Source organism: Mesorhizobium sp. M0601 (genome assembly GCF_040320845.1).
GTDB lineage: Bacteria > Pseudomonadota > Alphaproteobacteria > Rhizobiales > Rhizobiaceae > Mesorhizobium.
In genome coordinates this window covers 115,343-166,455 of sequence record NZ_JAMYQK010000010.1, presented here as the reverse complement: position 1 = coordinate 166,455, position 51,113 = coordinate 115,343, and the positions used below count along the sequence as shown (strand labels likewise).

General features: G+C 63.4%; 54 protein-coding genes (1 of these 54 cut by a window edge). 22 read left to right on the top strand and 32 right to left on the bottom strand.

The genetic code is table 11. The features are described from left to right. Window positions 1–180 precede the first annotated feature (180 nt). From NKI41_RS12730 to NKI41_RS12695, 8 genes are all read right to left on the bottom strand, one after another. Entirely contained in the window at window positions 181–708 is a 528-nt protein-coding gene (locus NKI41_RS12730) for a c-type cytochrome (protein ID WP_502893757.1), read from the bottom strand. Window positions 709–1,432: 724 nt separating this feature from the next. After that, on the bottom strand, window positions 1,433–2,113 hold the full coding sequence (locus NKI41_RS12725) for a hypothetical protein (RefSeq protein WP_352501301.1): 681 nt from the start codon (window positions 2,111–2,113) through the stop codon (window positions 1,433–1,435). A gap of 208 nt (window positions 2,114–2,321) precedes the next feature. Beyond that, the gene (locus NKI41_RS12720; RefSeq protein ID WP_352683279.1) at window positions 2,322–3,995 is read right to left on the bottom strand and encodes a LuxR C-terminal-related transcriptional regulator; all 1,674 of its coding nucleotides are present in this window, start codon (window positions 3,993–3,995) and stop codon (window positions 2,322–2,324) included. Between the two features lie 193 nt (window positions 3,996–4,188). Beyond that, window positions 4,189–4,590, bottom strand: a complete 402-nt coding sequence (locus NKI41_RS12715; RefSeq protein ID WP_352683277.1) for a GFA family protein — start codon at window positions 4,588–4,590, stop codon at window positions 4,189–4,191. A gap of 24 nt (window positions 4,591–4,614) precedes the next feature. Continuing rightward, window positions 4,615–5,673, bottom strand: coding sequence for a Gfo/Idh/MocA family protein (locus tag NKI41_RS12710; RefSeq protein WP_352683275.1), 1,059 nt, complete (start codon window positions 5,671–5,673; stop codon window positions 4,615–4,617). 55 nt (window positions 5,674–5,728) lie between these two features. Beyond that, a complete protein-coding gene (locus NKI41_RS12705) occupies window positions 5,729–6,514 on the bottom strand; it encodes a ThuA domain-containing protein (RefSeq protein WP_352683273.1) in 786 nt (261 codons plus the stop codon). Window positions 6,515–6,700: 186 nt separating this feature from the next. Continuing rightward, window positions 6,701–8,236, bottom strand: coding sequence for a DUF2778 domain-containing protein (locus NKI41_RS12700; RefSeq protein ID WP_352683271.1), 1,536 nt, complete (start codon window positions 8,234–8,236; stop codon window positions 6,701–6,703). A 644-nt stretch (window positions 8,237–8,880) separates the two neighbouring features. After that, entirely contained in the window at window positions 8,881–9,693 is an 813-nt protein-coding gene (locus NKI41_RS12695; RefSeq protein ID WP_352683268.1) for a class I SAM-dependent methyltransferase, read from the bottom strand. 191 nt (window positions 9,694–9,884) lie between these two features. Between NKI41_RS12695 and NKI41_RS12690 the strand changes: the two genes are divergently transcribed. Further along, window positions 9,885–10,307, top strand: coding sequence for a hypothetical protein (locus tag NKI41_RS12690; RefSeq protein WP_352473275.1), 423 nt, complete (start codon window positions 9,885–9,887; stop codon window positions 10,305–10,307). Window positions 10,308–10,591: 284 nt separating this feature from the next. Here NKI41_RS12690 and NKI41_RS12685 read toward each other — a convergent pair whose 3' ends face one another. Together NKI41_RS12685 and NKI41_RS12680 are read right to left on the bottom strand one after the other, a co-directional pair. Beyond that, window positions 10,592–11,188 carry a cation efflux transmembrane domain-containing protein gene (locus tag NKI41_RS12685; protein WP_352452320.1) on the bottom strand — a complete coding sequence of 199 codons (597 nt, stop codon included), beginning with the start codon at window positions 11,186–11,188 and terminating at the stop codon, window positions 10,592–10,594. 31 nt (window positions 11,189–11,219) lie between these two features. After that, window positions 11,220–13,421: a heavy metal translocating P-type ATPase gene (locus NKI41_RS12680; protein WP_352683266.1), complete on the bottom strand. Its 2,202-nt coding sequence runs from the start codon at window positions 13,419–13,421 to the stop codon at window positions 11,220–11,222. Between the two features lie 76 nt (window positions 13,422–13,497). Between NKI41_RS12680 and NKI41_RS12675 the strand changes: the two genes are divergently transcribed. The 15 genes from NKI41_RS12675 to NKI41_RS12605 all read left to right on the top strand — a co-directional run bounded on the left by NKI41_RS12675 (window position 13,498) and on the right by NKI41_RS12605 (window position 24,768). Further along, window positions 13,498–13,911, top strand: coding sequence for a MerR family transcriptional regulator (locus NKI41_RS12675; protein WP_352683264.1), 414 nt, complete (start codon window positions 13,498–13,500; stop codon window positions 13,909–13,911). A gap of 99 nt (window positions 13,912–14,010) precedes the next feature. Then, complete coding sequence (locus NKI41_RS12670; protein ID WP_352501311.1) at window positions 14,011–14,394, top strand: hypothetical protein; 384 nt, start codon at window positions 14,011–14,013, stop codon at window positions 14,392–14,394. A 125-nt stretch (window positions 14,395–14,519) separates the two neighbouring features. Next, a complete protein-coding gene (locus NKI41_RS12665; RefSeq protein ID WP_352683262.1) occupies window positions 14,520–15,956 on the top strand; it encodes a multicopper oxidase family protein in 1,437 nt (478 codons plus the stop codon). 36 nt (window positions 15,957–15,992) lie between these two features. Then, complete coding sequence (locus NKI41_RS12660; protein WP_352683260.1) at window positions 15,993–16,433, top strand: DUF411 domain-containing protein; 441 nt, start codon at window positions 15,993–15,995, stop codon at window positions 16,431–16,433. A gap of 38 nt (window positions 16,434–16,471) precedes the next feature. Then, complete coding sequence (locus NKI41_RS12655) at window positions 16,472–16,912, top strand: DUF411 domain-containing protein (protein WP_352473266.1); 441 nt, start codon at window positions 16,472–16,474, stop codon at window positions 16,910–16,912. Between the two features lie 11 nt (window positions 16,913–16,923). Then, the gene (locus tag NKI41_RS12650) at window positions 16,924–17,097 is read left to right on the top strand and encodes a hypothetical protein (protein ID WP_352473265.1); all 174 of its coding nucleotides are present in this window, start codon (window positions 16,924–16,926) and stop codon (window positions 17,095–17,097) included. Next, on the top strand, window positions 17,084–17,692 hold the full coding sequence (locus tag NKI41_RS12645; protein ID WP_352473263.1) for a DsbE family thiol:disulfide interchange protein: 609 nt from the start codon (window positions 17,084–17,086) through the stop codon (window positions 17,690–17,692). The genes NKI41_RS12650 and NKI41_RS12645 overlap by 14 nt, the downstream gene beginning before the upstream one ends. Before the next feature lie 2 nt (window positions 17,693–17,694). After that, on the top strand, window positions 17,695–18,216 hold the full coding sequence (locus NKI41_RS12640; protein ID WP_352683289.1) for a TlpA disulfide reductase family protein: 522 nt from the start codon (window positions 17,695–17,697) through the stop codon (window positions 18,214–18,216). 13 nt (window positions 18,217–18,229) lie between these two features. Next, window positions 18,230–18,541, top strand: a complete 312-nt coding sequence (locus NKI41_RS12635) for a hypothetical protein (RefSeq protein ID WP_352683257.1) — start codon at window positions 18,230–18,232, stop codon at window positions 18,539–18,541. Further along, window positions 18,541–19,299, top strand: a complete 759-nt coding sequence (locus tag NKI41_RS12630; RefSeq protein ID WP_352683254.1) for an SCO family protein — start codon at window positions 18,541–18,543, stop codon at window positions 19,297–19,299. The genes NKI41_RS12635 and NKI41_RS12630 overlap by 1 nt, the downstream gene beginning before the upstream one ends. Window positions 19,300–19,361: 62 nt before the next feature. Continuing rightward, window positions 19,362–20,159, top strand: coding sequence for a DsbA family protein (locus tag NKI41_RS12625; protein ID WP_352542788.1), 798 nt, complete (start codon window positions 19,362–19,364; stop codon window positions 20,157–20,159). Window positions 20,160–20,185: 26 nt separating this feature from the next. Then, entirely contained in the window at window positions 20,186–20,908 is a 723-nt protein-coding gene (locus tag NKI41_RS12620; protein ID WP_352683252.1) for a cytochrome c biogenesis CcdA family protein, read from the top strand. A 21-nt stretch (window positions 20,909–20,929) separates the two neighbouring features. Then, window positions 20,930–21,496: a hypothetical protein gene (locus tag NKI41_RS12615; protein WP_352473256.1), complete on the top strand. Its 567-nt coding sequence runs from the start codon at window positions 20,930–20,932 to the stop codon at window positions 21,494–21,496. A gap of 126 nt (window positions 21,497–21,622) precedes the next feature. Then, complete coding sequence (locus NKI41_RS12610; protein WP_352473255.1) at window positions 21,623–21,817, top strand: hypothetical protein; 195 nt, start codon at window positions 21,623–21,625, stop codon at window positions 21,815–21,817. A gap of 416 nt (window positions 21,818–22,233) precedes the next feature. Then, the gene (locus NKI41_RS12605) at window positions 22,234–24,768 is read left to right on the top strand and encodes an NAD-dependent epimerase/dehydratase family protein (protein ID WP_352683250.1); all 2,535 of its coding nucleotides are present in this window, start codon (window positions 22,234–22,236) and stop codon (window positions 24,766–24,768) included. Here NKI41_RS12605 and NKI41_RS12600 read toward each other — a convergent pair. The 3 genes from NKI41_RS12600 to NKI41_RS12590 are packed head-to-tail and all read right to left on the bottom strand — an operon-like array spanning window position 24,765 to window position 27,759. Continuing rightward, window positions 24,765–25,985 (bottom strand): NAD(P)/FAD-dependent oxidoreductase, encoded by a 1,221-nt coding sequence (locus tag NKI41_RS12600; RefSeq protein WP_352683248.1) that lies wholly within the window; start codon window positions 25,983–25,985, stop codon window positions 24,765–24,767. The two genes, NKI41_RS12605 and NKI41_RS12600, sit on opposite strands and share 4 nt — an antisense overlap. Next, window positions 25,982–26,695, bottom strand: a complete 714-nt coding sequence (locus tag NKI41_RS12595) for a methyltransferase domain-containing protein (protein WP_352683245.1) — start codon at window positions 26,693–26,695, stop codon at window positions 25,982–25,984. Before NKI41_RS12595 ends, NKI41_RS12600 begins: the two co-directional genes overlap by 4 nt. Beyond that, on the bottom strand, window positions 26,692–27,759 hold the full coding sequence (locus NKI41_RS12590; RefSeq protein ID WP_352683243.1) for a type III polyketide synthase: 1,068 nt from the start codon (window positions 27,757–27,759) through the stop codon (window positions 26,692–26,694). Before NKI41_RS12590 ends, NKI41_RS12595 begins: the two co-directional genes overlap by 4 nt. 269 nt (window positions 27,760–28,028) lie before the next feature. Here NKI41_RS12590 and cueR point away from each other — a divergent pair, with 269 nt between their 5' ends. Beyond that, window positions 28,029–28,427 carry a Cu(I)-responsive transcriptional regulator gene (gene cueR / locus NKI41_RS12585; protein WP_352501321.1) on the top strand — a complete coding sequence of 133 codons (399 nt, stop codon included), beginning with the start codon at window positions 28,029–28,031 and terminating at the stop codon, window positions 28,425–28,427. Window positions 28,428–28,469: 42 nt separating this feature from the next. On the opposite strand, the gene NKI41_RS12580 is transcribed toward cueR, so the two are convergent. Beyond that, complete coding sequence (locus NKI41_RS12580) at window positions 28,470–28,961, bottom strand: DUF2127 domain-containing protein (protein WP_352683241.1); 492 nt, start codon at window positions 28,959–28,961, stop codon at window positions 28,470–28,472. Window positions 28,962–28,993: 32 nt separating this feature from the next. Here NKI41_RS12580 and NKI41_RS12575 point away from each other — a divergent pair, with 32 nt between their 5' ends. Both NKI41_RS12575 and NKI41_RS12570 read left to right on the top strand, forming a co-directional pair. Then, window positions 28,994–29,536, top strand: coding sequence for a phosphatase PAP2 family protein (locus tag NKI41_RS12575; protein WP_352501323.1), 543 nt, complete (start codon window positions 28,994–28,996; stop codon window positions 29,534–29,536). Between the two features lie 17 nt (window positions 29,537–29,553). Continuing rightward, window positions 29,554–30,111 carry a cytochrome c gene (locus NKI41_RS12570; protein WP_352501324.1) on the top strand — a complete coding sequence of 186 codons (558 nt, stop codon included), beginning with the start codon at window positions 29,554–29,556 and terminating at the stop codon, window positions 30,109–30,111. 5 nt (window positions 30,112–30,116) lie between these two features. On the opposite strand, the gene atzF is transcribed toward NKI41_RS12570, so the two are convergent. From atzF to NKI41_RS12530, 8 genes are read right to left on the bottom strand one after another with little or no spacing between them, the layout of a single operon-like run. Beyond that, window positions 30,117–31,925, bottom strand: a complete 1,809-nt coding sequence (gene atzF / locus NKI41_RS12565) for an allophanate hydrolase (RefSeq protein WP_352683239.1) — start codon at window positions 31,923–31,925, stop codon at window positions 30,117–30,119. Further along, window positions 31,922–32,272, bottom strand: a complete 351-nt coding sequence (locus tag NKI41_RS12560) for a cupin domain-containing protein (protein ID WP_352683237.1) — start codon at window positions 32,270–32,272, stop codon at window positions 31,922–31,924. Before NKI41_RS12560 ends, atzF begins: the two co-directional genes overlap by 4 nt. Beyond that, a complete protein-coding gene (locus tag NKI41_RS12555; protein ID WP_352683235.1) occupies window positions 32,265–32,933 on the bottom strand; it encodes a cysteine hydrolase family protein in 669 nt (222 codons plus the stop codon). The genes NKI41_RS12560 and NKI41_RS12555 overlap by 8 nt, the downstream gene beginning before the upstream one ends. After that, window positions 32,933–34,465, bottom strand: coding sequence for an ABC transporter ATP-binding protein (locus NKI41_RS12550; RefSeq protein WP_352683233.1), 1,533 nt, complete (start codon window positions 34,463–34,465; stop codon window positions 32,933–32,935). Before NKI41_RS12550 ends, NKI41_RS12555 begins: the two co-directional genes overlap by 1 nt. Window positions 34,466–34,475: 10 nt before the next feature. Further along, window positions 34,476–35,177 carry a biuret amidohydrolase gene (gene biuH, locus NKI41_RS12545; protein WP_352683231.1) on the bottom strand — a complete coding sequence of 234 codons (702 nt, stop codon included), beginning with the start codon at window positions 35,175–35,177 and terminating at the stop codon, window positions 34,476–34,478. 15 nt (window positions 35,178–35,192) lie between these two features. Next, entirely contained in the window at window positions 35,193–36,119 is a 927-nt protein-coding gene (locus NKI41_RS12540) for an ABC transporter permease (protein WP_352501329.1), read from the bottom strand. After that, window positions 36,119–37,243, bottom strand: a complete 1,125-nt coding sequence (locus NKI41_RS12535) for an ABC transporter permease (RefSeq protein ID WP_352473235.1) — start codon at window positions 37,241–37,243, stop codon at window positions 36,119–36,121. The genes NKI41_RS12540 and NKI41_RS12535 overlap by 1 nt, the downstream gene beginning before the upstream one ends. 20 nt (window positions 37,244–37,263) lie before the next feature. Beyond that, window positions 37,264–38,391: a BMP family ABC transporter substrate-binding protein gene (locus NKI41_RS12530; protein WP_352473233.1), complete on the bottom strand. Its 1,128-nt coding sequence runs from the start codon at window positions 38,389–38,391 to the stop codon at window positions 37,264–37,266. A gap of 322 nt (window positions 38,392–38,713) precedes the next feature. Here NKI41_RS12530 and NKI41_RS12525 point away from each other — a divergent pair, with 322 nt between their 5' ends. Then, window positions 38,714–39,373: a GntR family transcriptional regulator gene (locus NKI41_RS12525; RefSeq protein WP_023677208.1), complete on the top strand. Its 660-nt coding sequence runs from the start codon at window positions 38,714–38,716 to the stop codon at window positions 39,371–39,373. Between the two features lie 3 nt (window positions 39,374–39,376). Here the strand turns inward: NKI41_RS12525 and doeB are convergent, their stop codons facing one another. The 10 genes from doeB to ehuR all read right to left on the bottom strand — a co-directional run bounded on the left by doeB (window position 39,377) and on the right by ehuR (window position 49,081). Beyond that, window positions 39,377–40,378 (bottom strand): N(2)-acetyl-L-2,4-diaminobutanoate deacetylase DoeB, encoded by a 1,002-nt coding sequence (gene doeB / locus NKI41_RS12520; protein WP_352473232.1) that lies wholly within the window; start codon window positions 40,376–40,378, stop codon window positions 39,377–39,379. Between the two features lie 5 nt (window positions 40,379–40,383). Then, window positions 40,384–41,562, bottom strand: a complete 1,179-nt coding sequence (doeA, locus tag NKI41_RS12515) for an ectoine hydrolase DoeA (RefSeq protein ID WP_352473231.1) — start codon at window positions 41,560–41,562, stop codon at window positions 40,384–40,386. A 38-nt stretch (window positions 41,563–41,600) separates the two neighbouring features. Beyond that, on the bottom strand, window positions 41,601–42,593 hold the full coding sequence (locus NKI41_RS12510; RefSeq protein ID WP_352473229.1) for a cyclodeaminase: 993 nt from the start codon (window positions 42,591–42,593) through the stop codon (window positions 41,601–41,603). Further along, window positions 42,590–43,582, bottom strand: coding sequence for a hydroxyectoine utilization dehydratase EutB (gene eutB, locus NKI41_RS12505; protein WP_352683227.1), 993 nt, complete (start codon window positions 43,580–43,582; stop codon window positions 42,590–42,592). The genes NKI41_RS12510 and eutB overlap by 4 nt, the downstream gene beginning before the upstream one ends. A 10-nt stretch (window positions 43,583–43,592) precedes the next feature. After that, window positions 43,593–44,366 carry an ectoine utilization protein EutA gene (gene eutA / locus NKI41_RS12500; protein ID WP_352683225.1) on the bottom strand — a complete coding sequence of 258 codons (774 nt, stop codon included), beginning with the start codon at window positions 44,364–44,366 and terminating at the stop codon, window positions 43,593–43,595. Further along, entirely contained in the window at window positions 44,363–45,022 is a 660-nt protein-coding gene (gene ehuD, locus NKI41_RS12495; RefSeq protein WP_352467665.1) for an ectoine/hydroxyectoine ABC transporter permease subunit EhuD, read from the bottom strand. The genes eutA and ehuD overlap by 4 nt, the downstream gene beginning before the upstream one ends. 16 nt (window positions 45,023–45,038) lie before the next feature. Beyond that, window positions 45,039–45,698 carry an ectoine/hydroxyectoine ABC transporter permease subunit EhuC gene (ehuC, locus tag NKI41_RS12490; protein ID WP_352473226.1) on the bottom strand — a complete coding sequence of 220 codons (660 nt, stop codon included), beginning with the start codon at window positions 45,696–45,698 and terminating at the stop codon, window positions 45,039–45,041. A gap of 172 nt (window positions 45,699–45,870) precedes the next feature. Beyond that, on the bottom strand, window positions 45,871–46,722 hold the full coding sequence (gene ehuB, locus NKI41_RS12485) for an ectoine/hydroxyectoine ABC transporter substrate-binding protein EhuB (protein ID WP_023677200.1): 852 nt from the start codon (window positions 46,720–46,722) through the stop codon (window positions 45,871–45,873). Between the two features lie 65 nt (window positions 46,723–46,787). Beyond that, a complete protein-coding gene (gene ehuA / locus NKI41_RS12480; protein ID WP_352683223.1) occupies window positions 46,788–47,573 on the bottom strand; it encodes an ectoine/hydroxyectoine ABC transporter ATP-binding protein EhuA in 786 nt (261 codons plus the stop codon). A 122-nt stretch (window positions 47,574–47,695) separates the two neighbouring features. After that, entirely contained in the window at window positions 47,696–49,081 is a 1,386-nt protein-coding gene (ehuR, locus tag NKI41_RS12475) for a MocR-like ectoine utilization transcription factor EhuR (protein ID WP_352683221.1), read from the bottom strand. Window positions 49,082–49,163: 82 nt separating this feature from the next. Here ehuR and NKI41_RS12470 point away from each other — a divergent pair, with 82 nt between their 5' ends. Both NKI41_RS12470 and NKI41_RS12465 read left to right on the top strand, forming a co-directional pair. Beyond that, the gene (locus NKI41_RS12470; protein ID WP_352473224.1) at window positions 49,164–49,655 is read left to right on the top strand and encodes an Lrp/AsnC family transcriptional regulator; all 492 of its coding nucleotides are present in this window, start codon (window positions 49,164–49,166) and stop codon (window positions 49,653–49,655) included. Window positions 49,656–49,782: 127 nt separating this feature from the next. Next, window positions 49,783–51,113 carry the 5' portion of an NAD-dependent succinate-semialdehyde dehydrogenase gene (locus tag NKI41_RS12465; protein WP_352683219.1) on the top strand. It continues 163 nt past the right edge of the window, so only the first 1,331 of its 1,494 coding nucleotides appear in the window; the start codon lies at window positions 49,783–49,785; its stop codon lies off the right edge, out of view.

The window sequence follows — 51,113 nt, the reverse complement described above, 5'->3', positions numbered from 1 at the left end:
CGAGGAGGTCGCGTCGACCTTAATCAAGACGCTTCGGTGCGAGTGGATCCACGGCTTCATCGCCGACTTCTTCAACACTATCGACGACCCATTTCTGCCGTTCGGATATCGGCCTCATCATCTCCAAGGCGGACATTCACCCATTATTCGACTAAAAATCTCGTTCCGATCAAAGCCGCCCTACTTCGTTGCAGCGGCTGCGGCTTCCCCCGGCGGCATAATCCGCATCATGAACGTCGACACCGCTTCCCCGGGTTTGAACGGGCCGGGAACCTGGTGGCTGACCGGCTTCACACTTTGGAGGAATGCCGCGATCGCCATGGCGTCATCCGCGGTGAGATGCGCGAAATCGCGCCAAGGCATGATCGGCGCCAGGATGCGGCCGTCCGGCCGTTCGCCGGTCTGGATCGCGGTGACGATCTGCTCCGGGGTCCAGCTTCCGATACCGGTCTCCCTGTCAGGCGTGATATTGCGGGCGACAAAGACACCAAGACCAGGAATCTCGAAGCCCACATCTGAACCGCCAAGGAAGCGCGACATGTCGGGCTTCCCGAAGAAGTAACCGGATGTGTGACAGTCGCTGCAGCCGGCAATCGTAACCAGATATTCGCCGCGCGCGATCTGTGTGTCATCGGCCATGGCCGCGTAAGATGGCAGGGCAACAATCGACGCTGTCAAGAATGCAAGATGAACTGGTGTCCGAAACATTGCTTCCTCCCTGTGATCTGTTCGTGTTTGTCCGTCGACCTCCCGCGCCGTCAACCGGTCGCAATTCCCCGATTTTAACCACGTCGAGGACGCTGAATTCTAGCATGGCCAGCACGTAGTAACCATCAGCGATCAATTGGATGGTCGGCACTTGTCGCGCCCCGTTGAGCGCAGCTGTGACGGAGCTTGCTCAGCCGACGCACACGCCTTCTTTTGGCGCGATCGAGCCACGCACGTTGATGGATCGACTTCGTCGCCTGAAATGCCTTGACGGTCGGACCGGGTCGAACTCGGTCGTTCAGAGTGATTGGGTTTGATCCTGAAACGTCAGCCGGAGGCGACCGGCGTCTTCAGCCGCCACACCGCATCATGCGCCACCTCGGCCGGCCGCGCGCGCCTGTCAACCTGAGCAGTCCCACCTGTCAGCCGCATCAGTGCACCCACCGCGAACCACGCGGAACCGTCAAATTCCCCATAGCGCCGGAACCACGCCCTCCATCCCGCGGGTTCTTTCCCTGGAGGCTTTCGGACGCCAGCCCTCGCGCCAAGCCAACACCTGTTGGCCGGCATCGGTAACCCTAAACAATAGCCGACATTTGCCGCACGCCTTCAGCTTTGACATCGGCGCTATCTTCAATTGCTGCCGGGGTGGCGGTGTAACCTTCAACGTGAGTCATCATGGCCTCCCTGATGTTGATAGGACGCCACTGGCCTCTTGGGGTGCTCACGCGCTGAAGCTCGCGCTGCGAGCTTTCGACACGCTGTTCTCGGCTCGCGCGAGCCCCAACCCGAACCACAACGTCCACAGGGCCATTACAAAAGACGACGCAACCCAGACGAGGCTGCCCAGCCCGATGCCGAACCACATGCCCAGCGGCCATCCGACGAAGGCACCAAGCCCGGCCACGACTCCGACCAGTGACGCCCAGGTCGGCGTTACCTGTTGCCGGCTCAGCGTCTCATTGCCGGCGATCACGGCAACCGCCAGGCAGAGGAACATGAAGCCGTTGGCCTTGCCCTCGGCGAAGGCCCACCAGACCGCGAATCGCGCCATGTCGTTGGCGGCGACGGCATCGGCGACGGTGGTGGCCTCGGCCACGGCGGTTGTCATCGTCCAGAGCGCGCCGACGGCCACCACCGCCCAGGCGGATAGGGTCCACCAGCGTTCGGTCAGTCGAGAGCCGGCGGTCAGCACGATCAGGCTCGCGACGACGAACAGCGAAAGTGCTGCCGCGGCGGCCCAATGCACGACCACCCACAGGGTGACGCCACTGGCGATGGCCTGCATTTGCTGGGCGAGGTCGGGATTAATCGGCCCGTGACCGATCAGGACGAAACCCAAGAGTACAGAAGCGATCGCAAGCCAGGCGCCCGCGACCCGCATTCCGGTATCGGCATGCGACATCGCTACTTCCCTTCATTGTGGCCGGATGTTCGCAGCGCGATCACTGCGTCCGTCTCGCGATCTGTGGGCGAGCTGCGCCGTGGCGCCGCGCATCCATGGCCGATCGATTTCGAGTGCAAGCTAGCGCGGAAGGGAGGGCGGCGCTTCGGGCGAACCACCCAATGGGCGCCGATGACGGCATGGGTGATTCGACCCATGCCAGACCTGCTCAAACCAGGCGGTGCTCGTAGGCCCAGGCGGTGGCGGCAGCGCGCGTGGGGACGTCAAGCTTGTTGAAAATATTGCTGACGTGCCTGTCCACTGTCTTCCCGCTCAAATCCAGTTCGTTGGCGATTTGCTTGTTGGTTTTGCCGGCAGCGACCAGGCGGAGAACTTGCAGTTCACGGGCAGAGAGGCCGCGGGCTCCGTCTGATCGCATGCCAAGCAGGATATCGACACGAGAAAGGTCCGGCATCGCACCGAGCTGCCGAAACACTGTCCGGGCTGCCTGCAACTCCAGTTCCGCACCATCGTTGTCACCGAGGGCGCGGCAAGCCTGGCCTATCATGACGCCTACGCGCGCTGCTTCGTATGGCGCTTCGACTTGCTGCCACCCCTCGAGTGCCTGGCGCAGCCAAGTCAATGCAGCCTGCGCTTCGCCTTCTGCCAGTTCCACCGCTCCCCGCGCGTGAGCGGCAAGGGCGCGCAGCGGTTCGGTTCCGTAGCTTTCTCCAATGTCCGCCAGTTCGTGGCAGGCACGCCGTGCTTCCTCGATGTCATCAGCCGCCAGCATGATCTCGACGTGAGCAGGCAGCAGCCGAATGCGCTTCAGTTGGTCGGTCGTCGCGCCCATGACGCGCCGGATTGCGGCCGCAGCCGCATCGATGTGCCTTTCGGCCAACCGCAACAGGGCAAGGCCCGGCTGCGGTTCGAAGCCATGTTGGCTTGCACTCCGATATGCCTGCTCGGCCACGTCAAAGTCTCCGCGAAGGCGGTATACTTCCGCCAGCTGGTACCATGCTCCAGCCGTATCTCTCCGATTGTTCGACTGCGTCAAACGCTCCACGGCCTGCTGCGCTTCGTCGATCGCGTCCTGCCATGCGCCGCTGAGCCGCTTGATCTCGGCGCGATGCATCAGGCAGGTGCCGCTGAAACTGATCAGCTGGGGCTGTTCGGCGCACCATCGCCCCAGGGCGGAGGTCCATTCGCGTGCGCGGCCCAGAGCATGGACTTGCTGACACGCTTCGATCACGCTGCAGTAGATCAAGCCGGTAAGCAGCGGCGACAATTCGCCGGCCGTGACCGAAACCATCGCCTCGTCCAGGAGCGCGAAACCTTCCGCGGTTCGCCGCTGGCGCAACAGAACACGGCCCTGCAAGTGCCGTGCACAGGCCACCAGATCCACGTCCGCAAAGCGCTCGCCAATCTCGACTGCGCCGCTCGCCGCAGCGTAGGCCGCTTCAAGGTTGCCCGAAGCAAGCTGCTGTTCGACATGGGGCAGCATCAGGTAACCCTGTTCGGCACAATCATGTGGCTCGCGTTCGAGCAGCCGATGCGCCCGTCCAAACCAGCCGGCCGCCTGAGCCATCTCCCCACGAAAGACAAGGCGCAGGCCAAGCCAGAAGGCGCAGCGGGCGGCCCGATGGCACTCGCCCGCGTCCAGATATGCATGATGGGTTCGCTCCAGGGCCCGCAGGTACTCCTCGTCGCGCCCGGTCAAATAGGCCGACATCGCCAGCCGTTCGAGATCGTCCACTGCGAGCGGAGCCGCTTCGCCGGCACGCCAGAAGAACCGATAGGCGTCGTCCCACGCCCTTTCCTCGTAAGCCTCACGACCGAGCACGAGCTGGTCCGCCTCCTGCAAGGAGCCGCTGTTGAATTGCTGTCGATCTGACCTGCCCATCCGCATTGGTTCCTAGCCATCAATGGCTGCTTTGGAGCCAAGGTGCAGTATAGCATGCTCGAACGCGAATGACCGGAATGCACTTAAAGCGCTCTGAACGGGGAACGTCCCGGACGACTGAAACGGGTCGAACTCGGTCGTTCAGAGTGATCGGGTTTTGACCTAAAACGTCAGCCGGAGGCGACCAGCGGCTTCAGCCGAACGTCGCCAAAGGTTCGGTTCGGATCTCGACCCACTGGCAGCGCCGGCTCTCATGATAGAAGGACAAGAAGGGCGATGGGAACGCAGGGTCCGCGAAGGCACCCACCGGGATGGCGGTCAGACCGGGCTGGGTGTCGATCCGGTAGTGGACGGTGGTGCCGCAATCCGGGCAGAAGCTGTAGATGACGCGGCCACCCTCCTCGCCGGTGCGCGAGAATTCCGCTGCCCGCCCCTTGATCGATACGTCATTCTCGGCAAACCGCGCATTGAAGCTGAATGCACTGCCGGTGCGCCGCTTGCAGGCCAGGCAATGGCAGACGGAGACGCGCACCGGCTCGCCCGAACAAATGGCCGATAGCTGACCGCAGGAACATTCGGCGCGACGCGTGACCATGGCTGCTAGACTCCTGAAATGACCTCACTGCGCATCCGCGTGGGTGCTCAATTCGGCCCGCTTCTCATCCGAGACGACGGCGAGATCGAGGACCTTCTGCAATTCGGCAGCATGCCGGAACGACGGTTCGGCCTGGACGCCGCTGCGCACCGCATCGACGAAGCGCTGGTAGTTGGTCTGCACCGTTCCGGCGTCCAGAACTTGCCATTTGGCGTTCTCGACATCCTCGCCGATGCAGGCTTTCAGCTCCGAGCCGGTCAGATTGTGCACGACTTCGATGCCACCCTTGTCGCCGTAGATGCGCAGTCGGAGCTCGTTGAGATGGCCAGTCGCCCAGCGGCTGGCATGGACGACGCCGAAAGCGCCATTGCTGAAATCGAGCGCCATGGTGAAACTGTCATTGGCGTCGAGCTCGTACTCCCCGATCCGGTTGCCAGGCGCCTTGTCGAAGGACCGCAGGCGGCAGAACACATGGTCGATGTCGAGCGCCGCGCCATAGCTGGCGAAATCGAGGATGTGGATGCCGACGTCGCCCAGCACGCCATTGGAGCCGTGGCCGCGCGACAGCCGCCACAGCCATTTCGGATCGGTGCGCCAGTCGCCCCAGAACTTGGATATCAGCCAGCTCTGCAGATAGGACGCCTCGACATGCCTGACCGTGCCGATCTCGCCTGCCAGCACCATGGCGCGCGCTCTCTGCAGCGGCGCGACGTTGCGATAGGTCAGGTTGACCATGTTGATGATGCCGGCGCGCTCGGCCGCATCGGCCATTTCACTGGCCCTCTGGTAATTTTCGGCGAGCGGCTTTTCGCACAGCACCGGCTTGCCCGCCGCGATCAGCGTCATGGTGGTCGGATGGTGGATGCGATCGGGCGTCACGTTCGCCACCGCGTCGAACTTGCCCCATGCCAGCGCCTCGTCCAGCGACGCGAAGCGGTTGGGGATACCGTAGATGTCCGAAAACTTGTCGACGCGCGTACGGTCGAGATCGACGGCGCCGATCAGTTCGACGCCCTCGATCTTGCCGAACTGCCTGGCATGCTCCTCCGCCATCCAGCCGGTGCCGAGTATCAACAGACGCATGATTCGTATCCTTAGGACAGGGCTTTATCTTCTTGTTCGATCATGGATTTGTCGTCTAGCGGAAGCCGGTTTCGCCAGCGGAATGAAGCTTTCCGCCGCGCTCGACGATCGGCTCGAGCGCCTTTTCCACCGGCACGTTCGGCGCATCGAGGATGGCTGGATTGGAGCCTTGGGGATTGTGCGCCCATCTCACCGCATTGTGCAGCACCTTGTGGACGTTGGCGTCGTGATAGGTCGGATAGGTCTCGTGGCCGGGCCTGAAATAGAAGATGTTACCGGCGCCGCGGCGATAGGTCAGCCCCGACCGGAACACTTCGCCGCCCTGGAACCAGGAGATGAACACGGTCTCGAGCGGCTCCGGCACGGCGAACTGCTCGCCATACATCTCCTCGTTCTCGAGCTCGAAATACTCGCCGATCCCGGCAGCGATCGGGTGGTCGGGGCTGGTCACCCAGAGCCGTTCGCGCTCGCCCGCCTCGCGCCATTTCAGCGTGCAGGGAGTGCCCATCAGCTTCTTGAATACCTTCGAGAAATGGCCGGAATGGAGAACGATCAGCCCCATGCCTTCCCAGACGCGGCGCGCCACGCGCTCGACCACTTCGTCGGCGACGGCGCCATGGTCCTTGTGTCCCCACCACAGCAAGACGTCGGTCTCGGCCAGACGGTCGGCCGGCAGCCCATGCTCCGGCTGCTCCAGCGTTGCCCAGGACACTGATATTTCCGGGTCGAGCTTCAGTGCATTGGCGATCGTCGCATGCATGCCCTCAGGATAGATGCCCGCGACCACTTCGTTGGTCCGCTCATGAATATTCTCGCCCCAGACGACAGCGCGTATTGTCATGATGTCCTCGTGATTGTTTGAAGCCGGAGCCGCCCCACCGGCCACTCATACTGTCCCTGGACGGGATTGAAAACCTTCGAGATTGGCCAAACCTCCCTAGCTTCGTCATCCCAGGGCGGAGCAGGCGCGAAGCGACGTCGCGAAGACCCTGGGATGACGAAGCCATGAAGGGCTGCCGCGAGCGACCTAAGCCCCTCGCCCCTCTTGGGCGACGCGTGTCAGCGGCTTCGACAGCCGCGGCACGACTACAAGCCGCTTGATCTTGCCCTTCTTGTAGGCGGCGAGGAAGCGGGCATAGTCCTTGAAGACGACGCAGCCATTGGATTCGGCGCGCCCGCCGCGCAGCATGTAGGTGTGGGCGAGCAGGCCGTCGCGGCCATATTTGTTGCTGCCGCTGGCCGGCGTCAGACGGATCGCCTCGACACCGTGAAAGCGCGATTCGCGCATCGTCAGATTGTAGGTGTCCGGCGGCGTCGGGCCGACATTCTTCTTGTGGACGTAGCGTGGCTGGTCGACCATCGCGCCCAGTCCCGAATGTGCCTCCAGCCGCGAGCCGTCGGGCATATAGACGGTCTTGGCCGAGATGTCGTAGACGGCGACGCCAGTGCCCATGTTGGGCGTGGTGAACAGGTTCCTGAAGGCTCCGCCGAGACCGCCGGAAGGCATGTCGGGCTTGGCATAGGCCAGCATGTCACCGCCCTGCGCCTTCGACCGTTTGCCCGGCTTGCCCGACACGGCCGGCACTGCCGCTTGTGACGAATTGCGAGGCGACAGGCTGCCGGGTAGCGTCTCGGCCGGCGGAGCGTCGGCCGTCTGCACCTTGCTCGCCCTGGCGGTCCTAGAGGCCTGCGCCTTGGGCGGCTCCGTTTTCGATGCTTGATCCTTTTGCGCCTGGGCCTTTGGCGCCTGGTCTTTTGGCGCCTGATCTCTTGACGCTTGAGCCCGCGGCGCCTCGGCCGGCTTATCGATGTCCGCCCGCGGACGCAGCGTCGGCAGCGGAATGCTGTCGGACATGTCGTCTTGCGGCGGCAGCGAGGCTAGCTGGACCTCAGGTTCTTGCGGCTCTTGCGAAGCCGCGGGCTCGCTTGCCGCGATGGCTGCCGGGAGCACATCGATCATCTGCTCCGGCAATGTATTCGCCAGCGCCAGCGCAAGGCGCGACGAGCGTTCGATCTCCGCCACCTCCGGCCCGAAGCGCACCGGTGCTGGGCCGTTCGGGTCGGGTATGCGTACCGGCTCGGCGAACCGGGCGTCGGCCGGCAGGCTGGCGAGCATGACGGGAGAGCCGGCTGAGGCACGGGCAAAGGCGGCGGCAAGCTTTTGCGGCGACAGCGCGGCCTTGGCGACCACGTCGTCGAAGCTCGATTGCCGCGACGCACCAGCGACAAGCGGCACGGTGTTGCGCTTGAGGCGGGCCGATTTTCCCTGGTGGACGAAGTTCGACGCCGACCGCAGGCAGTTGGCATCGCATCCGTGCTGCAGCAGCTTGGCCGACAGCGCCGCGTTTGCTGCGGCCCATGTCGGGGCCTGCGCCTTTGCAAGGCTGCGGCGAGGATCGGCGAGCGCGATGGCGCGCGGCGCGAGCAGGCTTTGCGGGAGGCCGTTGGAAGCGGCGCTGAGCGAGGTTCCCACTGAATAAAGGCCGGCCAAGGTCGCCACCGACCATAAAGCAATGGCTGCGCCGACGGCCGGAACCGCGACCCAGCGCAGGCCGGGCCTCATCGAAGTCAATCCAGTTGCAGGACTGTCACCCCGGGTTTTCGCACTTACAAACGCCATTCAACCACTCTCAATCGGCCGATGCCGGCTAGCGGATTTCGCAGCCGTGACATTCACAGTTCGCCTGGTGCCCCCAGCACGCTTTGCGTCTGTTGCCGATTGATTCAAAAGATGGACAAAGTTGGTTAACCAATCCCTCTACCGACCGCCGATTGGGCGACGGTCACACCGAAAAACGCCCTCCAAAACCTGCATAGTTGGCAAAACTGCCCTCCAATGATGACTTTGCTGCCCGTTTTTGTCGGCCGAGTCAAGAAAGCGAAATGACTAGACCTTGCTGGGCGGAGTCGGCCATGGCTGCGAAAGTGAAGCCGGGCCGACCAGAATCGCGCGGCCGGCCGCCGCCGCCATCAAGCCCCGGCGATCGTCAACCTGCCACTTGTCGACCTGCCACTTGGGCGAATGAACGGTCATCGTCTGGGAATTCGGAATAGCGGCAAGACGTGTGCTGCATGGCGCTGAACGTCGCAGGTGCTGGAACGGGATATCCAACACCTCGAGCAATTTCAGGAAAGTGTGAAACGGTTTTCCGTCCGGAATTGCGTCAAAACAAAAAGACAGAGCGTTTCCGTGAAACGATGAACCGTTCAGACCACAGCCATGACTATGTGAGCCTGGATTTTGGCAGCAACCTCGCCGCTGCCATGCCTGTCAGCAATCGCGGCTGCGGCGTAGTCGGTTGCAGCGTCCAGTTTTCCCGCCTCTCTGGTCTCGATTTCATTGCGAAGGAGAGTGCCCTGGCAATAAGCAACGGCCGGAACGCGGGGCGAGGAGGCACGGCTTTGTTCGGCTCTCGTCTCGATCACCACACCGGAAAAACCTGCGTCCTCCAGCTCGCTACGGATCAGTGCCGTATCGTGGTAGCCATGCGGCGTGCGTGCCAGAAAGCGCGGCGGATCGTTCGGAAAAATCCTCGCCAGGGCATTCGTCACATCGTCCGCAAATACATTCTCTTCGATGCGATCCCATACGCTGAATAGAAAATGTCCTCCGGGCTTCAGGACTCGCCGGGCTTCGCGATAGGCGGATGAGCGGTTGGGAAAGAACATCGCACCGAACTGACAACAAACGAGATCGAAGGCCGCATTTTCGAACGGTAGCGCCAGAGCATCAGCCTGACGCCATTTGATGCGATCATCGGGAGCTTGCCGCGAAGCGGCGTAGTCGAGCATCGGCTGGTTGAGGTCGGTTACGACATAGCTTGCATCGGCGGACAGTTTTGGCGCCAATGCGCGGGTGACAACCCCGGTGCCCGCGGCGGTTTCCAGAACGGCGCTTGGCGACAAGGACGCTGCTCGTCGCGCAAGATCTGCGGCGAACGGCTCGAAAATCAACGGCACCATATAGCGGTCGTAGTTTTCCGGAATTGAGCCAGCGAATACCTTGTCCGTTTCCAACATTGCTATCCCCCGTCGCCCGTTTGATGGCTCGCCAGCATAGCATGGAATTGTTTGCTGTTCGGTCGCATTCGACCGGGAGGCGGTTCGCTTCCGTAAGCTCCGAAACGCCGTGCTGCAATTATCTGCATGTGTGCTAATGTATTGTGGTCATGCGCATTGGTGCGTGGCCAAACATTAAATGGGAGGACGCGATGAAAACCATGAATCGCAGGTCCGCGATTGCTCTCGGCGTGACGGCGGCAGCGGTAACGCCTTTGTTCACGCTGGCGGCGGCGGCAAAGGTGAAGAAATACGGCCCGAAGGAAGGCAAGGAGATTGCACCCGGCGTCAGATTGGTCGAGGTCGGCACCGGCAATTCCGATATCCCCGCCTACAAGAGCATCTCAATTGTCGATATAGTCTTTCAGCCCGGAGCAGCCGCCCCTCAAATGGTGATGGACAACGACATGGTCTGCACCATTGCTGCCGGTGAATTCACGATCAAGAAGGCGGACAAGGAATTCAAGCTCAAGGAAGGTGACGTGTACACCTGCTCCAAGGGCAAGACCGACGAGGCAGCCAACACCAGCAAGGTGGTCGGCATCCACCGCATCGCTGTCTTGATACCTGCCTAGCGTATACCGACGAAATCGGCCCGCGTCCGCTTCGGAGACGCGGGCCTTTTGATGACGTGCGTGGCCTAGAGCGGTTCATCGTTTCACCGCTTCGACCCGGTCGACTTCGTCAAAGTGTGGTGAGGCTCATGCTGTTCATGGTTTTCCTCCCGATTTTTACTTATGAGCGGTTCTCCCTCCGACCGCTTTGAAAGGGTGATATTATATTAGAGATCGCGCAAGTTTCTGGCTGACTGCTGCATTGGCGGATTGGCAATGCGGCAGCGCGCTGAGCGTTTTGGAGTTCACGAAACGGCCCGGTGCTCTTCCCGAGCTGCCTCCCAGACCTCGCGCGCCGCATCTGCATTCAGTGCCGCGATTCCCAGGCCGACGATCAAATCCGGCCACGCCGAGCGCCACAGGAAGGCCGTCACCAATCCGGCCAGTATGATCGCAATATTGGCGACCGCATCGTTGCGGGCCGAGAGGAATGCCGCCCTGGTAAGACTGCCGCTGTGATGGCGGTAGCGCGCCAGCATGTAGGCGCACGACAGATTGACCGCCAGAGCGCCTAATCCCGCCAGCGTCAGCGCCGTTGGCTGCGGCGGCACCGGCATGTTGAACTTTTCCCACGCGGTCCACAGCGTCGCCAGGCCCGGCACCAGCAGGATAAGCGCCAGCGCCATGCCGACCCGCGAGCGGGCACGCAGCGACCATCCCATGGCGAGCAGTATGAGGAGATTGACCGAGGCATCTTCCAGAAAATCGACGCTGTCGGCGAACAGCGACACCGAGCCGATCGCCAGCGCGACAGCGAATTCAATGCCGAAATAACCCAGGTTCAGCAGTGCGACGACAAGCACCACCCGGCGAAGGCCGTCCGACGCAATGGCTTGCTGCATGGTCTGTCCTAACACGATGCCGTTGTCGCTCTTACCAGCTGCTCTTCCAACGCAACAGCCGCATGGCATTGGCCGTCACCAACACCGTCGCCCCGGTGTCCGCGAGAATGGCGGGCCAGAGGCCGGTGATGCCGGCGATCGTCGTCACCAGGAACACGGCCTTCAGGCCCAACGCAATGGTGACGTTCTGCTTGATGTTGGCCATGGTTGCTTGGGACAGCCTGATCATGGCCGCAACGTCGCCGACGCGTCCATGCAGCACCGCTGCGTCAGCCGTTTCAAGAGCCACATCGGTGCCGCCGCCCATGGCAATGCCGACATCGGCCGCGGCAAGTGCCGGCGCATCGTTGATGCCGTCGCCGACCTTGGCTACCCTAAGCCCCTGCCCCTTCAACTCGCCGAGGATGCGCTGCTTGTCCTCAGGGAGCAGTTCGGCGCGCACCTCGATGCCGAGCTGTTTGCCGATGGCAGCCGCCGTGCGCTTATTGTCGCCGGTTAGCATGACTGTCCTGATGCCTGCATTGGTCAGCGCCTTTAGACCGGCGAAAGCATCCGGCCGGGGTTCGTCGCGCATGGCAATGAAGCCGGCCAGCGTGTTGTCTACAAGCAGCACCGCCACTGACTTGCCTTCATCGTTCAATGCCACGATGCGTGCCGCCTGGTCTGCTGGCAGCAGGTTTATCTCGCCCGCCGCGACTGGCGAGCCCAGAAACAGGTTCTTGCCGCCGACATGACCGATAACCCCTTTACCGCCGATCGCTTTGGCTTCGGCGGCAGGCGGCACGGGAATGTTGCCGGCTTTGGCCCTTTGGAGGATGGCCAAAGCGAGGGGATGGCTCGAGCCGATCTCAAGCGCTGCCGCGAGCGAAAGGATGTCGCGTTCACTGGCACCCACCGCAACGACATCGGTGACCTGTGGCTTGCCGAGCGTCAGCGTGCCGGTCTTGTCGAGCGCCACGGCGTTGATGGTCGCGAGCCCTTCCAGCACGGCCCCACCTTTCATCAGCAGGCCGCGCCGGGCTCCGGCCGAAAGCGACGCCGCGATCGCCGCCGGAACTGAAATGACCAGCGCGCACGGGCAGCCGATGAGCAGCAGCGCCAGCCCCTTGTATATCCATTCGTTCCAATCGCCGCCCAAGAGCAGCGGCGGTGTGGCGGCCACAAGCGCCGCGACGGCGACAACGCCGGGCATGTACCAGCGCGAAAAGCGATCGATGAAGCGGTCGGTCGGCGCCTTGTTTTCCTGCGCCTCCTCGACCAGCTTGATCACGCGTGCAATCGTGTTGTCTGCGGCGGTCGCCGTCACCTTGACGCGCAGCACGCCGTCGCCGTTGATAGTGCCGGCAAAGACCGTGTCGCCGACGTCCTTGCGCACCGGCACGCTTTCACCGGAGACGGGTGATTCATCGATGGCGCTCCCGCCTTCGGTGATCTCGCCGTCAGCCGGAATCCGGTCGCCCGGCCGCACGAGGATGATGGCGCCCACAGCCAGGCTTTCGGCCGGCACCTCGCGGGTCTGGCCGTCTTTCTCGACGAACGCGGTTTTGGGAACGAGGGCCGTGAGCGCTTGAATACTGGACCGTGCCTTGCCGGCCGCAACCCCTTCGAGCAACTCGCCGATCAGGAACAAGAAGACCACCGTCGCCGCTTCCTCGCCGGCACCGATGATGACGGCCCCGGCCGCCGCCACAGTCATCAGCATTTCGATTGTGAACGGAATGCCTGCGGCTGCGGCCATGGCCGCTCGGCGCGCGATCGGAGCCAGGCCGAGCAGCATTGCGGCGATGAAGGCCCACGGGCCGGTTGCGGGCCAGGCGTAATCAATCGCGAAAGCCACGGCCAAGGCGACCCCGCTGGCGATGGCCAGGCGGCCCTTGGCGCTGTCCCACCATAGCTCCGACGCCGGCGCATCATCGTTGTCATGTAACCCCGCTACGTTCTCGTCGTGATTGCGCCTTCCGTCGGCATGGTTGTCGGCGGATTGATCGGACGCCGGCGTCCCAGACTTGGAGGTCAGCGGAGCGACGGCGTAGCCGAGGCCGGTGACCTTCCTCTCGATCGCGCCGAGATTGCTTTCGGGAGTATGAGTGACCGTCAGAGTGCCCGCCGAAACGGATACGTTGATGTCCTGAACACCAGGCATCCGCCGCACGGCCGTATCGATTTTGCTGGCGCAACCGGCGCACTCCACGCCTTCCACGCGGTAGCGGGTCTGGTGTTTGGTCGCAGCCATGGTGAACCTCTTGTATCTTCGAGCGCGACGCTACATCCTCTAGCGACTAGAGGAGCAAGCGAAAATGCCAGCAGGTATGACCATCGGTGAAGCGGCCCGATACAGCGGCGTGAAGGTTCCAACCATCCGCTACTATGAGCAGATAGAGTTGCTTCCTGCCGCTGCCCGCAGCGAAGCCAATCGCCGGCAGTATGAAGCGGCAGACTTGCGCCGGCTCGCCTTCATCAGGCACGCGCGCGAGTTGGGGTTCGGGATCGAAGCCATCAGGGCGCTGCTGACGCTGCAGGATAATCCCAGCCAGCCTTGTGCGACCGCCGACGCCATTGCCCAGGCGCGTCTGGCCGACGTGGTTCAGCGGATACGCAGCCTTACAGCATTGAAAGCCGAGCTGGAGCATATGGTCGAAGGCTGCCGGCACGGAAAAGTCTGCGAATGCCGTGTCATCGAGGTGCTGGCGGATCACGATAAATGCGAGCATGCCCGGCACTGATTGGCTCCCCTTGGTCGCTATGTCACAGCATTGGCACTTGCAAAAACCGTACTTTGCGGTCAGCCTGAGCAGATGTTGGCTCGGCTGTCGCCAAAACACATGCTTGTCACGCTGCTCGCGGTCTTCCTGACCGTGGGGCTCAGCCTGTCCGGTGCACAGGCCAGCATCATGTCGGCAACGATGACGGCCGGCATGGCTGCCGGCGATGGCATGACCATGCCTGCGGGGCCCGGCATGGACAAGATGGCCGATGCCGCCATGAAGGGTGACTGCAAGGGGTGCCTCAAGGGTGCCGGCGGTGACGGCAAGGGGATATACTGCCCGCCGACCTGCATTGCCCCGGCGCTTGCGTTGCTGCCGCAGAAGCTCGACATGGTGACAATCCCGCTGCCGTCGCAAATATCGCCGCTGCCGGCGCCGTTCCTGCACGGGCGAAGTTCCCTGCCCGACCCATACCCTCCCAGAGCCAGCGCTCTCGTCTGACGCCGTTTCAGCCGTCCCACGGCTGATGTCCGGCGTCCGGTCGCCCGCTCGCGTTGATGCGCGACGGGCGCGGACAAGCAATCAGTCGACGCTCGCCGTCGATCGAGATCGCAAGGAACGTAAGGGTGAATAGCAATTCCAGTCTTTTCCTGTCGCGCCGCGGGTTCCTGCTTGCGGCGGCGGGCGTCGCCGTCTCGACGTCGATGCGCCCGGCGCGGGCAGCCGCAGTTGATGAGCGCCGTATCAAGGTCGCGCCAGCCCATGCCCGGTTAATCGACGCAGGTGGTCCGCAAACCACGGTATGGGCCTATGACGGCACAATTCCCGGCCCGACCCTGCGCCTGCGGCAAGGCCAGCCGGTCCGCATCACTGTCGAGAACGGTCTCGACGAGGATACGACCGTCCACTGGCACGGCATTCGCCTGGCAAACGCCATGGACGGCGTGCCGGGCCTGACCCAGAAGCCGATCGGGCCGGGGCAAAGTTTCGTCTATGAGTTCACACCGCCGGACGCCGGCACCTTCTGGTACCATCCGCACGCCGACAGCCTGGTCCAGCTCGGCCGAGGCCTTGCCGGCGCACTGGTCGTTGAGGAGGTCGAGCCGGTCGCCGTCGACCGTGACATTCTGTGGCTGCTGCAGGACTGGCGGCTTGCGGCCAATGGGCAGATCGCCGGCGGCTTCGGCAGCGCCATGGATGCGTCGATGTCGGGCCGCGTCGGCAATGTCGTCACCGTCAACGGCACGGGGCCAGGCGATCGGAGCGTGAGGGCCGGCGAGCGCGTCAGGCTGCGGCTCGCCAATGCCTCGCTTGCCCGCATGATGGCGCTGCGCTTCGAAAGCCACCGTCCGGTCGTCGTCGCCATCGACGGCCAGCCCTGCGATCCGCATGAACCGGAGGGTGGTCGCCTGGTCCTGGCGCCCGCCATGCGCATCGACATCGTGCTCGACATGCAGGGCCACCCCGGCAGCCGCCACGCGGTTATCGACGATTTCTACGACGGCCTTGCCTACACCCTGACCACACTCGCCTATGACGCAGCGCCGCCGCTGAGAACCCATCCGCTCGGCACGCCAGCCGGCCTGCCGCGCAACCCTCTGCCCCAGCCCGACCTCGCTGGCGCCGAGCGCCAGGAAATCGTGCTGCAGGGCGGCATGATGGGCGGCGGCAAGCTCAAGGGCGTCGGCGGCATGATGGGCATGGGGATGATGGGCATGAACGGCGGTGCGGCCTGGGCGATCAACGGCATGTCGATGACCGGCGACGGCCATGCCGGCATGGCGCCGCAGTTCACGCTGAAACGCGGTGTGACCTGCCATCTCACCATGCGCAACGAAACCGCCTGGTGGCACCCGATGCATGTCCACGGCTTCAGCCTGTCGGTCATCTCGCGCAACGGTTCGCCGGTGCGGCACCGCCAATGGCAGGACACGGTGCTGCTCGCCCCCAAGGATGTGATCGAATGCGCCTTCGTCGCCGACAATCCCGGGGACTGGATGCTGCACTGCCATGTCGCCGACCACCAGATGGCGGGTCTGATGACCGTCTTCCGCGTGACCTGATTTTTTCGCCACCCAATCACCCAAGGAGAACTGCAAATGAAACTGCCCTACTCAATCGCCGCTCTCGCGGTCGCAATCGCAATGCCGATGCCTGCATTCGCCGCAACGATCCAGGCGGTGATGTACAAGAACCCGAGCTGCAGCTGCTGCGAGACCTACGCCGCCTATCTCGAACAGAACGGCTTCAAGGTCGAGCTCAAGCCGACCAACGACCTCAGCCAGATAAGCGCTGGGCTCGGCGTTCCCGCGCAATTGCAAGGCTGCCATTCGGTGGTGATCGGCGACTACGTGGTCGACGGCTTCGTGCCGGTCGACTTGGTCAAGAAGATGCTGACGGAACGGCCCCAAATCACCGGCATCGCCATGGCCGGCATGCCGATGGGCTCGCCGGGAATGGGCGGCGAGAAGACCGAGACCTGGAAGATCTACGCCTTCACCAAGGACGCCAAGGCGCCGACCGTCTACGCGACGCAGTGACGGCCGGCGATGAATTTCTGGAACCCGAGGAGACTGCCATGAAACTGACCTACTCGCTTGCGGCCTTCGCCGTGGCGATCGCCATGCCCCTTCCGGCCGTCGCCGCGACGATCGAAGCGGTGATGTACAAGAACCCGCAATGCAGCTGCTGTGAATCCTATGCTAACTATTTGGAGCACAATGGCTTCAAGGTCGAGATCAAGCCGGTCAACAACCTCTCGCAGATTAGCGGCGATGCCGGCGTGCCGGCCGACCTGCAAGGCTGCCATACGCTGATGGTCGACGGCTATGTCGTCGACGGCCTAGTGCCGGTCGAGATCGTCAAGAAGCTTTTGACCGAAAGGCCAGCAATCACAGGCATCACGCTGGCCGGCATGCCGACGGGCGCGCCCGGCATGGGCGGCGAGAAAGACGGGACCTGGACGATCTATGCTTTCACCAAGGACGGCAAGGCGCCGACCGTCTACGCGACGGAGTGAAAGGCACCGCGATGTTGACCGACATTTCCGATTGTCCGGCCAGAACCTGGCTTGCGATGACCTTCCTGTCCGTTGCCGGTTTCCTCGTGCTGCTGGTTCTGGTGCTCGCCGTCGCAGCACTCGCAAGATACGTGCTGACGGGTCGTCGGACCACAATCGGCCGGGTGCATCATGACCAGCGGTGACGTTCAATCCGATGCGGGACCGGCAGCCATTCGGCGCGCCTTGCTTCGACGATTACTGGTCGTCCTGCCCGTGATGATTTTCGTCGGGCTGGCCGTGTTGCTCGCCTGGGGGCTCACGCGCAATGCGTCCGACATTCCATCGGTGCTGATCGGCAAGCCGGTGCCCCAATTCAGCCTGCCGCCGGTCCAGGGCCGCACGTTTGGTTTGTCGAGCGGTGACCTGCGGGGCGACGTTTCGCTGGTCAACGTCTTCGCATCCTGGTGCTTGGCCTGCCGCGAGGAACATCCTGTGTTCATACAACTGGCGGCGAGCAAGACGGTGCCGCTGCATGGGCTCAACTACAAGGACAGGCCCGATGACGCCGCACAATGGCTCGACACGATGGGCGATCCTTATACGCGTACCGGCGCGGATCTGAACGGCCGCGTCTCCATCGATTGGGGCGTCTACGGCATACCGGAAACCTTTGTCGTGAGTGCCGACGGCCGCATTGTCTACAAGCACATTGGCGCGGTGACGGACGAGGCCCTTGAGAAAACGATCATGCCGCTCGTCGAGCGCCTGAGGGCCGAGGCGAAGGAGCGGCAACCGTGAAGATGCTCGCTCTCGCGCTCTTCGGCGCCTTGCTCGCGGTGGCGCAGCCCGCATCGGCCGTCGAGCCGCCGCAGGACTTCGCCGTTCATGAGGCTCCCGTCCCCGTGCCGGAAATCAGCTTTCAGGGCGCCGACGGTCAACCGAAAACGCTTGCGGATTTCCACGGCAAGGTCCTGCTGCTCAACATCTGGGCGACATGGTGCGCTCCCTGCCGCAAGGAAATGCCGACGCTCGACCGGTTGCAAGCCAAGCTCGGCGGACCGGACTTCGAGGTCATCGCGCTGTCGATGGATCGCGGCGGTCCGGACATCGTGAAAAAGTTCTTCGCCGAGATCGGCGTCGAGCATCTCGCCCTCAACACCGACACAACGGGCAAGGCGATGTTCACGCTCGGCGCCCTCGGCCTTCCCATGACTTTGCTGATCGACCGCGAGGGCAAGGAAATCGGCCGGCTGATCGGCCCAGCCGAATGGGATTCACCCGAAATGATGGCGTTCATCCGCAGCCATTTCGGGGCCAACTGAGAAAGGAAAAGACATGACCACAACAGAATCGCCCCAAACCTCGCAGGCTTCGCTTGGCCGCAGCATTCTTCACGCCAGCCGCCACTATCTCGGCGACCGGCGCGGACTAATCGCTGCCGGCGCGGTCATTGCCGTCGCCGGCCTCGCCTTCAACTGGACATGGCTGGTCGCCGCGGGCATTGCGCCACTGCTGCTCAGCGTCCTGCCTTGCGTCGCCATGTGCGCGCTCGGCCTGTGCATGAACCGGATGACAGGCCGCACCTGCCAAACGGAAAACGCTGCCCCAAAAGCGGATGGGGAAGGCACCACGAAAGGCAGCGGTTGATGCCTATCCAGACCCAAAACGAGCGGCAAGCGCTCTCGCCGACTTTGGGCACGCGCTTGCTGTGCGGCCTGATCGCACTGGCGGCGCTGATCCTCGGCCTTTTTCACGGCGCGCAGGCGCATTCGCTCGATGAAGTCGACGCCATGCTCAAGGGCGACGAGAAGTATTTCCAGCCGATTGATAAGCCGATACCCGATTTCACCCTGCGCACCGCCGACGGGCGTGTCGTGCGGACGGCCGATCTGCGCGGCAAGGTGGTCGTCCTCCACTTCATCTACACGTCGTGCACGGACGTATGCCCGCTCCACGCCGAGAAGATCGCCGAGATCCAGGCGATGGTGAACGCCACGCCGATGAAGGACCAGGTCACCTTCGTGACTATCACCACTGACCCGACGCGGGACACGCCGGAGGTGCTGCGCAGCTACGGGCCGGCGCACGGGCTCGATCCGGTCAATTGGTTGTTCCTGACCACGACACCCGATCAGCCGGAGGACGCGACCCGCAAGCTGGCGGAAGCCTTTGGCCACAGATTCAGCAAGACAGATGACGGCATTCAGGCGCACGGCATCGTCACTCATGTCATCGACAAGGAAGGCCGGTGGCGCGCCAATTTTCACGGCCTGGATTTCGCGCCGGTCAATCTCGTCACCTTCGTCAACGCGCTCACCAACGGCGTCGAGCGTCCGCACCATGAACAGGAAACGGGTGGGGAACCGGACGAAGGCTGGCTGGCAAAATTGAAGAACTTCTTTTGACGCGCAATTTCGCCGGCGGCATGCCGACCGGGCGCCTCGACGGAGAACAAGGAGAGATGCATATGACGATCAGCGTAAAACAGGCAAACCGATATGGGAGCTGGCTTGTCCGCGCCCTGCTGCTTGCCGCCGTGACCGGATGGTTCCTGCTAAATCCGGGCCTTCAGGGCGCCGGGCGATCGGCGATGGCGGCTGGCGGAATGTCCCAGGACCAAATCGACCAGCGCATCCACGACTATATCCTCGCCCATCCCGAAGTCCTGGTGCAGGCGCTGCAAAGCCTGGATCAGCGCCAGCGCGAGGCCGAGGCGGCCCAGGTAAAGGCGGTTCTGGCGTCGCGCGCGGACGACATTTTCCGCGACAAGCAAAGTCCCGTCGGCGGCAATGCGCAAGGCAACGTCACCATGGCCGAATTCTTCGACTATAATTGCCCTTATTGCCGCCAAGTGGCGCCGATCATGGCGCAAGCCGCGGCCAACGACCCGCAGTTGCGCATCGTCTACAAGGAATTCCCCATCCTCGGCCCTGATTCCGTATTTGCGGCCAAGGCAGCGCTCGCGGCTCAGATGCAGGGCAAATATGCGGAGTTCCACAAGGCCCTGTATGACGCCAAGAGCCGGGTGAACGAGACGATCGTTCTCAGGATCGCGGCCGAGGTCGGCCTCGACGTCCCTCGCTTGAAGACCGATATGCAGCATCCGGACATCCAAGCGGCGATTGACCAAAATGCGAAACTGGCTCAGGCGCTGAAAATCGCCGGAACGCCGACTTTCGTCGTCGGCGACCAGATTTTTCAAGGCGCGACCGATCTTGCTTCGATGAAGAAATTGATCGGGCAGGCAAGGGCCCTGAAGAAGTGACGCCGGCAAGCGGGAACAATTGATCGATGCCCGAACTCTCCAACATCGGCGTGCTCACCGCCTTCGTGGCCGGCATCGTCTCGTTTCTCTCTCCCTGCGTGCTGCCGCTGGTGCCGGGCTATGTGTCGTATGTCGCCAGCAGGACGCCGATGGGCGGGTCGGCGCGCCTGTCGGCGGCCGCTTTGAGCCTCTGTTTCGTGCTCGGGTTCTCGACCGTCTTCATCGTGCTAGGCGCCAGCGCCACGGCGCTCGGCCGATTGCTGCTCCGCCACCGCATCGAGCTCAACCTTGCCGGCGGTGCGATCGTCATCCTGTTCGGCCTGTTCCTCACCGGACTGCTTCGCCCATCCTGGATGATGCGCGAAGCGAGATTTCATGCCGATATGCCCGGTGGCAAGGCGACGTCGGCCTATGTTCTCGGCCTCGCCTTCGCCTTCGGCTGGACCCCGTGCATAGGCCCGATCCTCGGCGCCATCCTGACCGTCGGCGCCGCGTCGGCCACCGTCGCCGAAGGCGTGACGCTGCTCGCCGTCTATTCGCTCGGCCTCGGCCTTCCCTTCCTGCTTGCCGCTCTGTTCACCGACAGTCTGGCGCGGCGGCTGAAGGCGATGCGCCGGACCGGCTCGATGTTGCAGTTCGCCGCCGGGGGTATCATGGTCGTCATGGGGCTCGCCATGGTCACCGGACGGATGTCGACATTCTCGTTCTGGCTGCTCGAACAGTTTCCAATATTCACGCGCATCGGCTGAAGACCGGGAAAGGAATTAGTCATGGTCCGGACAATGTCCCCAAACAGACGAATGGTTGTTTTCGGCGGTGTTTTCGGCGCCGCGATGGTTGCCGGCTTTGTCAACGAACCGGATTTGGCAATCGCTGCGGAGGACCCCGGTATGGCGGGTCGCTTCAAAGACCTCAGCGAAAATGGCAACAGCACGTGTTCGGCCAAATTCACGGAGTCGATCGCAACCATGCCAAGCACGTCGCGGATCAAGGGCTCATGTTGCAGCCCGATGGAAATGAAGCGCTACATCGAGCAGTTGAATGGGCTGACCAAGTATCGCGATATCGCCATGATCCCCGTCGATCCATACGACATTCCGGCTGGCATCGCCCAAAAATTGATTCCCTACTACGATGTGAAACTCTCCGGCGAAGAGCAGCAGGCCTACGACTATGCGATGGCCAATTCCAACGAGAAAGGCCCATGCTGCTGTCAATGCTGGCGCTGGAAAGTGTATGGCGGGCTGGCGAAGTTCCTGATCCGCGAGCACGGTTTCACCGGCAAGCAGGTCGTCGACGTCTGGGATCTCTCCGACGGCTGCGGCGGTGGAGAGTAGAGCCGGGCGACGCCTCGGATGCGGTTCAACAAGCGCTCTCAACCTGTTCTAGCTTCTTGAAAGGAGCGCTTGACCTTCCGGTGGCTGGAACGGTTAGGCTCATTGCCAACTTCCGGAGATCGTCCAATGGCGGACCGAACCATGAATTTCGAAAGGCAGCTACTGGCCCTGTTCAGAGAGGCATATCGGCAAGGCAGATCAGATGTCGCGGAGCATTTGCTGCGAGCGCTGGAGGCACTGGATCAAAGCCCTGCCATTCCCGAGTTACCGCACGGCCAGCATGTTTTGGCCGAAGCCTACTATGAACTCGTTCGTCGATAGCATTGAACATGCCCTGATTGACCGGCAAGCCACCGCCTTCGTGGGCTGATCGAGTTCGCCTTGACGGGCGTACATGGCGAACTAGTTCCCCTCGCAATCGCCGGTGGCAGCGGCGGCGGGAGGGATGATTGTAATGATGATGGACGGTTCAATGTGGATGATGGGCGGCATGGCGCTCATTTGGGTCCTGGTGCTTGTCACCCTCGTGCTCGCGATCGCGGCGCTGGTCAAATATTTGCGAACCTGACGGCATAGGCAGTCGGGGTCAAAAGAGCAAAAAGGACGGAAAGTTGTAGGCGTCACCGGAAGCAGCAGCGTCATCGGGTCGGCGTCGGAACTGGTCCGGCCCTTCGGCTCTTAACGTCTGTCGCCTTCGGCCCTCTCAGGAGTGGCAAATCGCCGGCTATGAGGTCTGGATGGCGAAGCGCAAAGACACGGTTATTGTTACCGGCAGCACCGGCTTCATCGGCTCGGCTCTGGTCAACAGCTTCGCCGACCGGTTTGCTCTCGTCGGCCTCGACCGGGCGGCGACGCGTCAGCCGCCGCCGGCCGCGGAGTGCGTCTGCATCGACCTGACATCGGAGGACGCCGTGGCAGCCGGCTTGGCGCGCGTGCGGACGGCCTATGGCGCCCGCCTCGCCTCGGTGATCCATCTTGCGGCCTATTTCGATCTCACAGGCGAACGGAACCCGCTCTACGAAAAGATTACGGTTGGCGGCACCGAGAAGCTCCTGCGCGCCCTGAAACAATTTGAGGTCGAGCAGTTTGTCTTCATGAGTTCGATGCTGGCGCACAAGGGTGGCCGACCGGGCGACATCATCGATGAGGATTGGCCGCTCGAATCGAACCTACCCTACCGCACCTCGAAGATCGAGACCGAGCGCCTGATCCATGAGCAGCACGGGGCGATCCCTGTCGTCTATGCCAGGCCGGCCGGCGTCTATGATGATCTCGGCCGTAACGCATTCCTCGCCAATCAGATTGCGCGTATCTACGAAGAGGATCCGACCGGGCATGTATATCCGGGTGACCTGCGCACCGGGCAGTCGTTCCTGCATCTGGAAGACCTCACCGATGCGGTGGCGCGCCTTATAGATCGGCGGAAGAAACTTCCCACGGAGCTGGCGCTGCTTCTCGGCGAGCCTGAGGTCATGGGCTACGGCGAACTTCAAGCCGAGATTGGTCGGTTGATCCGTGGCGAGAACTGGGAGACACGGGAGGTGCCGAAGGCGCTCGCCAAGGCGGGTGCCTGGGTCCAACAGGACGTGCTGGGCGAAGAATCATTCGTTCGTCCCTGGATGGTCGATATCGCCGACGACCACTACGCGATCGATATCAGCCGTGCCCGCAATGTCCTCGGCTGGCAGCCCCGGCATTCCCTGCGCGAGACGTTGCCGCGGATCGTCGACGCGCTCAAGGCAGATCCCGCCGGCTGGTATCGGGCCAACAAGCTCAACGCCGCCAAGGTGGCCGGCAGCGGAACAAAAGCGCGAGAGAAAGACAAGGCGTTCGAGGCCAAACACGACAAGATGAAACCCGGACACATGGCCGAGATGGCGGGGATGGGCAAGCAGATGCTCTGGGCTCATTTCCTGGTCATCACGCTTGGCGTGTGGCTCCTCACCAGCCCGCTTCAGTTCGCGCTGTTCGATCCGGCGGCGGCCGGCACTGTGCGTGACGTCACGCAAGAGCGTGGACTGTGGGAACCGGTGCTGCGCAACGCGCTCACCGGCTGGAGCGACATTGTCTCGGGCTTGCTGCTGATGCTGTTTGGCGGGCTCGCACTGTCGCCGCGTTTTTCCTGGGCGCAATGGGGCACGACGATCGCCGGCCTATGGCTGCTGTTCGCGCCGCTGTTCTTCTGGACGCCGAGCGCCGCCGCCACCATGAACGACACGATCGTCGGCGCGCTGGCCATCACTTTCTCGGTGCTCGTCCCGATGATGCCGGGCATGAGCCACGAAGGGATGATGGACGAGAGCACCGTTCCGCCCGGCTGGACCTACTCGCCGTCATCCTGGCTGCAGCGCCTGCCGATCATCGCGCTCGGTTTCTTCGGTTTCCTTATCGCCCGCTATCTCACTGCCTACCAGCTCGGCCATGTGGGTGCTGTCTGGGAGCCGTTCTTCCCCGGCGGAGACGGCAGGAACGGCACGGAATTCATCATCACATCCGACGTTTCTCGAGCCTGGCCAGTCGCTGATGCCGGGCTTGGCGCCGTGGCCTATATGATCGAAACCCTGATGGGCGCGATGGGCACGGCGACCCGCTGGCGCACCATGCCCTGGATGGTGACCTTCTTCTTCATCCTGGTGGTGCCGCTCGGCGGCGTCTCGATCTTCTTCATCATCATCCAGCCGATCATGATCGGCACCTATTGCACACTGTGCCTCATCGCGGCGGCGGCCATGCTGGTCATGATCCCGCTGACGCTGGACGAGGTGGTCGCCATGGGCCAGTACATGCTGCGCAGCGTGCGGGCAGACCGTCCGTTCTGGCGCACCTTTTTCCAAGGCGGGCCGGAGCCGAACGGCGAGGCGGACAAGAACGATCCCGGCTTTTCCGCCGCGCTTGCCGCACAGTCCGCCGCAGCCATTCGCGGTGTCACGTTTCCATGGACGCTGGTCGCATGCTGTATCGTCGGCGGTTGGCTGATGGTCTCGCGGCTGGTCTTCGGCACGGCCGGCGCCATTGCAAACAGCGATCACCTCTCGGGCGCCATGATCATCACGATCGCGGTCTGCGCCATGGCCGAGGTGGCACGGCCACTGCGGTTCCTCAACCTGCCGTTCGGGTTGTGGCTGATCGCGGCGCCCTGGCTGCTCGCCGGTGCAACCGCGGGCTCGACAGTGAACGATGTCGTTGCAGGGCTTGTCGTGATCGGTCTCAGCCTGCCTCGCGGCCACCGAAGCAAGGAGCACTATGGCTCATGGGACCGGTATGTCGCCTAGATGAAGCCGGGAACCGGCTTGGTCTTGCCGCTCAGTTGCGCGCCCAGCGTCAGTGTCTGCGGGAAATTCCGGACGATCGCTGCCATCAAGGTGGCGCTGCCGGGGCGAAGGGCAATTCCGGCAACGGCCGCGGCGGCGTAGACCCGTGTCGAGAACAGTCTTTTCCAGGCCGCCCCGTAGCGTGTGGCGGCAGCCTCGCGCCCTGCCCGGCCACTTGGCGCGCATGCGAGTTCGCAAGCCAGCAGCCAGCCGGACTGAAGCGCCATCGAGATGCCCTCGGCGATGACAGGATGAGACTCTCCAGCTGCATTGCCGACGCGGAAGATGTCCTCTTCGTAGCACGAGCGAATTCCCGGCCGGATCGGACCTGCGGCAAGCCACGGACCGTCGAGGAGAGCCGGTTCCAAGGCGTTCCTGACGCCTCGGCACGAGTCCACGAGATGGCGCGAGACCGCATCGGCGGCCGACACGTGGCTCCGTTGTTTGGGGCCATATTGTTTACGCAGCCGCGCGAGCATATCGCGCCGGATGCAGCACGAGATCGACAACCGGCCATGATCCGCCGAAACCATGCCGCCATAGCCGCCGGGGAAGGCCAGCAGAGGCATCAAATCCGGCGGCAGGGACGACCCGGTGAAATGCGCCTTGAAGCCGAGCAGGTCCGACGGGCGATTGGCCTTTGCGAGCTGGCTGGGCAATGGTCCCGGTTCCCACGAGCCGTGTGCGGCGACAATCACCGGCGCTCGCAATATCGCCGCTTCATCCCCGGCCTGAATTCGCACCCTTTGCATTCCACCGTCCGGCTCGATGGCGACGGCGCGGCAGGGTTGAAAGATTTCGGCACCCGCCGATCGCGCCGCTTGCAAAAGCAGAGAGTCGAGAATGTCCCGGCCGAGCGCCCGGCCGAAGCTGTCTTTCGCACGAGGCCCAGCTCCTGCACCAGGCATTGCCGCCTCGACGCAGGTCTCGCCGGAAAACAGGCCGACGCGGCGGATTTCGGGGCCGGCATTGGTACGCCAGGCATCGCCGATCCCGAGCCGGTCGAGAAGCGCAAGATTGCTTGCCGAGATGTATTCGCCGCAGACCTTGCGGCGTGGAAACGCACTCTTCTCCACAATTGCCACGGCCCATCCGCGCCGGGCCAGCGTGAGCGCGACGGATGTGCCCGCCGGGCCGGCGCCTATGATGATCGCGTCATGGGTCGACAATCCCGTCATGGGTCGTTGCCGGCGCTGGCGCCGACGAAAATGTGGGAAAACAGGCCGGCGCGTCGTTCCTCGAGCGGTTTGCCGTTCGCCGCAAGCCAGAGACGGGAAAGCTCGCTGCCGCGAAAGCCGGCACGCACGCTTTGCGCCGCGTCGTTTCGTGTGACGTCGTTGGCGCCGATTGCCGGCAGAAGACGGGTCGCGGCCAGCGGCAGTTTCGCCCGCAGCGGCTCTGTCGCAATGAGCAACGGGGCTTTCGGCCCGATCAGCGAAAATAGACGCACGAGTTGCGCATCGTCGAGATGATGCAGAAACAGATTGACGGTGACGGCGTCGAACCGCGCGCCCTCGATCTTTCCTGCCCAGTCGAAGACATCGGCGGTGACGCCTTCCGCCCTCCATCCCAGCCGGTCAAAATCGCCGCGCAATTGCGCGGTGAGGAGGCCGACGCGGTCGAGCATCACCAGTTCGACCCCGGGCCAATGCCTGGTCATGCGCCGCGCCACCGTCAGCATGAAGGAGCCATCGCCGGCGCCGATCTCCAGAATGCGGCGTGGCGGCTTTGGCACAAACCTCCTGAGCAACGACGTCATGATCGGCACCTGAAACATCAGCATATTGATGCGCCGAAGGTCGCGGCGCGCGGCCAGCGCTCGCGGATCGTCGGCCGCAAGTCCGTCGAGGATTTCCGGCGCAAGCTGCCGGTGCTCCAGGCCGCTCATGACACCGTTCGAAAGAGCATGGTTTCGGCCGTCAGCCCGGGTCCGAACGACATGCCGCAACCGAGCAGGCCGGGTGGCGCCTTCAGCATCTCCTTCATCACGAACATGACGGTCGCCGACGACATGTTCCCATACTGGCGCAACACCTCGCGCGATGGTTCCAGCGCCGTGGGCTCCAGTTCCAGAGCCCTTTCGACGGCATCGAGAACCGAACGTCCCCCCGGGTGCACGGCCCAAAGGTCGATGTCTTTAGCCGATCGGCCTCCGAGGATGGCGGCCTGGCTGTTCCGCAACGCTTCATGAATCGCTGCCGGCACCTGGCCGGAAAGAACCATTTCGAAGCCGTGGTCGCGAATGTTCCAGCGCATCAGGTCCCGCCGTTCCCTCGCCACCAGACAGTGAAAGCTATCGAGCTCGATGCCGGCCGGCTCGGCAGTGATGAGCGCAGCCGCGCAGCCGTCGCCCCAAAGGCAGAACGACAGCAGTTTTTCCAGCTCGGTGGTCTGTCGCAGATGCATCGTGCAGAGCTCGATATTGACCAGCAGGACCTTGGCCTGCGGGTCGGAGCGGACGATGTGGCGGGCCAGCTTGAGGCCGTTGATCGCCGCATAGCAACCCATGAACCCGATCATCGTGCGTTCGATCCCGTTCGGCAGCCCGCAACGCGCAACCAGCTCGAGATCGATGCCCGGCGCCGAAAAGCCGGTGCAGGTGGTGACGATCAAATGGGTGATGCGGGAAGCGTCGTCGCCAAGCTGCAATCCGTCGATGCCCTTTTGCGCCAGAACAGGTGCGGCATCGTCGAACATCGCCATTCTCGCCGCCGTTCCGGGAAACGCGCCCCGGATGAAGGTTCCGGCCAGGTCGGCGGACGGTCCGTCGGGGTCGGACGCCGGCGCAAAGCAGGAATATCGGTGCTCGATGCCGGCAAGATCGGCCATGCGTTCGAATATCCTCCGGCGATCGGCCGCGAGCATGGAGGCCGCGAAACGCAGGTAGAATTGATGAACCTCGTACTCCGGCACCGCTGTCGCGATCCGGTTGATATAGGCCTTGACGGGCATGTTCTGTCTCCTCGGCGTCTGCACGGTGTTGCGTCGAGCCAGCGCCGGAGGGTCTTTGCTCATCGGCACCCGGTGTCGAACACCGGGTTTTGAGCACTGTTCGGTAAAAACGTTTCCGAGGACCGATTTCTTCCCGAAGGTTCAGTATGTGCTGGCAGGCAAACGGTTGGAGCGGGCGGGCGGTTGCGTCAGGCATCCAAAATCGCCACATCATGTTGACCTTCCATCTACTGGAAGGTCTATTTCCTCCGACAAAGGAGATTTCCGCCATGAACATCGGCGTCGCATCCGAAAAATCCGGCTTGCCGGCCAAGACGATCCGTTACTACGAGGATATCGGGCTCTTGCGCCCGGCCCGGACAGACAATGGCTATCGTGATTACTCGACGGCCGATATTCACCGGCTGCGCTTCCTGCAGCGCTCGCGAAGCCTGGGGTTTTCGGTCGACGAATGCCGCCAGCTGCTGTCGCTGTACCAGGACAGGAAACGTGACAGCGCCGACGTGAAGGTGATCGCGAAAGCCAAGCTGGTGGAGATCGACAGGAAGATCGCTGAACTGGTCGGATTGCGCGGCTTGCTCCACCAATTGGTCAGTCACTGCCACGGCGACGAGCGGCCGGATTGCCCGATCATCGACGAGCTGGCAGGACAAGGCGTCGCCCAGTGAGGTGGATTGAAAATCGGAGCGGCTGACGTGCAAACTTCGCTGTCATGCCGGCTTGTGCTGCCGCACGACCTTCCATTCATGCCAGATCAGCACCATGACGACAGCATCGAAGACGGTCAGGACAAGCAGGCCGAACGAATGGGTGTAGGAGTAGCGGTAGACTTGGTAGATCATAAATGCGCCCAGCGCCGCAAGCGATGCCGGATACGACCACAGCTTGCCTCTCAAAAGCCCGACAACGAGCAGCAGTTTTATCAGGCCGTGGCTAAGTAGGTAGAAGGCATAAAACTCCTTGCTGGCGACGGAAAAGTGGCTTGCCATCTGCGACAGATAGCCAGCTATGAAATCGTTCGGATCTTCGATCAATTCCTCTTGGGTGAATGTATTGACCCAGGAGGCAATGGCGTCGGTGGTGACGACATAAAGCAGGATCCCGCCCACGCATTCGATCAGGGCATGCGCCCCTTTAAGCCAGATGCTGAGCTCGAAAATCTGATGGATGCGGCGTTCGTCTACTGCTTTCACAAAATTCACCTTGCGATCGACAACAGCGGAAACGAGAAACGATGGATGCAGCTCTAACCCACTGGATCAACGCGGCAGCCGGGATCAGCCCTTTTCTTGATAAGGCAATGATCGCCGTCTCACAAATCGGCGTTCCGCTGATGGTGCTGGCTGTTGCCCTGCAATGGTGGGCAAAGGCCGACCGCTACCATGTGCGCCATGCTGCCTTGTCCGCCGGCTTGGCGTTCCTGCTCGGTCTGGCGATCAATCAGTTCATTTTGCTATTCGTCCACCGGCTGCGGCCCTACGATGCCGGCGTGACGCATCTGCTGATTGCGCCCAGCGCCGACTGGTCGTTTCCCTCCGACCACGCGACAGCCAGCTTTGCGGTTGTTGCTGCTCTTGCAATGCAAGGTCTGCCGCGCCGGACGCTGGCCCTCTCCATCATGGCATTGCTGATCTGTTGGTCGAGAATTTATATCGGCACCCACTATCTCACCGACGTGATAGGCGGTGCCACCACTGGCGTCTTAGGTGCCGTTGTGGTCCGATTTGCCTATCGCGAGAACTCCCGACTGGACAGTCTGGTCACAAGAATTCTCTAGCTCCTTATGTGCCAACGATGAGACGAGCAGCTATCATAGCGGTCCTGTCGCTTGCCTGCGTCTCTGTCGTGCTCGCCGCCGCCCATTCGGGTCGTGATGCGGTCATCCAGGCTCGCCAGGCCTCGATGAAGGAAATGGCCGCGGCGGCAAAGGTGATCGCCGGGATGTTCGACGGCAAGCAGGCGTACGACGCCGCGGCCTTCAAGGCGGCGGCCGAGACCATCCGCGCCCGCACCGGCCCTGCCCTGATTGCCGAATTCCCCAGCGCGACATTGGGCGCGCCTTCAGGCGCCAGGCCGGATATCGACCCCGCCCGCGCGGAGTTCGAAGAGCTGGCTCGCCACATCGGGACGCTGGCCAGCGCCTTGGCCTCCGACGCCGAGCGGGCGCCGCCGCGCATCACCGACGACATGAGAATGGGTTCCGGCCTGGCGATGGGCGGTGGCAGCCTGCTTGGCAAGCGACCATCACTCGCGGAAGCCGATCCCACTAAATTGCCGGCGGAGCACCTCCTGCATCTCATCTTGCAGGATTGCTCGAGCTGCCATTCGAAGTTTAGGCAAAAGGTCGAGTGATAGCGTCAGCTTCGCTGCAGCTGACCCGCCATGAAATTGCGCCAGCCGCCGAAATGCGAAATCTCCTTTGCATCGGTGAGACCGGCACTTTCGACGAGGAAGCCTTTCGGCGAAGTTCCGTCATCAAGCAGAAGCGTGCCGATGCCTAGCGGCGGCGGGATCGCGGCAACAAAACGGCCGAAGGCTTGCGGCGAGAGCCGCCAGACTTCGACCTCGATCGCTGTCCCCTTGCCGTTGCAGATGCGTTCGAGCCCCGGTCGCGGCACCGACTGGCCGGCGAGCGCGTAAAGCCGGTAGAGCGGCGCCGTTCTTGCAGCCCGGGCGAACATTGCGCCGAGCTGCTGCAGCTGGCCGTTCAGCGCCATCCCCGACAGATGCGCGCCGACCACGGCCAGCTCGATCGTGCCTTCATCCACGCCCGCCAGAACATCGCCGCGCTGCGGCTGCGGCCAGCCGATAGCACCAAGCGCAAGGCCGCTTGCCGCATGGACATCGCGCGCAAGCGACGCAGTCAGGTGGTCCTTGCCCGCCGCGGCAAGCAAGGTGACGCTCATCGGCAGACCGTCGCTGCGGGTTCCGCTCGGCACGGCAATGCCGCACATGTCGAGCAGATTGACGAAGTTGGTGTAGGTGCCGAGCCGGCTGTTGGTGACGATCGGATCGGCCAGCACCGCTTCGACTGTGTAGTGCGTCGGCGCGGTCGGCACGCAGAAAACGTCGACCGAGGCGATGACCGGCGCAAGCCTGGCCTTATAGCCTTGCAGGGCATAGAGCCCCTTGAAAGCGTCCGCAGCGGAAAGTTTTCGCGCACCGCCGATGATCTGCCGCGTCACCGGATGCATGGCGGCCCCGTTGGCATCCATGAAGTCCCTGATCGCGGCGTAACGCTCGGCCACCCAGGCGCCTTCGTAGAGCAGAGTGGCGGTGGCGTAGAAATCACCGAACGGGATTTCGACCAGCCGGCAGCCCAGCGTCTCCAGCGAGGCAAGAGCGGCCTCGAAACCCGCCTGCATCGCCTCGTCGCCGAAGAAGGTCCAGTCCGCCCTGGCCGGCACGCCGACAGTCAGCACCGGCGGGCGCGCGGCAAGAGCCTGAATGCAGAGGTCACGCGAATAGGGATCGGCGTCGTCCTTTGCCGCCGCCGCCTCGAACACGTGATAGGCGTCATCGACGGTGAGCGCGAAGACCGAGACGCAGTCGAGCGTCCGGCAGGCCGGCACGACGCCGGCGGCTGATAGCGCGCCGACGCTCGGCTTCAGCCCGACGATGTTGTTGAGGCCGGCGGGTATGCGCCCCGAACCGGCAGTGTCGGTGCCGAGCGCGAAGGAGACGATGCCGCGCGCCGTCGCCACGGCCGAGCCGCACGAGGAACCGCCCGGCACCAGTTTCGGGTCGATCGCATTCCTCGGGATTGGATAGGGCGTGCGAACGCCGACCAGGCCGGTGGCGAACTGGTCGAGATTGGTCTTGCCGACAACCAGCGCGCCGGCGGCCTTGAGCCGCGCGACGACGGTGGCGTCTTTCGCCGGCAAGTAGGCATATTCCGCACAACCCGCCGTGGTCGGCATGCCGGCAGCATCGATGTTGTCCTTGACCGCGAACGGCACGCCCCACAGCGGCTTTGCCGCCGGATCGAACGGGCCGAGCTTTTCTGCCTCGGCAAGCAACTCCGCCCTGCTCGCCAGATGGATGAAGATGCCGGGATCATCGGCCGCCGCGAGCCGCGCATGGACCATATCGATCACCTCGCCAATACTGAGGCCGGCTTGATAGGCAGCGTGCAGGCTCGCTATGTCGAAGCGGATGTCGCTCATTTGGCCTCGCCCAGAATGACTACCGGCAGGTTCCACTGGATGAGCACGACGCAGCCATCCTTCGTCCACACCGAATGCTCGGTTCCGACCGCGTTCAGGATCACGCTGCCCGCGGCATGATCGCCGTTCTCGTCGCTCTGCGTGCCTTCCAGCACGATGATCGTCTCCAGCCCGGCATGGCGATGACGCGGCGCGCTGGCGCCAGCCCGGTAGTTCAGGATGGCGACCGACGGTTCCATCGGCCCACCCTTGAGCAGCCAATGCACTGTGATGCCTTCGCGAAAATGCTCGAATGGCAGATCACGCCAGCCCCCTTGGATGAGAGCCGCGTATGCGACGTTAGGCATTGGAAAGTCCCTCGAGCACCTGGTCCGTCGTTGCCGTCCAGCCGACGATGGCGTCCTGCGCCCTGATCATGGCAAGGGCTGCCGCCTTGAACTCCGGAAAATAGCTCTCAGTGGCATCCTCCGCCAGAAGGCATTCATAGCCGCGGTCGTTGGCCTCGCGCATCGTCGTCTGCACGCAGACCTCCGTCGTCACCCCGGCAAAGACTAGCTGCTGTGCGCCGAGCCGCTTGAGGTCGTCGCCGAAGCTGGTGGCATAGAACGCGCCCTTGCCGGGTTTTTCGATGACGATCTCGCCAGGCAGTGGGGCAAGTTCATCGAGGATCGCCGTTCCCGGCTCGCCGATGATCAGCACACGACCCATTGGCCCGACATCGCCGATCCTGATCGACGGATTGCCGCGATTGCGCTTGGCCGGCGGCAGATCCGAAAGGTCTGCCTTGTGGCACTCCATCGTGTGGATCACCGGCAGGCCAGCGGCGCGAAACCCCGCGATCAGCCTCTTCACCGTCGGCACGATCGCCGTGACCCGGCTGACGTCATTGCCGAGGCTGGCGCCGAAGCCGCCGGGTTCGGCAAAGTCGCGCTGCATGTCGATGACGACCAGCGCCATCGCCTCAGGCTTGAACACAAACGGAAACGGCAGCGCCTCGATCTCCGCCATCAGTGATGTCCCGCCATGTGCTCGCCGATCGTCTGCACGCTCGCCTGCGCGATCGGCGTTTCATAGACCAGCGCGCCATCCGACATGACGAAGATGCGGTCCGAGAGCTCGAGCAGCTCATCAAGGTCCTCCGACATAAGGAGCACGGCGGCACCGGCGTTGCGCGCCTTCATGATGCGGGCGCGGATTTCGGCGACGGCAGAGAAGTCGAGGCCGAAGCAGGGGTTGGACACGATGAGCAAATCGACCTCGCCGGTCAGCTCGCGCGCCAGCACGGCGCGCTGCACATTGCCGCCCGAGAGCGACGAAATCGGCGAAGCGAGCGATGCCGTCTTGACCTTGAACTGTTCGACCAGGCGGGCCGCGTAGTCCCTGATCGCACTCATCCTGATCCAGTTGACCGGCTTGCCCGCCTCGTTGAGGTCGAAGGTCCGGAAGGCCATGTTTTCCGCCACCGTCATCTTCGGTGCGCAGGCATTGCGCAACGGCTCCTCCGGAATGAAGCGGACATTGAGCGTACGCGCCTCGCTGCGGCTGGCGCCATAGGGCGAGCCTTTCACCAGAACGTCGCCGCCATTGCGCGCCCGCTGTCCGGCAAGGACTTCGAGAAACTCCTTCTGGCCGTTGCCGGAGATGCCGGCAATGCCGACGATCTCACCCGACTTCACATCGAGTTCGCCGATGTCGATGGTTTTCAAACCGGTGCGGTCGGGCGCCTTCAGCGACTTTACCGTCAGCACCTGTCTGGCGCCGGCCGGCACCGGGGCGCGGCTGTCGAGTGCGGCGATCGGTTGGTCGCCAATCATCATCGCCGCCATCTGCTTGTGGGAAAGTTCGGAGACCTTTCCGGTTCCGGTCAGCCTGCCCTTGCGCAGCACGGTGATATCGTCGGCAAAGGCCGTCACCTCGTGGAATTTATGCGAGATCATCAGCACGGTGAGGTCGCCGGTCCTGGTCATGTCGCGCACCAGGCCAAGCACTTCCTGTGCCTCGCCGGGAGTGAGCACAGAGGTCGGCTCATCGAGCACCAGGAAACTGCGGCCGAGATAGAGCTGCTTGATGATTTCGAGCTTCTGCTTCTCGCCGGCCGCAAGTTCCGCCACCTTGACGTCGAGCGGCAGCTTGAACGGCATACGCTGCATGAATTGCGCAAGTGCGGCGCGCTCCTTGCGCCAGTCGATGACGACGGGCACCTTTTCGCGCGAAATGACCAGGTTTTCCGCACCGGTCAGCGACGGGACCAGGGTAAAGTGCTGGTAGACCATGCCGAGCCCCAATGCCGAGGCATCCTTCGGACTGGCGATCGCGACCTCGCGGCCATCGACCAGCATGTCGCCGGCGGTCGGATGGTAAAAACCCATCATGCATTTGACCAGCGTCGACTTGCCGGCGCCGTTTTCGCCGAGCAGCGCGTGGAACGATCCCGCCGGCACCTTGATCGAGACATCGTCCAGCGCGGTGAAAGCGCCGAAGCGCATGGTCATGCCGATGGTCTCGACGCCGACGGCCTTCTTGCCGATGCTCCCGCTCAAGATCGCCTCCTCACGGCAGTTGCGCGATGAAGGATGCCGAATTCGACACCGCGCCGAACACCCCGCCCTGCATCTTGATCATCTTGATCGCGGCGAGATGATTGCCGTAGTCGGTTGCCCCGCAGCAATCCTCCAGCATCACGCATTCGAAGCCGCGATCGTTTGCCTCGCGCATCGTCGTGTGGACGCAGACATCGGTGGTGATGCCGGTCAGCACGATGTTGTCGATGCTGCGCTGGCGCAGGATCAGCTCCAGGTCGGTGGCGCAGAACGAGCCCTTGCCCGGCTTGTCGATGATCGGTTCGCCCGCCGCCGGATAGAGGTCGGGGATGATGTCCCAGCCGGGTTCGCCGCGCACCAGGATGCGCCCGCAAGGCCCGGGGTCGCCGATGCCGGCATTGATGCGGCGCGAGCGCCAGCGCTTGTTGGCCGGCAGGTCGGCAAGATCGGGCCGATGGCCCTCGCGCGTGTGGATGATGGTGTAACCCTTGGCCCGCATGGCTGAGAGCACCGACTTGATCGGCTCGATCGGCGCCCGCACCAGCGAAAGATCGTAGCCCATATGATCGACATAGCCGCCCGGCCCGCAGAAATCGGTCTGCATGTCGATGATGATCAGTGCCGTATTGTCCGGCCGCAGCTCGCCATTATAAGGCCATGGATAAGGGTCGGCATCGATATAGCGCTGGGTGATCTCGGCTCTGGCGTTCATCGGAAAAAACTCCAGTCATTTGGTGATCGACAATTCGCCCGGCGCGCCGGCAAGCGAGCGGCTCGGCGACGAGGTGGCGATCATGATGATGAGCGTGAGGATGTAAGGCGCGGCGTAGAAGAGGTAGTAGCCCTGCGTGACCCCGACCGATTGCAACGCCGGGCCTAGCGCGCCCGCACCGCCGAACAATAGTGCCGCGGCAAAGCAGCCGAGCGGATTCCAGCGCGCGAAGATGACCAGCGCCACCGCCATCAGGCCCTGCCCCGACGAGATGCGTTCGGTCCAGCTGCCGGGATAATAGAGCGACAGATAGGCGCCGCCGATGCCGGCGAGCGCACCGCCGACACCTGTCGCAAGCAGGCGCACGGTGTTGGGATTGAGGCCCATGGCGCGCGCCGCATCGGAGCTGTCGCCGACGACGCGCACGATCAGGCCGGCGCGCGTATTGCGGAACGCCCACCATAGGAACACGGCAAGTGCGGCACCAATCAAGAACAGGATGTTGACGTTGAGCGCCGCCTGCACCTGCGGGATATCCGACCAGCCACCGAAGGCGATGGCCGGCAGGTCTGGTGCCGAGGGCTGGATGAACGGCTTGCCGAAGAAGAAGGCGAGACCGGAGCCGAACAGCATCAGCGCGATGCCGATGGCGATGTCGTTCACCCCGCGGAATTTGCAGATCCAGCCGTGGAACAGGCCGAAGCAAAGTCCGGCACCGGCGGCAGCCAGCACGCCGAGCCATGGCGAGCCGGTCATCACCGCGACGGCGTAGGCAGTCATCGCACCGAAGACCAGCGTGCCTTCGAGGCCAAGATTGATGCGGCCGGAGCGCTCGGTGATGGCTTCGCCGAGCGAGACGAAGATGAACGGCGTCGAAACGCGGATGGCGCCGCCGAGAATGGCGAGCGGCACGCCCCACAGGCCGATCTCGGTCGCGTCCATCAGGAGCCTCTCTTCCACAGATCGGGATTGAAGACCTTGAAGCGGCCGTAAAAGGTTTCGCTGAACAGGATGACGACGAAGAGCATGCCTTGCAGCACCAGCACGGTGGCGTCGGGCAGGCCCATGCGGCGCTGGATCAGCCCGCCGGAAGCGCCGATACCGCCGAGCAGGAAAGCGACCGGGATGATGGCGAGCGGATTGTGGCGAGCGAGGAAGGCGACGAGGATGCCGGTATAGCCATAGCCGGCGGCGAGCGAGGCGTTGGCGCTGCCTTGCACGGCACCGACCTCCAGCATGCCGGCCAGCCCGGCGAAGCCACCGGCCAGCCCGGTGAAGCCGACGATCAGCGGCCCGACGGCAAGCCCTTGCACCTGAGCTGCCCTGACATTGCCGCCGGCAATGCGGGCGGCAAACCCCCAGCGCGTCTTTTCGATCAGCAGCCAGGACAGGGCGCAGGCGAGAATGCCGACGACCAGGCCCCAGTGCACGTCCATGCCTGGAATGTTGCCGATGCGGTAGGCATCCGCCAGCGGCTCGGTCGAGGGTTTGTTGAGCGAAGCCGGATCGCGCAGCGGCCCTTCGACCAGATGGTTCATCAGCGCGATGGCGATATAGGCCATCAGCAGACTGGAGATGGTTTCGTTGACGGCGCGGTAGTGGCGCAGTGCGCCGACGGCACCTATCCAGATGCCGCCGGCGACCGCGCCCGCCACGCCCATCAGCAGGATGACCACAAAAGCCGGCGCGCCATTCGCCGCGACGCCGATGGCGGCGGCGGCAACGCCGCCCAGCACGATCGCGCCTTCGCCGCCGATGACGACGAGGCCGAGCCGGGCCGGCAGCGCCACGCAGAGCGCTGCCAGCAAAAGCGGTGCTGCCCGTGACAGCGAGTTCTGGATCGAGAACCACGAGCCGAAGCCGCCGCGCCACATCGTCTCGTAGAGTTGCACCGGCGATTTGCCGACCAGCGCGATGAACACGCTGAACAGCGCCATGCCGACGATCAGTGCCGCGAGCGGTATGACGAAGGCTTCCGCCCGCCGCGCCGCCCATTCGAGCGCCGCCGGATAATTCCTGGCGCCAAACAGCGCCGGTGCGCCCGCAGTGCTGACCGTGTCTGCCATGGCCCCGTCTCCGATCCGGTTCAGGCGGTCGAACCGACGACGCCCTCGACCAAGTAGTCCATGCTTTCGAGTTCGAGCGCGGTCTCGGCGAAGGCCTGGCCTTCGGTCGCGACGACGACGCCCTTGTTGCTCTTCAGCGGACCCTTGATAACGGAAAAGCCGCCTTTCATCATTTCGGCCAGCGTGCCGTCGAACTGCTTGCGGGCGGCCTCGCCGACAGCGGGGCCGAGCGGGCTCATCTTGACGAAGCCGTCGGCCAAGCCGCCGCGCGTGAAATTGGGCAGCGGCGTGCCGGCCACCAGATCGTCGACGAACATCTTGTAGACCTTGGCCCAGTTCCATTCCGCGCCGGTCAGGTATTTTTCCGGCGCCAGCGGGCTCTGGTTGGCATGATAGCCGCAGACGAAGGCGCCACGCCCGGCCGCCGTCTCGACCACCACCTTGGGGCTATCGACATGGCAGGTGATGACGTCGGCACCCTGGTCGACCAGCGCATTGGTGGCCTCGGCCTCCTTGACCGCTAGCGACCACTCGCCGGTGAAGATCACCTGGCAGGTGATGGTCGGGTCGACCGAGCGCGCGCCGAGCAGGAAGGAATTGATGTTGAGCAACACCTGCGGGATCGGCTTTGCCGCGACGAAGCCGAGCTTCTTGGTTTTGCTGGTGTGACCGGCGACGACGCCGTTCAGATACTGGCCCATGCCGATATAGCCGAAATAGGAACCGGCATTCATCGGATGCTTGTCCTTGTTCCACATGCCACCGCAATGGCGGAACTGCACGTCGGGGAATTTCGCGCACATGGCGAGCATGTGCGGATCGAAATAGCCGAACGAGGTCGGGAAGATCAGCGACGCACCATCGAGATTGATCATCGATTCCATCGTCTTCTGCACGTCGACCGTCTCCGGCACGTTCTCCTCCTCGACGACGGAAATTCCTTCGATCCCCTTCAGCGTGGCGGCGCCTTCGGCATGCGCCTGGTTGTAGCCGTAATCGTCCTTTGGCCCGACATAGATGAAGCCGACGGTGGCCGTCGCGGCGAAGGCCCTGCTGATCGGAAACGATGCGGACGCAAGGCCGAGCGCCGCTCCGGCGGCGGAGGTCTTGAGCAGGTCGCGGCGGCTAAGCATGAATCTCTCGGACATTGAATGCTCCCTCTGTGGGGCCTTTGGGGCCGGTTAACACCTCAATGAAAAAAGTGTATGCAATCAGCATGCCAGTTTCAGAAATGAGATTTATTCTGCAATATCAATGAGTGTGCCGATGTGGGCTGCACAAAGCCGGAGCAATTGCATACACTTTTTGCCTCCAAAATCGCCAATTTGACATGAAGGCTAAAACATAGGCATACAGAGATGCAGAGGAATCGAAGCCGGTGAGTGGCTTACGGCTCTAGCGAAAAGACTGGACGGAGGAGACGTGTCGGGAAAGCGCAATTTGATCAGGTCGGGCACGACCGTCGATCAGATGGTGAGGGCGATCAGCGACCGGATCGTCACCGGTTTCCTGCGCCCGGGCGAAAAGCTCGACGAGGCCTCGCTAGCCGCCCGCTTCGACGTCTCACGCACGCCGATCAGGGAAGCGCTCAGCCGGCTCAGCGCCATGGGGCTGGTCGAAAGGCGGCCGAACCGCGGCGCCACCGTCGCCGTGGTGACGCAGGAGCACCTCGCCTCGATGTTCGAAAGCATGGCCGAGCTTGAAGCGATCTGCGCGCGGTTCTCGGCCGAGCGCATGACCGCTGGCGAGCGCCGCACGCTGGAGGCCGAGCACCAGGCGTCGGCGCGCTTCGTGCAGCTCGGTGCCGAAGAAGAGTATGAGCTCTTCAACACCGAATTCCACACCCGGCTCTATCGCGGCGCCCACAGCAAGCACATTTATGAACTGACCGTCATGACCCGTGGCCGGCTGGCGCCGTTCCGGCGCGCGCAATTCATGCTGCCCGGCCGGCTGGCCCAGTCATGGCAGGAGCATGACGCCATCGTGACAGCAATCATGCGCGGCGACAGTGCGGCGGCCGGAACAGCCGCCAAGGATCATGTCTCGATCGTCAGCGAGGCGAGCGCCGTCTTTGCCATCGGCGATCGCCCCAAAGGCAGGACCGAGCCGTTCCCGACATCGGCTTCCTAACCGTCAATCGACCAGCACGGCGACCACGGCAGCGCAGTCGCCGGCCTTGACCAGCCCCGGAAAATGCCGCGCCGCCAACAGACCGGACATTTTGGCCCGGATCTCCTGCGGAGCGCCGCCGGTGCGGCCTATGGAATGGATACGTGCCAGCACCTGGTTCTCTGCCACCGCCTCGCCGAGATCGATCATGGTTTCGATCATCCCGTCGTCCTCGGCGAACGAGAAGCAATCGCCCGATGGCATATCGAGCCAGCGGGTTGGCTGCATCTCGACCGCGCCGGCGACGATGCCGGCATGGCGCAGCACATTGAGCACGCCGCGACGTGCGATCCGCACCGTTTCCGCGCGCGAAGTCCCGCCGCCGCCGAGCTCTGTGGTGATGAACAGCTTGCCCATCTCTTCGGCGGCAGTGTCGAACATGCCGACCGCGTCGATCTCCAGCATTTTCATCGACCATGGTGCGGAGAAGGCTTCAACCGCAGCGAAACCCTTTGCTTCCAGCACCTTGTCGGGCCGGATGTGGGCGGCGCAGAACGGCACGAAGTCGAGCGTCTTGCCGCCGGAGTGGAAGTCGAGCGCGATGTCTGTACGGGGCAGAAGCTCGCGCTGGAAATAATCGGCGATCTTCTCGGTCACCGTGCCGTCGGGCCGGCCGGGAAAGCTGCGGTTGAGATTGCCCTTGTCGATCGGCGAGGTGCGTGTGCCGGCGCGGAACGCCGGATAGTTCATCGCCGGCACGATGATGATCGTGCCGCTGACGTCTTTCGGGTCGAGCGTACGGGCGAGGTCATAGAGCGCCAGCGGCCCCTCGTACTCGTCGCCATGATTGCCGCCGGTGAGCAATGCGCTCGGCCCCTTGCCGTTGCGGATGACGCAGATCGGGATCATCACCGATCCCCAGGCGGAATCGTCGCGGCTGTAAGGCAGGCGCAGGAAACCGTGCTGCACGCCGTCGCGCTCGAAATCGACGGTCGGCGTGATCGGTGACGGGCGAAGGCTGGACATCGGGCTCAATTCTTCACCACCAGTTTGCGCGGCACATTCGCCAGGCACTCGACGCCCGTCTCGGTGATCAGGATGGATTCGGTGATTTCCAGCCCCATCGTCTCAAGCCACAAGCCGGTCATGAAATGGAAGGTCATACCGGGCTTCAACTCGGTGCGGTCGCCTGGACGCAGGCTCATCGTGCGCTCGCCCCAGTCAGGCGGATAGGAAAGCCCGATCGGGTACCCGGTGCGGTTGTCCTTGACGATGCCGTACCGCTTCAGCACCGCGAAGAAGGCGTTGGCGATGTCCTCGCATGTGTTGCCGGGCTTGGCGGCGGCAAGTCCCGCCTCCATGCCTTCCAGCGTCGCCTTTTCGGCATCGAGGAATTCCTGAGTCGGTTTACCAAGGAACACGGTCCGCGACAGCGGGCAGTGATAGCGGTTGTAGCAGCCTGCGATCTCGAAGAAGGTGCCCTCGCCCGATTTCATCGGCCGGTCGTCCCAGGTCAGATGCGGCGCCGATGCGTCGGCGCCCGACGGCAGCAGCGGCACGATCGCCGGATAGTCGCCGCCGATGCCGTCGACGCCGCGCGTGCCGGCATCGTAGATCTCGGCGACCAGGTCGCATTTGCGCATACCGACCTCGATCTTGTCGACGATGCGCTGGTGCATCGCTTCCACGATGCGGGCGGCCTTACGCATGTAGTCGATTTCGGTCGGGCTCTTCACCGCGCGCTGCCAGTTGACGAGTGCCGTGGCGTCGACGAAGCGGGCATTGGGTAAGTGCTTCTGCAGCGCTGCGAAGGCAGCGGCCGAGAACCAGTAATTGTCCATCTCGACGCCGATGCTGAGCTTGCCCCAGCCGCGATCGGAGAGCACGCTGGACAGAAAATCCATCGGATGGCGCTCGGTCGACTGCACATAGTGGTCGGCATAGCCGACGATGTTGTCGTGCGCGAGATAGGCGGTGCGCTTGGCGCCGTTGGCGTCCTGGCCGCGCCCGTACCACACCGGCTCGCCCGACGGCGGCACGATGACAGCCTGATGCACATAGAACGACCAGCCGTCATAGCCGGTCAGCCAAGCCATGTTGGACGGATCGCTGACGACGAGCAGATCGACGCCCTTGGCCTCCATGACCTTCCGCGTCTTGGCGAGGCGCTCCGCATATTCGCCGCGCGAGAATTTCAAATTGGGCTGCATTGTTCTTGGTCCTCGTTTGTTGGGCCTTGCGGCCAGCATCAGCTTTCGAAAATCGTACCGGTCTTGGCTGCACGCGCACGGTCGCGGGCGAGCGTGGCGATCGCCGTGTCCTGCACGCCGGTGCCGGTCAGGTCGGCAATGGTGATGTCGCTGTCCGAGCGCCGGCCATGCCTTTCGCCGGCGATGATGTGGCCAAGCTCGGTGATTTCGGCATCGGACGCCATCACGCCCGCCGCGATAGCATGGTGCAGTTCGCCCAGCCGGCGCGTCTGTTTGGCGCTATCGGCGACGTAGAGATCGGCCATGCGCAGGATCGCCGGCGCGATCTCGTTCTTGTGCTCGGCATCCGAGCCCATGGCAGTGATATGCTGGCCGGCGGAGACGAAGCCGGCCTTGATCAGCGGCTCGGTCGACGGCGTCGTGGTGACGATGACGTCGGCATCGGCCGCAGCCTTTGCCGCGTCGGGCTCGGCGTGAACGGCGATGTGCAGTTTCTCGGACAATGCGTCGGCCGCGGCCTCGGCCTTGGCGGCATCCCTTGCCCAGATGCGGGCTTCCGTGATTGGCCGCACCAGCATCAGCGCTTCGAGCTGCAGTCCGGCCTGAACACCGGCGCCGAAGATCGCGGCAACGGAGGAACCCGCCCGCGACAGATGTTTGGCGGCGACCGCACCGGCGGCGGCCGTGCGGATGTCGGTGAGATAGCCATTGTCGAGCAGCAGCGCCTCGACCAGACCGGTTTTCGCCGACAGCAGCACCACCATGCCGTTGACGCTGGGCAAGCCGAGCTTCGGATTGTCGAAAAAGCCGGGGCTGATCTTGATCGCAAAACCGTCGATGCCCGGTACATAGGCGGTCTTGACGTCGACCTCGCCGCGATGCTCGGGAATGTCGAGCCGAAGGATTGGCGGCATCGCCACCGGCAAGGTGGCGAGCGCGCGAAACGCGTTCTCGACGCAGGCAACGGCATCGAGATCAAGCTCCACGATCTTGCGCAATTCACCTTCGGTGAGGATCGTCATCCGGCTCATGCTGCGCTCTCCGCAATTGCTTCGCCGCAGATGATCTTGCGGTGCAGTGTCATATCGATGTTGCGGCCGGACAGCACGAGCACCGTCGGGCCGCTCGCCCTGATCTTGCCGGCAAGCACGGCTGCGATGCCGACCGCGCCGGCGCCTTCGACGATCTCGCGCTCCTGCTCATAGGCATGCCGGATGCCGGCGGCGATCTCGTCCTCGCTGAGCAGGATCACATCGTCGAGCAGGTCGCGGCACATGGAAAAGGTCAGCCGGTTGTCGAGGCCTATGCCGCCGCCGAGGGAATCGGCCAGCGTCGGCAGTTCTTCGACCAAAACCGGATGTCCGGCGTCGAGGCTCGCCTTCATCGCCGCACCGCGCGCCATTGAAACGCCCACCACCTTCGTCGCCGGGCTGACGCCCTTGACGGCAGCGGCAACGCCAGCCGCCAGCCCACCGCCGGAAAGCGGCACCAGCACAAGGGCGGCATCAGGAACCTGTTCGATGATCTCCAGCCCGAGCGTGCCTTGCCCGGCGACAATGGCGGGATGGTCGAAAGGCGGCAGCATGACCAGCCCCTCTTCCGCGACCAGCCGTTCGACCTCTCGCTGCGCATCGTCCTGGCTGTTGCCGACGATGCGGATCCCGGCGCCGAGCCGGCGGATCTCGTCGAGCTTGTTCTGCGGCACCAGCCGCGACATGCAGATCGTCGCGTGGATGCCTTGCAATTGAGCAGCATAGGCAAGTGCCCGGCCGTGGTTGCCGGTCGAGGCCGCGACGACGCCGCGCGCCTTCTCCTCTTCTGTCAGCGAAGCGATAGCGTTCGAGGCACCGCGCAGCTTGAAGGCGCCGGTGGTCTGCCGATGTTCGAGCTTGAGATAAACAGGAGCGCCCAAGTGCTGGGAAAGACTCCGGGAAGGAACGGTCGGCGTACGCTCGACCTTGCCTGCGATGCGCTCGCGCGCGGCGTGGATTTCGGACAGGCTTATCCTGGACGTGGTCATGGCTCATCAATCAGTTCAGCGGCAGCGTCATCAGACGGCCGAATTCAGGGCGCGGCTCGTCGTCGTCGCAAAGCCGCAGGCAATTCCAGGCCGTCGCCTGGTTGCTGGTGACGACAGGACGGCCGATGGCTTCTTCCATGCCGACAACTGCCGCCGCGGACCGCAGTGCCGTGCAGGAGACAAACAGCGCGTCCGAGTGTTCGGCCGTCGCCTCGCGAGCCAGATCGACCAAGGATTTCGGCGCAATCCGCGCCATCTCGCGATCATCCTCGAAGCCGAGGCAAGTGAAGCTGACGATTTCGAAACCATGCTCGGTGAAATAGGCCGCCATCGGCCGGCTGGTCTCGACCGTATAGGGAGTGAGGATGCTGATCGTCCTGGCGCCCAGCGCCTTCAGGCCGCGCACCCCGGCCATCGGCGGCGTAACCACCGGCGCGCCGGGTTTGGCGGCCTGCACCGCCGCCTCGATCTCGGCATCGCCGATCACGACGGAGGCCGAGGTGCAGGAATAGCAGATCGCGTCGAGCGGCTCGTCGGGCAGGATCAGGGCCGCGGCCGCCTTCAGTGACGGCTGCATCTTGCGCAAATTGTCCGGCGTCGTCGGGTTGGCGTAGGGGATGCGTGCGACATAGACCCCGATGCGGTCGCTTGCCACCATGCGGTGAAAATCCGGTTCGCTCGTATGGTCGGTGGCAAGGATGATCAGGCCGACCCGCTTTTCCAGCGGACGCGCGTCGAGCGGCGGCCGGGCCGAATGCAGGCGGATTTCGGGTGCAGCGCTCATCTTTCGATCCGCCCATAACGGTGTTCCAGCCAGCGCAGCAGCACCACCGAGAACAGGCTGATGGCGAGGAAGAAGGCGCCGACCAACGTGATCGGTTCGATATACCGATAATAGGTATTGGCGACGCTCTTGGCCTGGTTCATCAGTTCCAGCACGGTGATCGCCGACAGCAGCGGCGTCTCTTTGAACATGGCGATGAAATAATTGGCAAGCGCCGGGATCATCGGCGGGATCGCCTGCGGAATGATGATGTGCGTCCAGGTCTGGGTGGCGTTCAGATTGCAGGCCTTGGCCGCTTCCCACTGGCCGCGCGGAACATTATCGATGCCGGCGCGGTAGACCTCGGCCGTGTAAGTGCCGTAATGCAGCCCGAGACCGATAACGCCCGCGACCAGCGGCGGCAACAGGACGCCGAAATCCGGCAGCACGTAGAAGATGAAATAGAGCTGCACCAACAGCGGCGTGCCACGGATGAACTCGGCAAGGAAACCGACGGTGCGCGACAGAGCCCTGTTCGGCGACCGGCGCGCCAACGCGATGCCCAGCCCGACGATCGCCGCCAGTACCGAGCCGAGCAGCGTCGCCAGGATGGTGATCTTCACCCCCTCGATCAGCGTCGGCAGGATCTGCCGGACAAAATCCCAATCCCATTCCATTATCAGGCCCGATCCATCATACGCGCACCCCGTCGAGGCCACGAGCCATGCGGCGTTCCAGCGACCGCACGCCCCAGGAGATGAGCAGCGCCAGGACGAAATAGATGACGAGGATGGTGCTGAACGGCACCAGAGTATTGCCGGTCTGCGAGCGCACCACCTGCGCCTGGAAGGTCAGGTCGGCGAGCGAGATCAGCGAAACGACGGCGGTGGCCTTGAGCAATTCAATGGCGTTGTTGCCGAAGGTCGGCAGCATCACCAGAAGCGCCTGCGGCAGGATGATATGGCGCATGGCTTGCCAGCGGCCGAGATTGAGGGCGGTACAGGCCTCATATTGTTCGCGGCCGATAGACTTGATGGCGCCACGCACCACTTCCGCCGCATAGGCGCCGACATTGAGGCCCAGCGCCAGCACCCCGGCCTGCAGCGGCGTCAGCGAAATGCCGGCAATGGGCAGCACGAAATAGGCCCAGAACAGCTGCACAAAAATCGAGGTGCCGCGGAAGAACTCGATATAGGCGGTGGCCAGCGCCCGCAGCACGAAAAACCGCGACAGCCGCCCCAGCCCGGCGAGAAAAGCCATGATCAAGGCCAGCACCGACCCCATCAGCGTCAGCTCGATGGTGACAAGCGCTCCTTGCAATATCAGGCCGAAATAGCCGGACCATTGGGTCATTAGGGCTAAGCGTTTCCTCGCTTGGTGATCATTACAGAACGCCGGCGCCGCCCCTCATCCGCCTGCCGGCACCTTCTCCCCGTTATAGGGACGGGGAGAAAGGTGAAGCTCCAGCGTTGGCGCCCCCCTCTCCCCGTTTTTGACGGGGAGAAGCTAGGGTGAGCGGCACTTTTTACTTCGCCGAGCAGAGCTTGTCGCGGCTCGTCGACATTGCCGCCGCCGCCGAGAAGCCGTAAGGCTCGATGATCTTGGCGAACTCGCCGGACTTCTTCAGTTTCGCCAGCTCGACATCATAGGCGTCGCGCAGCGCTTCGTCGCCCTTCTTGAAGGCCGCGCCGTCGCAATAGACCGGCGCACCGACCACCGGCGCGATGACTTCGAGGTTCGGATCATTGGCTTTCTTGACCAGGTCGTTGATCGACAGCACGGGCAGCGAATAAGCATCGATGCGGCCGTCCTGCAGCATCTTCAGGCCGCTCTGGCCGTCCGGCACGACGATGACGCGCTCGCGCGGCACACCTGCGGTGAGCGCCAGCTTCTCTTCAGTGCCGCCACCCGGCGCGCCGATCGTGGCGCTCGCGTCCTTCGCGACGTCCTCGTAGCTCTTGAAGCCCTTCGGGTTGCCCTTCTTCACCAGCATCGCCTCGGCGTCGCACAGCACCGGTTCCGAATAGGCGACCGCAGCACAACGTTCCGGCTTCATGAACAATCCGGCGGTGACGACGTCGAAACGGCCGGCCTGCAGGCCGGGGATCATGGCGCCATATTCCGAGATCGAGGCGACGATATCGTTGACGCCAAGGCGTTTGAAGATTTCACGGGCAACGTCAGGCGCCGCACCCGAAACCTTGCCGTCGGCAGCGACCGCCGTATAGGGCGGCTCGTTGGCGATGGCGACGCGGGCAAAGCCTTGCGCCTTGAGCTCTTCGAGCTTGCTGTCGTCGGCCGAGCCGGCCGTCGAGGCGGCCAGCACCGCCGTCAGCGCAATACCGGCGACGCCGGCCAAAATGGCAAATTTCTTCATTGTTCCCAACTCCTTGTTTGTCTGTCTTCTTGGCTTGCTTGAGGCGTTGCCGCCTCGCATGGCAGTCAGACCCGATGTCCGGCCGCAATGATCTTCTTCAGGAAACCTTGCGTGCGCTCCTGTTTGGGATGGCGGAAAATCTCGTCGGGCTTGCCCTCCTCGACTATTCTGCCGCGATCGAAGAACAGCACCCGGTCGGCGAAGTCATGGGCGAAACCCATCTCGTGGGTGACCAGCAGCATGGTCATGTCGGTCTCGGCGGCGAGCTTGCGCATGACGTTGAGCACCTCGTCGACGAGCTCAGGGTCGAGCGCCGAGGTGACCTCGTCGAACAGCATGATTTTCGGCGACAGCGCCAGCGCCCGCGCAATCGCGACGCGCTGCTTCTGGCCGCCTGAAAGCTGCGCCGGCATCGCTTTGGCCTTCTCGACCATGCCGACCATGTCGAGCAGTTCCATCGCCCGCTTTTCGGCGGCGGCCCGCGGCACGCCTTTGGTCAGCATCGGTGCCAGCGTCACATTGTCGATGACGCATTTGTGCGGAAACAGATTGAACAGTTGGAAGACCATGCCGATCTTCTGGCGCATCTTTGCCAAATGCCGTTCATCGGCCGTCAGCAGCCGGCCGTTGCGCTCCATGTGGTACAGCTGTTCGCCGTCGACTTGGATGTGGCCGCTGTCGATACGCTCTAGCGTCATCAGGATGCGCAGGATCGTCGTCTTGCCCGAACCCGACGGGCCGATCAGTGCCAGCTTCTCGCCGGGCATGACTTGCATCGAGAGGCCGTCCAGCACCTTGAAGGTGCCGAAGCTTTTCGAAATGCCGTCGATCTTGATGATGGGCGCCGACAATGAATTTCCCGTGCTGGAGAAGCTATGCCTTTAACGATGCGGATCGCGGCAAATCATGTCAATCAAGAAAATAATATCATGACAATATTCCGAACTCCGCACAATTCCCCGCCATTTGTTGCCTAGATGGCAAGCAGGAGATGCTCGGGATCGCCGAGCAGAAGCTTGGTGACAACGCCGAGACCGGCACGCAGTTCCCCCTCCGTGGTCGAGCCCAGCGAAATCCGTACGGCGGGATGCCAAGGCATCTGCGAAATGCGAAACGACGTACCGGGCGCAATCGCCACGCCCTGCAGGCGCGCCTGGGACACAAAGCTTTCCTCGCCGCGATCCTCGGGCAGCCGCAGCCAGACATGCAGCCCGTCGCGATGAGCCCGATAATCCACTCCGGCAAGCACCTCGGCGGCTATGTCCAGACGCCGCCGCAAAGCCAGGCGCTGCCATCGCACGAGTTCCATCGCGGTGCCGTCGGTCACCCATTTGGTGGCGATCTCGGCCACCAACGGCGTCGCCATCCAGTTCGAGACGAGATGGCGATTGGCGACCGCGGCGACATAACGATCGGGCGCCGCGAGATAGCCGATGCGCAGGCCCGGCACCACGATCTTGGTAAAGGAGGTGACGTAGAGCGTGCGCTCGGGGGCAAACGCCGCGACCGGCGGCGGACGGTCCTCGACCAGCGGGCCGAGCACGTCGTTTTCGATAATGGCGATGTCGTGCCTGCGCGCCACCGCAGCGATCTGCTCGCGCCGGGCGGCATCCATCAGCGTTGCCGTCGGGTTGATCACCGAGGGCTGCACGAACACGGCGCGGATGTCGGACAGCCGGCAGGCCTCGTCGAGCGCTTCCGGGATCAGCCCATTGTCGTCGATCGGCAAACCCTCGAGGTTGAAGCCGAGATAACGCGCCAGCGGGATCAGCGTGTGGTGGCCGATCGCCTCGGTGGCGACGGTCGAACCGGGCGGCGCTACGCTCATCAGCGCTACCGTCATACCGGCGGTGGCGCCGTTGGTCAGGCTGATGTTCTGCGGCGACGCGTCGAGGCCGCAGAGCCGCAGCCACTCGACACCCACCGCACGGTGGCGTGGGAACACCATGTTCGGCCTGAACGACAGCGCCGAGCTCGACGGCAGGTTTTCGGCGAGCCAGCCCAGTGCCTGCCTCAGCCGCTCCAGATGCATCGGTTCGCAGACCGGCTTCAGGATGGAGAGGTCGATGACCTCGCCCAGCCGCTCCGGCAGATAGGGCGGCTCCGGCTCGCGGCGCTGCGTCTGCACGAAGCTGCCGCGGCCGACCTCGCCGGAAACCAGCCCGCGGCGGATCAGCTCCTCGTAGGCGCGGCTGACCGTCTGCACGGAAAGTTGCAGATCGTCGGCCAGTTGCCGGTGCGTCGGCAAGCGCGCGCCATTGGCCAGGCGCCCGTCATGAATGGCGCGCGCGAACTGGTCGGCGAGCGATTGATAGGCCGGCCGCCGGATAAGAGCGGGATCTGGTCGCCAAAATGTCATGACTTATTAGAGATCGAAATCAGTGCAATTGACAATCGAAATAATGCGCCGTCATGGTGTCCGGCACCGGAAGTGGGCGATCATGGCTGCAGCGAAACTCGATCCGATCGATCTGAAAATACTCGACGCCATCCAGCGCGACGGGCGCATCACCAAGCTGGCGCTGGCCGAAAAAGTCGGCCTGTCGCCGACGCCGTGCTGGATGCGGCTGCGCAAGCTGGAAAAGGCCGGCATCGTCTCGGGCTACCATGCCAGGATCGCCATGCGCGCCATCTCGCCGGTCGCTACCGTGCTGATGGAGGTGACGCTTGCCAGCCACCGCCAGGCCGATTTCGACCGTTTCGAGCGCGTCATCCGCGACATTCCCGAGATCGTCGCCTGCTGGTCTGTCGGCGGCGGCGTCGATTACCTGCTGAAGGTGATGGCGCGCGACATCGACGCCTATCAGCGGCTGGTCGACACTCTGCTCGAACGCGAGATCGGCATCGACCGCTATTTCACCTATATCGTCACCAAGACGGTGAAGGAGGAGAGTGTGCTGCCGGTGGCGGACCTGTTGCCGGCATCTTCCTGATACCGGAGAGATCGTCTGCGCGCTCGGTGCAATAGAGACAATCTCTCTACGTGCAGGCACGCAAACAGCCTCTCTGTTTGCGCGGCAGAGATAGTCTTGCGGCATCACCCGAACCGGGAGCCCGATGATGTCCGCACATTTTGCCCGCTCGCAGCGCCATGAAGCACTTGACCGCCTCGCCGACCGACGGCTGCTGCGCGAACTCGCCTATGTCGCTGGCCACTGGACGGCGAGCGAGACCGCGGAGAGTTTCGAGGTGACCGATCCGGCCACCGGATCCACCGTCGCTTTCGTTGCCGCGCTCGATGCCCGGCAGACGACATTGGCGATCGATGCGGCATCGCGCGCCTTTCCTGCCTGGCGCGCATTGCTGCCGCAGGAACGGTCGAAAATCTTGCGAAAATGGTTCGATCTGATCGTCGCCGCCAAAAATGACCTGGCCCTGCTGATGACGCTCGAACAAGGCAAGCCGCTGAAGGAATCGCGCGGCGAGATCGACTACGCAGCCTCTTTTGTCGAGTGGTATGCCGAGGAGGCCAAACGTCTCAACGCCGAAAGCGTCACCAGCCATTTGCCAAATGCCGAGATGGTGGTGCGACGCGAACCGCTCGGTGTCGTCGGCGTCGTCACGCCGTGGAATTTTCCAGCGGCCATGCTGACCCGCAAGGCGGCTGCCGCCCTTGCCGCCGGCTGCACCATCGTCGCGCATCCTTCCTCGGAAACGCCGCTGTCGGCACTGGCGCTGGCCGAGCTTGGCGAACGTGCCGGCCTGCCGGCTGGCGTGTTCAACGTCCTCACCGGCAGGGCTTCGACCATCGTCGGGCGGATGTGCGAAGACCCGCGCGTTCGCGCCATGAGCTTCACCGGCTCGACCGAGACCGGCAGGCTGATTGCCGCGCAAAGTGCGCCGACGATGAAGCGTCTGGTGATGGAACTTGGCGGGCATGCGCCGCTGATCGTCTTTGCCGACGCCGATCTCGACAAGGCGGTGAGAATAGCCGTCGACGCTAAATTTGCCACCTCCGGCCAGGACTGCCTCGCCGCCAACCGCATCTATGTCCAGCGTCCGCTATACGATCGGTTCTGCGCTGCTTTCGCTAAACGCGTCGAGGCATTGCGGGCCGGCAATGGCCTCGCTGACGACACCGAAATCGGACCCTTGATGCACGAACGCGCCGTCAAGAAGGTCGAGGAGCAGGTGGCCGATGCGCTCGCCAAAGGCGCGCGTTGCCTGACCGGCGGCAAGCGCCATCCTGCCGGGCCGCTGTTCTACCAGCCGACCCTGCTCGCCGACGTTGGAGACGACGCTTTGATCATGCGCGAGGAGACCTTCGGTCCGGTTGCGGCAGTGACGCCTTTCGACAGCGAAGAGGAAGTCGTCGCCCGCGCCAATGCGACAGAGTACGGCCTGGTCGCCTATGTCGTGACTGAGAATGGCGGTAGGCAATTGCGCATCGG

Excerpts from the sequence above, each read along its gene's own strand:
- NKI41_RS12695 (WP_352683268.1), bottom strand. The coding sequence starts at position 9,693 with ATGTTGGAAACGGACAAGGTATTCGCTGGCTCAATTCCGGAAAACTAC.
- NKI41_RS12670 (WP_352501311.1), top strand. The coding sequence starts at position 14,011 with ATGCTTGTCACGCTGCTCGCGGTCTTCCTGACCGTGGGGCTCAGCCTG.
- NKI41_RS12610 (WP_352473255.1), top strand. The coding sequence starts at position 21,623 with ATGGCGGACCGAACCATGAATTTCGAAAGGCAGCTACTGGCCCTGTTC.
- NKI41_RS12640 (WP_352683289.1), top strand. The coding sequence starts at position 17,695 with ATGCTCGCTCTCGCGCTCTTCGGCGCCTTGCTCGCGGTGGCGCAGCCC.
- NKI41_RS12710 (WP_352683275.1), bottom strand. The coding sequence starts at position 5,673 with ATGCGTCTGTTGATACTCGGCACCGGCTGGATGGCGGAGGAGCATGCC.
- NKI41_RS12660 (WP_352683260.1), top strand. The coding sequence starts at position 15,993 with ATGAAACTGCCCTACTCAATCGCCGCTCTCGCGGTCGCAATCGCAATG.
- doeB (WP_352473232.1), bottom strand. The coding sequence starts at position 40,378 with ATGTCCAGCCTTCGCCCGTCACCGATCACGCCGACCGTCGATTTCGAG.
- NKI41_RS12525 (WP_023677208.1), top strand. The coding sequence starts at position 38,714 with ATGGTGAGGGCGATCAGCGACCGGATCGTCACCGGTTTCCTGCGCCCG.
- NKI41_RS12600 (WP_352683248.1), bottom strand. The coding sequence starts at position 25,985 with ATGACGGGATTGTCGACCCATGACGCGATCATCATAGGCGCCGGCCCG.
- NKI41_RS12680 (WP_352683266.1), bottom strand. The coding sequence starts at position 13,421 with ATGGCTGCGACCAAACACCAGACCCGCTACCGCGTGGAAGGCGTGGAG.
- NKI41_RS12575 (WP_352501323.1), top strand. The coding sequence starts at position 28,994 with ATGGATGCAGCTCTAACCCACTGGATCAACGCGGCAGCCGGGATCAGC.
- NKI41_RS12720 (WP_352683279.1), bottom strand. The coding sequence starts at position 3,995 with ATGGGCAGGTCAGATCGACAGCAATTCAACAGCGGCTCCTTGCAGGAG.
- NKI41_RS12705 (WP_352683273.1), bottom strand. The coding sequence starts at position 6,514 with ATGACAATACGCGCTGTCGTCTGGGGCGAGAATATTCATGAGCGGACC.
- NKI41_RS12675 (WP_352683264.1), top strand. The coding sequence starts at position 13,498 with ATGACCATCGGTGAAGCGGCCCGATACAGCGGCGTGAAGGTTCCAACC.
- NKI41_RS12570 (WP_352501324.1), top strand. The coding sequence starts at position 29,554 with ATGAGACGAGCAGCTATCATAGCGGTCCTGTCGCTTGCCTGCGTCTCT.
- NKI41_RS12725 (WP_352501301.1), bottom strand. The coding sequence starts at position 2,113 with ATGTCGCATGCCGATACCGGAATGCGGGTCGCGGGCGCCTGGCTTGCG.
- ehuR (WP_352683221.1), bottom strand. The coding sequence starts at position 49,081 with ATGACATTTTGGCGACCAGATCCCGCTCTTATCCGGCGGCCGGCCTAT.
- NKI41_RS12655 (WP_352473266.1), top strand. The coding sequence starts at position 16,472 with ATGAAACTGACCTACTCGCTTGCGGCCTTCGCCGTGGCGATCGCCATG.
- NKI41_RS12625 (WP_352542788.1), top strand. The coding sequence starts at position 19,362 with ATGACGATCAGCGTAAAACAGGCAAACCGATATGGGAGCTGGCTTGTC.
- ehuC (WP_352473226.1), bottom strand. The coding sequence starts at position 45,698 with ATGACCCAATGGTCCGGCTATTTCGGCCTGATATTGCAAGGAGCGCTT.
- NKI41_RS12630 (WP_352683254.1), top strand. The coding sequence starts at position 18,541 with ATGCCTATCCAGACCCAAAACGAGCGGCAAGCGCTCTCGCCGACTTTG.
- NKI41_RS12535 (WP_352473235.1), bottom strand. The coding sequence starts at position 37,243 with ATGGCAGACACGGTCAGCACTGCGGGCGCACCGGCGCTGTTTGGCGCC.
- NKI41_RS12615 (WP_352473256.1), top strand. The coding sequence starts at position 20,930 with ATGGTCCGGACAATGTCCCCAAACAGACGAATGGTTGTTTTCGGCGGT.
- NKI41_RS12685 (WP_352452320.1), bottom strand. The coding sequence starts at position 11,188 with ATGCAGCAAGCCATTGCGTCGGACGGCCTTCGCCGGGTGGTGCTTGTC.
- NKI41_RS12730 (WP_502893757.1), bottom strand. The coding sequence starts at position 708 with ATGTTTCGGACACCAGTTCATCTTGCATTCTTGACAGCGTCGATTGTT.
- NKI41_RS12530 (WP_352473233.1), bottom strand. The coding sequence starts at position 38,391 with ATGTCCGAGAGATTCATGCTTAGCCGCCGCGACCTGCTCAAGACCTCC.
- eutA (WP_352683225.1), bottom strand. The coding sequence starts at position 44,366 with ATGAGCGCTGCACCCGAAATCCGCCTGCATTCGGCCCGGCCGCCGCTC.
- NKI41_RS12700 (WP_352683271.1), bottom strand. The coding sequence starts at position 8,236 with ATGAGGCCCGGCCTGCGCTGGGTCGCGGTTCCGGCCGTCGGCGCAGCC.
- NKI41_RS12590 (WP_352683243.1), bottom strand. The coding sequence starts at position 27,759 with ATGCCCGTCAAGGCCTATATCAACCGGATCGCGACAGCGGTGCCGGAG.
- NKI41_RS12510 (WP_352473229.1), bottom strand. The coding sequence starts at position 42,593 with ATGAGCCGGATGACGATCCTCACCGAAGGTGAATTGCGCAAGATCGTG.
- NKI41_RS12540 (WP_352501329.1), bottom strand. The coding sequence starts at position 36,119 with ATGGACGCGACCGAGATCGGCCTGTGGGGCGTGCCGCTCGCCATTCTC.
- NKI41_RS12645 (WP_352473263.1), top strand. The coding sequence starts at position 17,084 with ATGACCAGCGGTGACGTTCAATCCGATGCGGGACCGGCAGCCATTCGG.
- NKI41_RS12650 (WP_352473265.1), top strand. The coding sequence starts at position 16,924 with ATGTTGACCGACATTTCCGATTGTCCGGCCAGAACCTGGCTTGCGATG.
- NKI41_RS12635 (WP_352683257.1), top strand. The coding sequence starts at position 18,230 with ATGACCACAACAGAATCGCCCCAAACCTCGCAGGCTTCGCTTGGCCGC.
- cueR (WP_352501321.1), top strand. The coding sequence starts at position 28,029 with ATGAACATCGGCGTCGCATCCGAAAAATCCGGCTTGCCGGCCAAGACG.
- eutB (WP_352683227.1), bottom strand. The coding sequence starts at position 43,582 with ATGACCACGTCCAGGATAAGCCTGTCCGAAATCCACGCCGCGCGCGAG.
- NKI41_RS12690 (WP_352473275.1), top strand. The coding sequence starts at position 9,885 with ATGAAAACCATGAATCGCAGGTCCGCGATTGCTCTCGGCGTGACGGCG.
- NKI41_RS12620 (WP_352683252.1), top strand. The coding sequence starts at position 20,186 with ATGCCCGAACTCTCCAACATCGGCGTGCTCACCGCCTTCGTGGCCGGC.
- NKI41_RS12555 (WP_352683235.1), bottom strand. The coding sequence starts at position 32,933 with ATGGCGGAGATCGAGGCGCTGCCGTTTCCGTTTGTGTTCAAGCCTGAG.
- NKI41_RS12560 (WP_352683237.1), bottom strand. The coding sequence starts at position 32,272 with ATGCCTAACGTCGCATACGCGGCTCTCATCCAAGGGGGCTGGCGTGAT.
- atzF (WP_352683239.1), bottom strand. The coding sequence starts at position 31,925 with ATGAGCGACATCCGCTTCGACATAGCGAGCCTGCACGCTGCCTATCAA.
- ehuB (WP_023677200.1), bottom strand. The coding sequence starts at position 46,722 with ATGAAGAAATTTGCCATTTTGGCCGGCGTCGCCGGTATTGCGCTGACG.
- NKI41_RS12605 (WP_352683250.1), top strand. The coding sequence starts at position 22,234 with ATGGCGAAGCGCAAAGACACGGTTATTGTTACCGGCAGCACCGGCTTC.
- biuH (WP_352683231.1), bottom strand. The coding sequence starts at position 35,177 with ATGAACGCCAGAGCCGAGATCACCCAGCGCTATATCGATGCCGACCCT.
- ehuD (WP_352467665.1), bottom strand. The coding sequence starts at position 45,022 with ATGGAATGGGATTGGGATTTTGTCCGGCAGATCCTGCCGACGCTGATC.
- NKI41_RS12470 (WP_352473224.1), top strand. The coding sequence starts at position 49,164 with ATGGCTGCAGCGAAACTCGATCCGATCGATCTGAAAATACTCGACGCC.
- doeA (WP_352473231.1), bottom strand. The coding sequence starts at position 41,562 with ATGCAGCCCAATTTGAAATTCTCGCGCGGCGAATATGCGGAGCGCCTC.
- NKI41_RS12715 (WP_352683277.1), bottom strand. The coding sequence starts at position 4,590 with ATGGTCACGCGTCGCGCCGAATGTTCCTGCGGTCAGCTATCGGCCATT.
- NKI41_RS12595 (WP_352683245.1), bottom strand. The coding sequence starts at position 26,695 with ATGAGCGGCCTGGAGCACCGGCAGCTTGCGCCGGAAATCCTCGACGGA.